Origin of the sequence: Paenibacillus terricola (genome assembly GCF_014779765.1) — a bacterium.
Lineage (GTDB): Bacteria > Bacillota > Bacilli > Paenibacillales > Paenibacillaceae > Paenibacillus_T > Paenibacillus_T terricola.
This window is the reverse complement of the sequence record NZ_JACXZA010000001.1, coordinates 519,044-576,714: the sequence shown is the minus strand read 5'-3', so window position 1 is coordinate 576,714 and position 57,671 is coordinate 519,044. Positions and strand designations below refer to the sequence as shown.

The window sequence follows — 57,671 nt, the reverse complement described above, 5'->3', positions numbered from 1 at the left end:
CATCCTTCAACCCGTGTGCCCCGAAAGCGCCGAATGCTACAGCAAGCAGTGCATAGATAGCACCGATCGCGCCGTATTTGTTCAACATTGACATATGCAATTACTTCCCTTCTTTTCTTTCTACGTTATATATTTCGCCATTATATCACATTCCGGTACACGGACATCTGCCAACATATCGTAATCTTCCGCTGAATATAGTAAGGAACATGAAGCGTTAATGAGAAGCCTAGCTTAACGTGCATTCGATTGGCATAAGACGGGAGGTGCTCCGACATGGGCACATTGGATAATCATCGCTCATTCATCGTATCCCGCGAGGACTGGTCGCTCCACCGCAAGGGCTATCAGGATCAAGCGCGCCATCAAGAGAAAGTAAAGGAAGCAATCAAGCAGAACCTGCCAGACCTTGTCTCCGAGGAGAGCATTGTGATGTCAGACGGCAAACAGGTCATAAAGGTGCCGATCCGAAGCCTCGATGAATATCGGATTGTTTATAATTTCAACAAGAACAAGCACGTCGGACAGGGCGACGGAGACAGCCAAGTCGGTGACGTGCTTGGCGTTGACCCGCAAGCGGCGCAAGGTCCTGGCAAAGGCGAAGGTGCTGGCGATCAGCCTGGCGAGGATGTGATCGAAGCTGAGATCAGTTTAGCTGAGCTGGAGGCCATGCTGTTCGAGGAGCTGGAGCTCCCTTTTCTCAAGCAGAAGGATCGGGATCAGCTGGAGACGAAGGAAGTCCGCTTCAACGACATTCGCAAGAAGGGCATCATGTCCAACATCGACAAGAAGCGGACCATTATGGAGAACCTCCGTCGCAACGCGACGAGCGGTCAGCCAGGCATTCATCATATCTCGCCGGATGATCTCCGCTACAAGACGTGGGAGGAAATCATCAAGCCGCAGTCCAATGCGGTCATCATTGCGATGATGGATACTTCAGGTTCGATGGGCTCTTTCGAAAAATATTGCGCACGCAGCTTCTTCTTCTGGATGACCCGCTTCCTGCGCCATCAATACGAGAAGGTAGAGCTCGTGTTCATCGCCCATCATACGGAGGCGAAGGAAGTTACGGAGGAAGAATTCTTCACACGCGGCGAGAGCGGCGGCACCATCTGTTCCTCCGCTTATATCAAAGCAATTGAAATCATCGACAGCCGTTACCCGCCGAATATGTACAACATCTACCCCTTCCATTTCTCCGATGGCGATAACTTGACGAGCGATAACGAGCGCTGCGTTAAGCTGATCGGCGAACTGCTGAAACGGGCGAACCTGTTCGGCTACGGCGAAGTGAATCAATACAACCGATCGAGTACGCTCATGTCTGCTTATAAGCACATTCAGTTCCCGCACTTTATGTATCATGTCATTCGGGAGAAAACCGAAGTTTATAATGCATTGAAATCTTTCTTCAGGAAGCGGGACCTAACTCCTCAGTAGGATTCCATGGGGCCGTGCCCCTTGGAGCCACTTTTTTCAAGATAAATCTAAACATCAAATTTCTCTAAAACCTTAATTCCAAAATTTCTACCCACCTAAATCAAGCGTTCTACCCACCTAAATCCTCCCTGCAAGGGAGGACCCCCGGGGTTTCCAACCCCGGGACCCCGGAAGGGGTCGGTGGCGAAACAGAGACTCGTATTGGATACTGCGTGCTTGGAGTCGTGTGACCTTTGGGGTCACAACTTTTGTTCGAGCTTGATGGTGCGATGGCATAGCAGAGATGCTTTTTGGTTACTGCGTACTTGGAGTCGTGTGAGCTTTTGGGTCACAATTTTTGTTCGAGCTTGCTGGTGCGGTGGCAGAACAGAGATGCGCTTTGGTTACTACGTGCTTGGAGTCGTGTGACCTCTGGGGTCACAACTTTTGTTCGAGCTTGCTGGTGCGGTGGCAGAGCAGAGATGCGTTTTGGTTACTACGTGCTGAGAGTCGTGTGACCTTTGGGGTCACAACTTTTGTTCGAGCTTGCTGGTGCGGTGGCGAAACAGAGACTCGTATTGGATACTGCGCGCTTGGAGTCGTGTGACCTTTGGTGTCACAACTTTTGTTCGTGCGTATTGATGCGGTAGCGAGACAGAGGTGCGTTTTGGTTACTGCGTGCTGGGAGTCGCGTGACCTTTTGGGTCACAACTTTTGTTCTTATTGTTGCATATACAAAAGCGCTAGCACAAAGGCTAGCGCGAGAAACTATTCCGTATAACCCATGCAAGTAATTGTAAACTTCTTATCCTCACTGCCTTCTGCCATCTTAATCTCTATCGTATGCTGTTCAGCAACGTCCTCGGAAAAGATTAAATCCACAACAGACTGACCCCAACTTCCCGTATTGCCATTGATCGTTTTCGTTTTCTCTCCGTCTACATAAATATCGATTTCACCGAAGTCAGCATCGTTAACGGCACGGTAAGCAAGCAGGAGGTTCTTACTGTCGATCGTAAACTTCAGGCTCTTAGTTCCGCTAACATGATGGAAGTTATGCTCATAGAGCTTGCCGATCGGGAAGTTCCGGTACACGTTCGGGTCATCCTCGCTGAAGCTTCCAAGAGACAGTTGAATACTCTTATCATAACTATCTTTAAAAATCGACTTTAGCCCGACATATTGCGTTCCGTACGCCGGCGGAACCTCCAGATCAATATCGGAAGCAGAAGTTTCCTTCTCTGCTGCTGCCTTGATCGTATGGAAGATCGCGTCCGCCATTACGCCATGACCAAGTGACGTCGGGTGATAAATATCATAGAAAAATTGATCTTCCGTCCATTCTTTTCCGATATGCGGAAAAGCGCTATCTTTGGTGCTGACCATCATCAGATCATAAGTCTGACCGACTTTCTTTAATTCGTCTTGCATCGTAAATCCGGTAGGAAATACGGAGAATACGAGTATGACAACAGGTGCATTAGGTTGAAGCAAAATATTCTTGACGAGTGATTCATAAGCTTGATGATTAGTTGGTTCGCCATAGTCATTGACCGCAAACTCTACCATAACAATGTCTGGAAGACCGTCAGGGTCCGCTACCCTCGATACGATATCGCGTTGATAGCGCATGATCCCGAATGTCGAGGGGGTTCCGCCGACTCCAGCATTAATGAAATGAATGTTGGAACCATCTTTAACGCCATATTCATTCTTGAAGTATTCGTATGTTCGATAAGCATAGCTTTCTGAATAGTTCTTCGCGCCAGCGCCTTCCGTGATGGAACCGCCGATCGAGGCGATCGTAACTTCTTCTCCTGCTTTTGCCTTGTCGACGATCGCTTTCAGTCGATAGTTATTGCCGACATTCATCTGTGCGTTAGCGAGCAAAGTCTGGTACCATTCTTCCTTCGCGTAGTCTTCGAGTTTGTTGCCTGATTTCTCTCCAACACCCGAATTGCTGATGTCATCGCTCGGCATATTCTCAGGATTTTCAGGTACAAATGGTTTTGATGCGTCAATATCCACCTTATTCGATTCTCCTTCCTTATTTGCCGTGCTAGCTGCCCCTTCATGATTCGATTTTACATCAGATGAAGTCCTCCCACAGGCAGTAAGAATTAACGCTGCTATCATCGTCAGCATGAACATCCTCTTCATAAACGGCTCCCCTCCTTTACAAGTAAATAGACTCCTGTGGGTTTACATTTTTTTGTTAGCAATGACAGGTATAAGACTAATGCCTCTTTGTATAAAGGTAGCACTTTCACAGGTTTAAAATAAACCTGTCAAACAAGGGTTGATTCGATCTGCATTCCGTCATGCGCAACGCAAAATAAAGAAGCGCTGCCCAGCAGCGCTTCTTCTTTATTTTGCGTCTATATAGTTGGGATCAGCTCATTTGCAAAGCGCCGAATTGTGCTTCGTGGAGGCGGCTGTAGATGCCGCCGGCGCCCACGAGCTCTTCGTGGCGGCCTTGTTCGGCGATGCCGTCAGGCGTGACGACGACGATGCGGTCCGCATTCTTAATCGTTGCCAGACGATGTGCGATAACAAGCGTCGTGCGTCCTTGCGACAGCTCACTCAGTGACTGCTGAATCATCAACTCAGTCTCTGTATCCAATGCGGATGTTGCTTCGTCCAATATAAGAATCGGTGGATTCTTCAGGAACATGCGAGCAATGGCGAGACGCTGCTTCTGTCCGCCGGACAGCTTCACGCCGCGTTCGCCTATTACGGTGTCCATGCCTTCAGGCTGCGACTTGATGAACTCCTCGAGCCGTGCTTGGCGTGCGGCTTCCCATAGTTGCTCTTCGGAAGCGCCTAGCTTGCCATACAGCAAGTTCTCGCGGATCGTGCCTGCGAACAGGAACACATCCTGCTGCACGATGCCGATCTGGCGGCGCAGCGATTCGAGCTTAACGTCGCGGATATCGGAACCGTCGACCGTAATCCGGCCCCCCGACACCTCATAGAAACGCGGCAGCAGACTGCAAAGCGTTGTTTTGCCTGCACCGGATGGACCAACGAATGCAACGGTTTCACCTTTGCGAATGGTCAGGTTGATACCGCTAAGCACCGCCGCTTCGTTCTCATAACCAAACGATACATTCTCGAATTGAATGGCCTGCTTCAACTCGCCAAGCTCAACTGCTTTCGGCGAATCTTGAATGTCCGGCTCGGTATCAAGCAGCTCCGTATACCGTTTGAAGCCAGCGATACCTTGCGGATAACTCTCGATGATCGCGTTGATTTTCTCAATCGGACGGAAGAATACGTTCGTAAGCAGCAGGAAGCCAATGAACTGACCATAAGTCAAGCCGCCTTTGATAACGAACCAAGTACCGCATACCATAACGAACAGTGTCACGAAACGCATCATCATGTAGCTGATGGAGCCGTTCTTTGCAATAAGCTTGTAGGACATCAGCTTCGTCAGTCGGAATCGGCTGTTGTTCTCCGTGAATTGCTTAATCTCATGTTTCTCATTCGTGAACGCCTGTACGACGCGAATGCCGCCGACGTTATCCTCGATGCACGCATTAAAGTCGCCAATATCGCCGAACAGCTGATGAATGGCTTTCGTCATTTTACCATTGAAATAGATGACCACCCAGATGATAGCCGGTACGATAATGAACGTCATGACAGCAAGCTTCCAGTGAATAAGCATCATCAACGTGAAGGCGCCGAGAAGCGTCATAATGGCGATAAACAAATCTTCTGGCCCGTGATGGGCAACCTCGCCGATCTGCATCATATCATTCGTCAGACGGCTGAGCAGATGACCTGTCTTCGTGTTGTCAAAATAACGGAACGACAGCTTCTGAATATGGCCGAATAACTTCTTGCGCATATCCGTTTCAATATTAATCCCCAACATATGACCGTAATAGTTCACGATATACATGAGGAACATGTTCAAAATATAAAGGGCAAGAAGTCCGATGGATGCACCTACGATAATGCCCCATTCGCCTTTAGGAAGAAGATCATCGACAAATTTATTGATCGCAATCGGGAAGCCTAGCTCGATCAAGCCAGCAAGAACGGCGCAGCCGAAATCAAGCAGGAATAAGCCTCTATACGGCCGGTAATAGAAGAAAAAGCGTTTTATCAAAAGTTTCGAGCTCCTTTGCGAAAGCGATAATTCGCGCGTTACGAGCTTTTCGTCCGCGCGAGCAAGTACAAGAAATAAGGAGCGCCGATAACGGCGACTACGACACCTGTAGGAATTCCGGCAGATGCCATGGCACGGCTAATCGTGTCCGCAATGATCGTGAGCAGAGCGCCAACCATTGCCGATGCAGGCAGCAGATGCTGATGCTTCGGACCAACCAGCGTCCGCGCCAGATGCGGGCCGATCAAGCCAACGAAGCCGATTCCGCCGCTAACCGCTACACAGGATCCTGCAAGCGCAACAGCAGTAAACAGCAGTTTACGGCGGTCCGCCTCGATCGGTGCACCAAGCCCGGCGGCCGTATGATCGCTCAGGTTCATAATGTTCATCACATTTGCTTTCAGCATGACATAGGGCAGCAGCACAACAATCCAAGGGAGCAGCGCTAATACGAACTTCCAGTTCGTCCCCCATATACTGCCTGCAATCCAAGTCGCAACGAACTGGTATTGTTCAGGGCTGAGCGTCAACGTCAAGACAATCATCGCTGCGTTAATGCCTGCAGCAACCGCGATTCCCGTCAGAATAAGGCTTGTTGGAGAGATTCCATCATTCTTCTTATGAGCCAAGCTGTAAATCAGTATCGCTGTAAGTCCAGCGCCAAGCAGCGCTAACAAAGGCAGCACAAACACAGGAACTGTGCTCGTTGACGGGTAGAAACAAACAAACAAAATAACGGCAAGGCCCGCTCCTGCATTGATGCCAAGAAGACCCGGATCCGCAAGCGCATTGCGTGTTACTCCCTGCAGAACACAGCCCGATATCGCAAGTCCCGCTCCAATGAGGAGAGAAATCACGATGCGCGGCAGACGGAAATCAAACAAAATAAGATTTTCCTTATCGGTCCCCATACCGAACAGCGTCTTCAATACGTCTAACGGAGACAGCCGGATGGTGCCTGTATTCATACTAATGATGAAGGCTGCAATGATTAGTGCGCCAAGAACAGAAAAGACAAGAATACTGCGCTTCCGACGGCGTTGTTCGATTCCGAACCGATTGATCATATCCATTTACAGCCCCCTCCTCTCGTTACGCGCCAAGTAGAGGAAGAATGGGACGCCCAGCATTGCAATTAGTGCACCGATCGGGAATTCATACGGCGGGTTAATCATCCGTGCGCCCAAATCGGCAAGTACGACTAGCAGACCTCCCAAAACCGCAGAGCAAGGAATGATCCATCGATAATCGACACCTACCAGATACCGTGTAACATGCGGAACGAGCAAACCAACGAAGGAGACAGCCCCTACAACCGACACAGACGATCCTGCCAAAATAATAATGACGACAACCGAAAGGATTCGAATCAGTTGCGTACGCTGACCGAGATTAATCGCTATCTCTTCTCCGAGACTCAGCAGCGTAATCGAACGAGAAAGAACGATCGCCACCGCTATGGCACCCAGTATCCAAGGAAATATCGTTATCAGTTGCTCCCATTTTACATTCGCTACACCGCCAGCAAACCAGAAAGCGAGATCCTGTCCAACTTTGAAGTGGAGGGCAATTCCTTCACTAAGCGCATAGAGCAGCGAAGAGACGGCGGAACCGGCCAACACGAGCCGTACAGGCGTAAAGCCTCCTCTTGACACGGCACTGATGCCGAACACAATGACCGCGCCAATTGCGGCACCGATGAAACAAAGCACTAGGATCATATTGTAGGACAACCCCGGCATAAGCGAGAAGCATAGAGACAGTACAAGGGCCGAACCTGCATTCAAACCAAGAATACCGGAATCCGCCATCGGGTTACGGGTAATTCCTTGCATCATCGCGCCTGCCACCGCAAAAGCCGCACCAACCAATGCAGATGCCAGCACCCTCGGCAAGCGGATTTCCCATATAATCTGATGATTCGTAATCTTCGGGTTGAAATGAAACACTGCCGACCATACCGTCGACAAGCTCATATGTACGGCGCCAAGGGAAACCGATAATGCAATGCCAAATGCGAGTGCTGCAAGCCCCAAGGTAAGAACAAGCGATGCTGCAACTGGCCTTGTTCGGAGTGGCGGAAGCTCATCTTTCTCAGCATTCACGGCCTGATTAACACTGTTGTGATTCGCAGTAGAAGACATGATGGCCGATCTATCCTTTCTAGTTCTCAATCGCCGGATAACGATAATCATTCTCATTGTATCAAAGTCGATTTATCATCGCTATGATAAATCGATAAATTGTCAATAACTATTATTTATTTTGGGGTCCGATAGACCGCTTTATTCTCTAATCCACGAATCATTGGCGTCCATGGCTCCGATTCCGGCGTTGAATCCAATGCATCCTCCACCATCTGCAGCTTAGCATCCAGCGAATCAATATAATGAAGCGCTACAGCTTCAGCCGTCTGCGGCTGCACAGGACTTCCCCACTCGCCTGTATTGTGATGCGACAATACAAGATGCTGCAATCCAAGCACGCGCTCGGATTCCAGTGGAATATCGCAGCGAATCGCTGCTTCCGTAATCCACGACGAAGCGAGCGCGATATGTCCAATCAGCTTGCCCGTTAAACTGTAATCCGACACAACACCAAGCCGTGCATTCAACTCTTCTGTCTTCGCTATGTCATGTAAAATGATTCCCGCACGCAGCATATCTCCATTCAAGAAAGGACGCTGACGAATAATAAATTCACCGAGCTCAAGCATTCGCACTGTATGGTAAGCCAGCCCAGCATAGTAGGCATGATGATGCGTCTTGGCTGCCGGATAATCCATCAGCTTATCTTCAGCCTTCGCAATGCAGTACTCAACAATCGTGCGCACTTCATCGTTAACGATAGAGGCGGTCGTATTCTTAATCGTATAGATGAGATCAATCGGCCGAATAGGCGCCGAACGAATAAACTCGGTAATCGTCACGCCATCTTCCGGTGTGGCGAGGCGCATTTGTACGATCTTGATTTGGAGACGTTCCCGATACGTCTGGACGATACCTTTAACTTTAACCAATCCCATTGGGAAAAAGGTTTCCTTGTCCGTTGACGAAACTTCCCACAGTTTCGCAGTCAGTTGTCCGGTTGAATCACTGAGTACGATATCAAAATAATCTTTAGGCGGAGTTGCATTCGTCTGCCGAATCTCAAGCTCCTTAAGCAAATAAAAGCCAACAAATTCATCTTGGCTTACTAATTGATTAATCTGCGTCATGCCAGTCCTCCATCGTTTCATATAAGTTCGTGTACCTTATTAAGTTAAGTGTTTATATTATACTATAAATTTGTATCCACCTAAATCATCTCTAATAGAAAGGATTCCCATTACCGAACAGGGACACAGCAATACAACAAAAAAAACGCGACCCGTGAGGATCGCGTCATATCATTCAAATATGGTGCTGATGAAGGGATTCGAACCCCCGACCTACGCATTACGAATGCGTTGCTCTACCAGCTGAGCTACATCAGCATATCTGCCGTTTGCGTTAACAGCGACCTTTATAGAATACACGTATTGTCCATTCAAGTCAATCTGTTTTTCGAGAACAAACGACAGATTATTCGCCCCCTATTATTGAGGCATCGATGAGAAGTTTGTTACTCCATATTTCCGTAAAGACCGGCGGATAAATAGCGTTCGCCCGTGTCCGGGAGCAGCACTACGATACGCTTCCCTTGGAATTCAGGCTTGCGCGCCAGCAATGATGCGGCATAGACAGCCGCACCGGACGAGATGCCGACGAGCAGTCCTTCGCAGCGTGCCAGAATGCGTGACGTCTCATAAGCTTGATCTGCAGAAACCGGTATGATCTCGTCGATCACATCCCGGTTAAGCACGCCCGGCACAAAACCTGCGCCGATGCCTTGAATGCGGTGCGCGCCTGGCTTGCCGCCGGACAGGATCGGCGATTCCGATGGCTCTACTGCAACGATATGAACGCCTGGATTACGTTCCTTCAACACGGCGCCAACGCCCGTTACCGTACCGCCCGTACCGACGCCAGCAACGAATACGTCCACATCACCATCCGTGTCGGCCCAGATTTCTTCAGCAGTCGTAACACGATGGATCGCAGGATTCGCTTCATTCTCGAATTGCTGCGGAATATACGCATCCTTCAACTCCGCTTTCAGCTCTTCAGCACGATTGATCGCTCCGCGCATCCCTTCAGCCGCAGGCGTTAGAATGAGCTCGGCGCCAAGCGCCTTCATCAGTTGACGGCGCTCTAGGCTGAACGATTCCGGCAGCACGATCATCAGGCGGTAGCCGAGGGCCGCAGCTGCGAATGCAAGCGCAATGCCGGTATTGCCGCTAGTTGGCTCGATGATGACAGAACCAGGACGCAGCAGTCCTTGTTCCTCTGCAGCTTTAATCATCGCGAACCCGATCCGGTCTTTCACGCTGCCTGCAGGATTAAAATACTCAAGTTTCCCGATAATTTGTGCGGGAAGGTCCAGTTTCTTCTCGTAATTGGACAGCCGCAGCAGCGGCGTACCGCCAATCAGATCCGTTAAATTCGATGCAATACGTGCCATGGAATATGCCCCCTTATGTATTAGACTAGAATGTCATAGATGGTGAAAGAGCGATGCTTGTCCGCTGAAGCATCACTCTTATCAATATATGTTATTGTAGTACATTTCTCCTCATTTATTCTACCGCCGACCCGTTTGTCGGCTATGAGGAAGACCTGTCCGCAGTTGCCGCGAACAGGCCTGCACTTGACGAAAACAATGATTTCGAAGAAATGCCGCTGGTTACTAGATTCTTTTATGCTTGGTTGTCTATTTAAGCGTGATAGCCGTTCGACTGTAACCTTCCTTCGTCTTGGTAACCTCGATCATCGCCGGGAACGTCTGTTTAAGCTCCTGCACGTGGGAAATGACCCCGATCATCCGCCCTGCTTTCTGCAGATCGATGAGCGTCTGAATCGCTTTGCCTAAAGATTCTTCATCTAGAGAGCCAAACCCTTCGTCAATAAACATCATCTCGATCGAAATGCCGCCCTGATGGGATTGGATCACATCCGTCATACCTAGTGCCAGCGCAAGCGAAGCGTTAAACTTCTCGCCGCCGGACAATGATTTGACATCCCGATTCTGTCCGGTGTACGCATCGTACACATCAAGCCCGAGTCCGCTCTGCTTGCCACGCGCTTCAAGCCGATCGCTCCGCTGCAGGACGAATTGTCCGTCGGACAAGCCGCGCAGCCGTTCGTTCGCTGCATGTAGAATTTGATCGAGATATTCGATAAGGATATAACGCTCGAATGAGATTTTGAGCGCGTTGTCGCCTTTCATCATGCTGTACAAGTCGGCAACCTGCTCAAGCTGTTGCTCCAGCTCCGTGCAGCGTCCGCCTGCTTCTGCAACTGCAGTACGAAGGCGATCAGCCTCGTTCGCGTAACGATCTGCGGTTTGAAGCTGATTTACGACTTGCTCCAACTCCGCTTTCAGGTCGGTGAGCGCTTGTTCCAGCGATGCCGTATCAATCGGCGACTGACCTTCAAGCGCTTGCTCCAGCTGGACGATTCCTTCGGTTGCCGCTGCCACCGCCGTGCGGTAAGCTTGCGCTTCCGCCTTAAGCGAAGCGCGTGTTGGTTCAGGCAACTTCACCTCGCGATAGCTATCAGCGTCCGCGAATCCATCCTTTGCTAGCTCAGCTTGGAAACGTGCCGCCGATTCCGCCTGTTCCACTTCTGCTTCTGCCACCGTATGGGTCAATTGCTCTGCTGACGCACGTTGCTCTGCCAACTTGGTTGTTGCAGCTTGCAGCGCTTCTTCTGCCGTTTTCCATGCGGCATGAAGCTTGTCCGCTGCTTGACGAACCGCCGTGATGCGAGCGTTCAACTGCTCCGGCGTACGCAGCGTCTCTTCGACGGCCTCCATATCCGCTTCAAGACGCGATTGCTTCGCGCTGCGATCGGAGACGGCTGCTTGCAGATGCGCTGCGAGCTCATCCTTCTCCTGCAAGCGTGCATCGAGCTGACGATCTGCATGTGCTGCATGCTCACGCAGAGCAGTTAATTCGGTATTGATCTGCTTCAGTCGGTCCGTCTCTTCCCGCAGCCGTGAGCCTTCCTTCTTCGAAGCAGCCAACTGCTCCGCCAGGTCTGAGTCAAGCTGAATGTCGTATTCGGCAATGTCGCCGCCGCGGCGGTTTCGACCTTCCTGTGCCGATGCTGCTTGTGCTGATGCTGTACTCAGATCGTGCTCGGCCTTCTGAAGCTGCTGCTTTAACTGCTGCAGCGCTTCGCGGGATGGAAGCTCAGACGATGGCTGCGCCTTCGCGGGATGTTCGGCACTGCCGCATACCGGGCATGGCTTGCCGTCATGCAGATGCACGGCGAGCAAACTTGCCTGCCCTTCCAACCATGCAGACTCCAGCCGATCATGCTCGCTGCGAAGCTTTTGAACGTATTGCTTATGTTCCGTTTCTTGGCGAGTGAACTCCTTGTAGTCGCGTTCTGCCACCACCAGATCATCTAGCAGCCGGTACTTGTCCCGCAGCCGTTGAAGCTGTTCCTGCAGCTCCGGCAGCTTGGCCGTCGCCGCTTCTGCCTCCGCGATGCGAGCGGCTGCCGCCTGCTTCGTCTCGCGCAGCTGCGCCAGCGCTCGATCGGCTTCCTGCTGCTTCGCCGCAAGCGCGCGCTCTGCGCCGAGCAGACGCTCGACCTCGTTGCGCCGCTCCGCGAGCGTCTGCACGAGCGGCGCCAGCGCCGCCAGCCGCTCCGCTTCGCGCTCCGCCGCGCGCCGCTCCGGCTCGCGCGCCGCCTCCGCGCGCTGGCGCAGCTCCGCGTCTGCGAGCGCCGACGCGGCCGCTTCCGCCGCTGCTAACGCGGCGGCGAGCCGCTCGCGCTTCGCAGCCGCGTCGGCTGCCGCGCGGGCCGCTCGCTCCTCGTGCGGCTCAAGCCGCGCCGCACGCTCGGCGAGCGCCAGCTGCCGCTCGCGCGCCTCCGCCGCGGGCCGCTGCTGCTCGAGCTCGGCCGCGCGAGCTCGACGCGTCGCGAGCTCCGCGAAGCGGCCATTGCGCGCGAGCGCCTCGCGCAGCTGCGCCTCCTCCGCGGCGAGCCGCTCGCTGGCCGCCGCCTTGCGCCCTTCGGCTGCGCCGGCCGCTTCGCGGTAATGCACCGCCTCCTGCGCGAGCGCATCCAGCATCTGCGCCGCGCCGCGATACGGCTGCGCAAGCACAGCTGCGAGCGCGCTCTCGGCGCGCTGCGGAAGCATGTCGCCCGCTTGCCCGATTATAACGTCAAGGCGCGTCCGCGCCTTCGTCGCTTCGTCCTTCAGCTCGCGGTGCTGCTGTTGAAATCGCTCTTCCAGCTTGCGATACAAATCCGTCCGGAAGATACGTCGAAGAATATCTTCCTTATTATCCGTGTCGGATGTGAGCAGCTTGCGGAATTCACCCTGCGGCAGCATGACGATCTGGCTGAACTGATCCTTCGTCAGCCCGATTATCGTCTCCAGCTTGTTGTTCACATCTGTAATCATGAATCGGTCGACACATGGCACCGCTTCGCCTGAAGTCGTCTCATACAGCTCCGCTTTGCCCGGCGTCTCGCTCTTATTGCCCGCCTTGCGGTGCGGCAGCTGGCGAAACACCCGATAAGACCGTTTCCCCACGGCAAAATCAAATTCAACCGATGTATACGAATCATCGCCTGCAAAATGGCTCCGCAGCATTCGTGTCTCCGCACGATCCTCGCCGCTCGCTGCTCCGTATAACGCAAAACAGATGGCGTCAAAAATCGTCGTTTTGCCAGCGCCCGTATTGCCCGAAATAACGAACAGCCGATGCGTGCCTAGCTTAGTAAAATCGATCGTCTCGCCGTCCCGGTACGGTCCGAATGCAGTCAGCGTAAGCTTAATCGGTCTCATACGGCGCCCCCTTCCTTCTTCATGACATCCATGAACGTGTCAGCGAACAACTTGCGCTTCTCGTCCTCGAGCGGCATGCCTTTCACTTCGCGGTAAAAGCTTGCAAACAGGTCGATCGGATCCGCGTCCCGCCGGCTTCCGGCACTGTTCTCTGCATGGTCTTCAGTACCATCCGTTTGCAATGACCGAACACGACGTTCGACATGAAGGGCATTCGGATACACGGCGCGTACCTTTTCCATCGGGAATAGTACGGGGTTATCGTTCTGCAGCGTGACGAACACATAGTCGTCGCTAGATTTGTGCTGTGTCTCGATCTCCTCTATCGACGCCGACACCCGGCGCATATCGCGCAGCGGCTTGATCTCACGTTTCTGAACCGTCGCGTTGCCTGCCTCGTCAAGTTCGACGATGAGCCAGCCTTTGCGGTGCGTTTCTTCGGAAATCGAATATTTGAGCGGCGATCCTGCGTAACGGATTCGTTCATCGCCGACATGGTGCGCCTGGTGCAAGTGGCCAAGCGCTGTATAATGGAAACTCTTGAAATGAATCGCGCTCACATGCTCAGCACCGCCGATCGCCAGCGGCCGCTCGGAGTCGCTCGTGTTCGCCTGAGGTTCTCCCCCAGGCGTAACGAAAGCATGTCCGACGAGAATGCGCCGCGCGTTCGGATCAGCATCCGCCTCTATCCGTGCAGCAATGGCCCGCATCGCATCATCGTGCGAGCGAATCGTCTCGTCATCCAGCGTTATTCTCACCTGCGCTGGATCCGCATAGGGAACTAAGTACACATGGACAGGACCGTGCTCGTCATTGAGCACGATCGGCTTCAAGTCCGCACGCAGCCGTCCTGCGAGATGCAAACCGCGGTTTTCCATCAGCCGCGTGCCAAAATCCAGCCGGTCGGGGCTATCATGATTGCCCGAAATGGCGAGCACCGGTGTCTCGCAATCGATGACGAGCTTGCGAAGCAGTTCGTCTAGGAGCTCGACCGCCTCTGTCGGCGGAATCGCGCGATCATAGAGATCGCCTGCAATAATGACTGCATCGGGCTTCTCCTCTGCGACTGCTTGGACGAATTGCTCCAGTGCATAACGCTGGTCGTCCGTCATATATACGCCTTGCACGAGCTTGCCGAGATGCCAGTCGGCCGTATGAAACAGCTTCATTCGTTCGTCACGCTCCAATGTAATTCTAGTAATCAAGCAGCTAAACTTCTTATAGCCAATTCCACTATTCTATCAATAACTCTACTTTCTATTGTAGCCCAACTTTCTGGCAGATGGCAGTATGCGAACAAATGTTTCTTCCGCAACTGTCGTTTACATCTGTTGATAGGTCGTTCATAGATTAATAAGCCTCTCGACACTATACGAACTTCCTCTTAAACCTGAAAGAAAGTTAGTAATCTACAAAATCGTATGAGAAATAGCCATTTTATCCATCATCCCCTTTCATTATGATGAAGGAGAAAAAACTTGAGAGGGGAATACCTGCACAATGGATCGAGCAAAGAGGTTGGAAGCCATTGAAAATACCATCACGAATGGGCCGTTCAAAGACGATTGGGACTCACTCGCAGCGTTTGAAGTTCCCGCATGGTATCGAAAAGCTAAATTCGGCATTTTTATTCACTGGGGCGTTTATTCGGTACCCGCGTTCAGAGGCGAATGGTATCCGCGCAACATGTATATAAAAGATTCAGAGGAGTACAATCACCACATACGCACCTACGGAGAACACAAACAGTTCGGATACAAAGATTTCATTCCTATGTTTCAAGCGGAGCGGTTCGACGCGGAAGAATGGGCTGAGTTGTTTAACCGCAGCGGAGCCAAGTACGTCATGCACGTTGCTGAACATCACGATGGTTTTCAAATGTATAAAAGCGATCTTTCACCATTTAACGCTTACGCTATGGGTCCGGGCAAAGATCTTCTAGCCGAGATGAAAACCGCCTTCGAGCACAAAGGTCTGGAATTTTGCGTTTCATCCCACCGTGCGGAGCATTGGTTCTTTATGTCTCGCGGCAAGCAATTTGATTCGGATATCGTCGAACCGCTGACATGCGGGGATTTCTATTGGCCGGCGATGCCCGAACCCGATCATCAGGACTTGGCCGGGTCCCCTCCGGATCAAGCGTTCTTAGATGACTGGCTGCTTCGCTGCTGCGAACTTGTGGACCGGTATCGGCCCAAAATTTTTTACTTCGATTGGTGGATTCAAACGACCGCTTTCAAACCTTACCTTAAGAAATTTGCGGCTTATTACTATAATAGAGGCGTTGAGTGGGGATATCCGGTTGCCATCAATTATAAACACGACGCTTATATGTTTGGCACTGCGGTCCCGGATGTGGAGAGAGGTCAGTTTGCGGAGCTGAAATCGTACTTCTGGCAAACCGACACGGCCGTCGCCAGAAACTCCTGGTGCTATACTCCTGGCAACGATTATAAATCCTCGCTGGAAGTCATTCAGAGTTTAATCGACATCGTCAGCAAGAACGGCAGCCTGCTGCTCAATATCGGACCCAAAGCGGACGGTACGATACCTGATGAGGACCGCGAGATCTTGCTAGCAATCGGAGACTGGCTGCGGATCAACGGGGAATCGATATACGAAACCACGTGTTGGAAAACGTTCGGCGAGGGGCCGACAGAGGTTAGAGAAGGTCAATTCACGGACGGTTCGACCACTGCTTTTACAAGTTCAGATATCCGTTTCACGACAAAGGGTCAATATCTTTATGCAACAGTCATGGCATACCCGGAAGACGGCCTCGTGCGCATCCATGCGCTCAAAGAACACTCTAAACACTACCATGGCCTGATCCGAGATATTCATATCCTTGGTTTCGATGAAAAGCCGACTTGGGAGCGAGATCGCGATTCGTTATTGATTCGAACAACAACGATACAAAGCATTGTTCCTGTAGTCTTCAAGATCGAATTGGAATAAGTACAGAAAGCCAAGGATCTCCTGAACACGACCGACTAGTTGCAAATAGGGAAAAGTAAAGGACGCTCCCAAGCGAAAGCTGGGAACGTCCTTTCTGTATTTCAATCCTAATTATCCAGAATCACGGATTGACAAATTGTGTTTCGGTTGGCTTGATCCAGAACTCGAATTCGAATTGTTTCTCGTTCAATTGATATTGATCCATTAAAAAAGGTCCGCAGCTGGCTGAGCCTATGCCTGATTGTTTGTAATCAATGCAAACAACGGAATATCCGCTCTTCTCCAACTCGTAATGGTGTTTCTTGGCCGCCAATTCTTCCTGCGTATATTCCGAAGCATTGAATGCAAAGGATTGGTCCGCTTCGAAATTGACCTTCAAATCGCCGGCTTTGATTGTCACATATTCGCAGCCCCAATGGGAGGAGTTTTCCTGCGGTTTAATATAATCCTCATGCATCGCGGAAATCGGTTGCGCGAAAATACCCATATAAGATGCCCGATGCTTGTCTGAATAGCTTTCATAAGGGCCGTAGCCGTAGTATTCCACCTGGTCAAATTGATGGTTCATAAATAATCTTACGCCGAAACGCGGCAAGTATGGACGCTTATCCGCGACTTGAACGGCATACTTCATTTTAATTTCTCCGCTATCGAAAATGATTGTTTCCGTCTGCAATTGAAACGTATTGTGATAGGAATGGCCTCCCAGCGCGATTCGGGAACGGATTAAAACGTGAGTATCCGATTGTTCCGCCGATGTCTCGTAAACCTTGGTCGTAAGATTTCTTAAGCTAAACTTATTCCATTCTCCTTTTATCCACTCATTATCGGTCGGCGCTCTGAAGGCGTTATATTCCATCGGTTTCTCAATTAACGTTCTATTGTTGAATAGCAATCGATCAAAAAGCGCAATCGATTTATTGAATCGATACTCGAAGTTTTCGCCGGAAATATGAATATGTTTTTTGTCCTCCGAATAATGAATAGGTGCAATCCCATGTGAAGAAGGCTTAATGATTCGGCGTTCTGCGCATATTGCGATTTGATCGAATCCTACCTCATAGCCTTTATCGGCCCATGGGGCGTCCTGCTTTTGCGTAAAAATAAACCGTGCATAAACACTTGAACCGGTTAATCCTGCAAGTCTTGGCATCGTAATGATTCGAGAGGATTTGGCCGGAACTTCAATATCCAGCTTCTCTTTCAGAATCGCTTTCCCAAGGTCTGTAACCTCAACGTTACATTCAAGCTTATCGGAGAGATCGAAAAAATCATACGTATTGATGAATTCGAATATCCCGTCCGAGATGGAAACCGGCTTAATTCGAATCGGACGATAGACGTTTTTCGCTTCCTTCAATCCGGTATGGGGAGTTCGGTCCGGATAAACTAATCCATCGATGCAGAAATTCCCATCGTGGCGCGCTTCATTAAAGTCCCCGCCGTAGGCATATTTCGCTTTGCCGTTGCTGTCCTTGCCTATTTCGATCCCATGATCGCACCATTCCCAAATAAAGCCGCCGCCAAATCTGTCATTGGAATAAATGACTTTCCAATAGTCCTCCAAATCCCCGGAGCTATTCCCCATGGCATGACTGTACTCGCACAATAGAAACGGACGCTTTTCGTTTTCATTATTTAGAAAATCGTTTTGCATCCACTCCGATGAGGAATACATGGTCGACACGACATCCAAGACCGCTTCGCTGTCGTCCGCTTTTTCCTCGCCTTCTAATTCATGCATGCTTTGATAGTGGACTAGTCTTGTCGGATCATATTGTTTGACGTACTTGGCGGCTTTCTCCATGTTTTTGCTATAGCCGGCCTCATTGCCCAGCGACCAAAGCAGAACGCTAGGGCGATTAATATCTCTTGTAATCATGAGATCGATTCGATCTAGAATCGCTTTCTCATAGTCGTCCCGTACAACGAGCAGCGCAATGCCGGAATAATCGCCGTTGTTCTCTTGCGTATGCGCGGCTTCTACAGAACCATGGGATTCGAGGTCCGCCTCATCAATCACATAGAAACCAAGCTCATCGCACAACTGAAGGAATATAGGGCTGTTCGGGTAGTGCGATGTACGGATGCTGTTAATGTTATGCTGTTTCATTAGATGGAGATCAACCAACATTTGCTCTCTGTTAATAACCGCTCCGGTTACAGGATCGCAGTCGTGGCGATTGACTCCTTTGAACTTCACAGCTGCACCATTCAAACGAATAACTCCGTTGTTAACGTTTATCTCTCGCAGACCCACTTTTTCCCCAATGAGCTCTTCTTCTGTTTGCAGGGTAACCTTGTACAAATAGGGATGTTCTGCGTTCCACAAGCTAGGATGATCGATGCTGAATAAGGCAGTTGTTTCTCCGTCTTGAAGATGTTTTTCACCAAGCAATTCGTCGCTTTCATCGAAGACTTTCACCGTAACTTCCGCTGCTGCCGTTACATCGACCGTTATATCCGCTTTCGCGTAGCAATCATAGAGCTTGGACGTAATGCGGAAACCATCGATCTTATGCTTCGGTCTTGATAGTAGATATACATCTCGATAGATGCCGGACATTCGCCATTTATCTTGATCCTCGAGATAGGTGCCGTCACACCATTTGAGCACAACGACTGTAACGGCATTCGTGCCGCTGACAAGGTATTGGGTAATATTAAACTCGCTTGTCATGTGCGATACTTGGCTGTAACCGACAAATTGGTTGTTAATATAAAGATAGAAACAGCTGTCGACACCCTCAAAGTTTAAAAACCGCTCGAGTCCATCGGATAAATCAACATTAAATTTCCGGTTATACACACCAGTTGGATTTTGATCGGGCACATAAGGAGGATCATAAGGAATCGGGTAGTGAACGTTCGTATATTGCGGCACATCGTAACCATGCAATTGCCAATTGGATGGAACGGGGATTCGGGCATATTCATTTATCTCTAAGAAGTTTTCTTCCAGGTCTTCAAAGCTATCATAATACCTGAAGTTCCACTGTCCGTTTAATAGAAAGAGGCGACCGGATTGTTCTCTCGGCGCAAACGCATCCTGCTCTGGAGAAAAAGGGATAAAATAGTTGCGATTTTTTTCCGTATTAATATGCAATTGCTGAGGATCTTCATGATAAAGCGTATTCTGATTCACACGGAAACCTCCAATTCATATTTTGTTTCAGCCTTACGAAAGACTGCGCGAACCAATAGTTCGAAAACGGTTTCGATAATCGACACAACGATCCTTCTCTTCTCTGCAGCTATCGCCTATATTTTTTGAATATATAGCTCGGTTAGACATTTTACCATGATTATCTGGCTATAAAACCGCACAATGCAGACATTCAAGCATTTTAGCAATGAATTCGTTGGCTTTACTATCGAACATCATGTTCATAAAGCAGAATAAGCAAGGCTCCCCCGCATCGCGAGGAGCCTTGTCACTTTAATATGGTCGTTATTTGTACGCCGGCAACCAGCTGCCATGCGCTTCGATCAGATCATCGCACATCGCTACGATATCATCGATCGACAGCTCTGCGGAGGTATGCGGATCAAGCAGCGCAGCATGATAAATATGTTCCCGTTTGCCAGTTACCGCCGCTTCGATCGTCAGCAGCTGCGTGTTAATATTCGTTCGGTTGAGCGCCGCTAACTGCGGAGGCAGATCGCCCACATAAGTAGGCGTCACGCCGGAAGCATCCACTAGACATGGCACTTCGACGCAAGCTTCTTTCGGCAGATTCGTAATGAGTCCGGTGTTGAGAACGTTGCCGCCGATCTTGAACGGCTTGTTCGTCTCCATCGCCTCCATCATATAGGAAGCATATTCATGGCTGCGTTGATGCTCCAGATTGCGATTAGCCAGCAGCGATTCCCGCATGCTCTGCCAGCCTTTGATCTGCTCGATGCAGCGGCGCGGATACTCGTCCAGCGGGATATTGAAGCGATCGATCAGCTCCGGGTAATTCCGTTTGATGAAATACGGATGATATTCGGCATTATGCTCGGAGGACTCGGTCACATAGTAGCCGAAACGCAGCATCAGCTCGAAGCGCACCATATCATGATGCTTCTCCTTCTGTTTCTCGATAGCACGACGTTTAATCTCCGGATACAGATCGACGCCATCCTTCTTGGCTTCCAGCAGCCAAGCCATATGATTGATGCCGGCGATTTTGGTTTCCACGCCAGCGAACTCCATGCCGAGCGAATCGAACAGGTGCGGCACGCATACTTGCACGCTGTGGCACAAGCCGACCGTCTTCACGCCGCCGACGCTGGTCATCACATTCGTAAGCACAGCCATCGGGTTGGTGTAGTTCAGGAACCATGCATCGGGACAAACCTCTTGAATGTCCTTCGCGAAATCCAGCATGACAGGAATCGTGCGCAAATTACGGAAAATGCCCCCGATTCCGATCGTGTCCGCAATCGTCTGACGAAGACCGTACTTCTTAGGAATTTCGAAATCGGTTATCGTGCAAGGATCATAACCGCCAACCTGAATGGCGTTAATGACATACTTGGCCCCGCGAAGCGCTTCCTTGCGGTCAGAATAAGCTCTGATCGTGCAGTTGCTGCCGGACGTCTCCCGAATATTGTTCAGCAGCTGCTCCGAGTCGCGCAGCCGCTCGGCATCGATATCGAATAACGCAAGCTCGAAGCCTGCCAGCGCTGGCGTCAGCATCACATCGCCCAGCACATTTTTAGCAAAAACCGTACTGCCCGCACCTATAAACGTAATTTTGGACATAGTGGGAAAATGCCTCCTTCATTCGTGTAATGGACTATATTCACTATAGCGGCAATGCAACGAAATCAACATAGAATAACCCCGCCTGTACCTGTCATAATGCCAGATTGTTAGCGTATTCATCTTCCGAAATTGACATATCGCTTGTTATAATACGAGCAAAGCTTCAAATAAATCCTTCATCAGGAGCGTAATTCGAATGGGCAAAATTGAAATCATGCTGCTCGATCAAGCACTCAATCGGCAACTCGACTTGAACCTTCTGTTCCATGGACGCGAGGAGTGCGAACCGCTCCATGCATGGGGGCCCGGGGTGCGCGATTCCTATATCATTCACTACATTCATAGCGGCAAAGGCACGTTCAGAATCAACGGGGAGTCGTATTCGTTGTCGGCCAAGCAAGGCTTTCTCATTACTCCAGGCGTCATCGTTCAATACGAAGCCAATAAGCAAGACCCTTGGATTTATACTTGGCTTGGTTTCAGAGGCATCCAGGCCCGATCATTCATGGAATCGGCCGGTCTGGATGAGGCCAGTCCCGTATTCCGCGTGCGTGACGACTCCATCTTCTTCGAAACCCTGCATGACGAGTTGATCGCAGCCAAAAGCCGCAAAAGCTACGAGTTGATGTTTCAAAGCTTGCTCTACCGCTTCCTCGCCGAATTAATGGAATGCGCCGACGCGCCCGCAATCGTCTCTTCTTCACCTTCCAAAGAGGCCTACGTACGCAAAGCGACGGAATGGATCGAGCACAACTACAGCCAGAAAATCACCGTACGGCAAATTGCCGATTACATTGGGTTAAACCGCACTTATTTATCTAGCCTATTCCAGGAGCAGTACGGTCTTTCTCTGCAAACGTACTTGCTTCACTTCCGCATGAAACGGGCCGCTGCTCTTCTTAGGAACCGCAGCCTATCCATTAGCGACGTCTCCCGTTCCGTCGGGTATACCGATCCGTTCCTCTTCTCGAAGATGTTCAAGAAAGTGAATGGCGTTTCGCCGAGCCAGTCGAGAGACGATGCTTGATCACCGACTCCTGACAGTCGTTAGGTATTGACACATTCATGAATGCTCATATGCCGTGCTGCCATCTTATGCGTAGGTGAACCATTCTTGCGAATTCGAATCTCCCTGTAGATCCAAGTACACCGTATACTCCTCTTCCTCCACGCGGAATAGCGGGATAAAGGAAACCGGTTTGCCTTCTGCATCCTGCAAGACAAACTCTAATCGGTCTGTCGCTAGTCTGACGAATCGATCATTGATGCTGCTGCTCGTCAGCTCCTTCAACGGTTTATGAGGCCCTAATTGAGCAAGTAATACAGGTCCGAACATCATCGCGGCCAAACGGTCGGAACCTTGAAGCGGGATCATCTGCAGACGGGCGTCAATAGTGATCTCGATCTTATCCTGATCATTGAACATACGTTCGATTAAGATATAACCGTCTGTCCTCTCCCACGGAATCGGAGCCCCATTGATCGCCACAGTTCTGACCGCTTTTTGTTTGAGCATAAGTGTGAATGCCGTAGGCTCCGCAGTCCGGATCGTAAGGGTCGACGTGAGCCCATCAGGAAAACGCGTATGCTGCGCAATCGTGACCTTCTTCTCATTCCAGAAGACGGTAGATGAAATAAAAGCATTCAGCAGCAATCGATCCCCGCTTCGCAACCAGATATTTTTCTGTAACTCGCTCATGGCCTCCATTCCGGATGCCGTACAGCACCAGAACGTATCGTACAGCCCGCTGAATCTCTTAACTGCTCCGCTTCCCATCGGCTGATGATATTGCGACAACCCTGTCGTATGGCTGGCGCTGTTTAGGATCGCGTTATACTTCAATTGCTCCAGATGGTCCAAGCATTCAATGGAACCGGACCATTCTAGCATGCGTTCAACGATTTTTTCGGTATTGTGCGCACAGCAGCTTTCGCTCTCGCCTCCCGTCAGCGCTTCTTCCAACCTGCCGTATCCGCCCCAATGCTCCGACCTTTCGGAGACTCCGCCTTTCGCAAAAGCCGTCGCCTTCGAGCTGTTATTGCCGTTGGCAAACGTCCTTCCCTTAACGAAATGATAGAAATGCTCTGCGGCTGATTTATAGTGCTGCTCGCCGGTAATGTTGTAACGATGCATAGCGGCAAGCACCATCGGAAGATGCGTATTGGCGTGCAGATCATCCAGCACATCCTTGCCTGCGGCTAGCGGATCGAGAAAATAGCCTCTGTCAAATTGTTGCGCCAATGCAAGCACCTTGGCATCGCGCGTAATGTCATACAACGTATAGAGCGCATCGCCTATGCCCCCGAATTCATTAGCCGGGTTTACCTTCGTGCAGCGGAGAATACCGTCGATTTGCCAGAAGGACAGCTTCTCGAACCGTCCGTGAATGTAATAAGCCAGTTTCATCGCTAACGTTAAGGCCTTCTCGTTGCCAAGAAACTGATGGCAGTCGATTAAGCCCTGCAGGATCTTGTGAAGCGTATAGTAAGGAGCCCAAACCAATCTGTTCTCTTCGAGTTCCAGCGTATCCAGCTTGTCCTCTTCGAAGGCGCTCAAATAGCCGTTCGGTTTCGCGCATGCTTCCATCGTCTCTATGATTTCATACGCCTTGCCCTTCAGACATCCGTCCTGATCGGCATAGGCAAATCTGGCGCATGCAGACAGATAATGCCCGACAAAATGACCTCTAAGGCCGCACTCGACCGCCTCCCATCCACCTAACGGCTCGGCGTCGGATGGCAACCCCGCATTGATGAGGAACGTATGCATCAGGCGATCGATATCGAAGTCCTTCACATATCGCTTAACAAGCTCCCTTCGGTGCGCACAATACGAGTCGGTCAATTTGACATCGTCTAAGCTGAAATTCTTAAACAATTCGAACACCTCGATTCCAATAAGGTCAAGTCGTGCTGTACATGTTGCTTTTGCATTCTCATTGTATCGGGCGTCCCGTCTTATTTGAATGCATTCGATTTGGATTACCTATACGATTTTTGGTTTTTGTCCGTATTTATCGAAATCTCGTTTCAGGCTATAATCCGACTATAAAGGTATGATAGTAGGAGGTTAGCAGATGGATACTGATATCGCTCTGCATTGTGATCGAATATTGCGCGTACAGGATTTAGGTTTTCATAGCATAAGTCAGCTTTATGCGCACCCTGATAGAAGGTTGGACTGGGACGTGTTCCTCTATGTGACCGAAGGCGAGATGCAGGTCCGGGAGGAAGATCGCGAATATGTGGTCAAGCCGGCTCAGTTCCTATTCCTTCGAAGCGGCCTGCATCATTGGGGGGAGCGATTGACGCCTGCCGGCACCTCCTGGTACTGGATTCATTTTTATAGCCACGCAGTAACGGACGGTGATCCGCACGAAGATGACAGCTTGGACAGCTATCACTCCTACTCGATCTCAAGTGATGAATATGACAAGCGCTTCAAGCTTCCCAAACATGGCACGATCTTAAATCCAACGATGCTGAAGATTAGACTGGACGCATCTCTCGAACGGTTTCGTTCCAAAGATCCTTTCCGCGGGATTTCCTTAGCCCTGCAAGTGACGGAGCTGTTCCTTGACCTATACAGAGAGCAGCGAGCTGCCAGGACACTGACTAAGTCTGATCGTACCGTCCAGCGAATCATGGATTATCTGGAGCAGAAAGAGGGCTATTCTCTTCATTCGGAGGAAATCTCGGCTTCTCTTGCGATGAATTACAGCTATCTATGTGAAGTGTTTCGAACGAAGACCGGAAGCACGATTCAATCCTATAACGCTCGGATTGTAATGGATAAGGCAGTCCGATTAATGAGAGAATCCAACCTGAATATTTCGGAGATAAGCGAGACGCTGGGGTTCAGGAATCCTTTTTATTTCAGCAGAGTGTTCCGCAAAGTCATAGGTTGTTCGCCATCGGAATATAGGGGCGCCCTCTATCTCAATCCATTCTGATCTCGCCGTTATACGACAAAGCGGCGATGCAGACAATTGCTGCATCGCCGCTTCTATGGTTAGTTCATGGACTATTAGGGCTTCATGAACTGACCGATAAGTTTAAGCTGCTCCTGCTGACTGACTGGTATATTCCCCTCCGGACTAGGCGCAACATCAAGCAGCACATTGCCGCCGCGGATGAAACAGTCGATCATGAGCCGAATGATTTGCTCGATCGGCAGGACGCGCTCCTCGGCATCGTAGGACCAGAAGGGTGCGATCGAGAAACATTTCTCCCAATCGAACGGAATAATCTCGCCCCTGGTCTCGTGCGTCCCTTCGTCGCATTGGAAATCCCCCACCCATCCGGAGCGCGGACTAATGACGCATTGCGGCTGATGGCTTCTTACCATCTCATTCAGTCGAATCGGTTCCCAGAACCACGCCGCATCGGCATCCGTACCGGAATGGATAAATAATAAATATTCACTATCGATATAACAAAATTACGATAAAAAAAGAACGCCTCTCCATTCACAAGGAATGCCTGAGGACGTTCTTCGTCTCGTTAAGACAAGCCGTAACAAAATTTAAGCACAGGAATTGCACTTGAATTTGAACCGACTAATGCAAAGAGAATGCCCATTTTGCAGGTGTAATGCAGGAGCCGGTTACTTGTTCACCGTGCGCACTTACACCGTCCCATACACCTTCCACGACTCAATTCCCGTCGACGTCGTCGCCTTAGCCGTGATGTTGAGACGGATCTTCGTCGTTGTGACCGGCGTGAACGTCGTCTTGTTGTACTGGTTGCCGAGGACGCCGAGACCAACAGGATTGGCGACATTAACCCATGCGCTGCCGTTCCAATATTGGATCGAGCAGGAAGCCGGCAAGTCGATGCCTTGATCGTCATCGAACCAGTAGACGTCGGTGCTGGAGATGGTTACATTTTGCGCAAAATCGTACTGTACCCACTGTGTCGTATTCGGATTATCCCAGTTGCCGTAGACGGAGTGTCCCCTATCGCTAGAGCTTGTTGGGGTATACCCGTCATTGAGTCCAGCCAGACTTTCCCATGAAGAAACGAACGACGTTGATGCTGTGCCCAGGTTCGCGATGTTCTGAGCCGTCGTCGTTCCGCCGCCGCCGCCACTACTGAATGCGCTGGCAATCTCAGTCGCGCTGAGCGCACGGTTATAAATCTTGAAGTCATCGATCATACCGTTCAAATACGGATCGCTGAAGTTCGACTTGCCGATGTAGTTAAGCGTCGTGGAACCAAGGCTGGACGGCTTCAGCGTTATGTTCGAATTGCGGGCAACTTCAACGCCATCCACGTACAGAATGCCAGTCGTTCCCGACAACGTAACGGCAACGTGCTTCCACGTACCTGTCGCAAGCGGCGTCGAAGCGCTGATCTGCTGCTCCGAACCATTGCCCGACGTCGTAATGCCGAAGCGCAAGCCTCCTCCGCTGCCAGTCTGCGGCGCTAGGAACATATACGAAGTCGTGCCTGTGCCAAAGTCGAATATACGCGCCCAACCGCTGTTCGAATTCACCTTCACCCACGTGGAAACGGTGAAGTCGTTGAGCGAGCTCACTATCCCGGCAGGCAGACTCGCATAGCTGCTCGTGCCATTCAACGACAGAGCATTGCCGGACTTGCCTGCTGCCCAAGCACCGCTTGTAACGGTTGCTGTTCTGTTATTGCCAGAAGCATCGGCAGCCGAAGCGCCGCTCGTTTCATCGAACTTGTAGTAGGCCACTACCTCGCCTGTGTTTGTTGGCGGCGTTCCCGTTCCCGGCTGCAGCACGACATCGTAAGTTGCCGCCGTACCGATCGCCAAGTTCACTGTTGCACTCGTGCCGGATGCATTCAATTGACCGACAACCGTACCGCCTACAAGTACGTCATAATTGCCGGCGACTAACCCTGTGAGTGTCAGCTTCGTCGTATGCGCCGTTCCCGGCGTCACGTTCTTGAGCGTGAATGCGACGTTGTTCTTCGCGGTTGCCAGCGTTGCCGATACGAACTTGTCACGGTTAAGCTCTAAGCCGAGCTTCTGCGTGATAAGGTTGATTCGCTGATTCACGCCATCCTTCGGTACGACCACATAGCTTGAACCGCTCGTTGCAACGTCGCAGCCATAGCAGTACAGACCGAAGATCGGATCGACGGATACGTCGGAGCTGAGGATTTTGATCGCGCCGAACAGACCGAGATCTGCTTCGCCGCTCATGCCGCGCCAGCCGTTCTGCAGCGGACCGCCGCCTACGCCAAGCGCGCCGTAATTGCCCTTCTCTGCTTGGTACGTCCATGCTACCGCACCGATATTCGCAGGATCGGAGCTGATCTGACCGGAGTTGATAGCGCCGATGTTGGCGATCTTAGCTGCGTACGATAACCGCTGATCGAGCTCTGGCGTTGCCGAGTTATTCCGTGTCCAATCGTCCATCGCATAACCTGCAAGCGACGTCGTGTACTGGAAGTTCCACCAGTTCTCGCCCGTAATTGTAACTGGATCCGCGTAGTAGTACCAGACAGGCATCTGGCCTCTCGCCGCGCGCGTTTTGGTGTTGATTTTACTCTTAATCGTCGTGTTGTTATTCATCTTCGCCAGCGTATAGACCGCTTCTTCGCCCGTATTGTCGTAGTTATACTCGGAGCCGTACGGGTACTTCGTGTTGGCAAAATTGTTGTACTTCGTCGCCATCTTAGTGATAACATCCTGCGCTTGCGAGGTGTAGCCTTCATCCTGCAGCGCTTTAATCAGATCCGGCGTCGTCAATTCGCCCATCAAGCCGGTGTTCCAGTTGTAAGCGACAGGACCGTCGTACAGCGCTTTGAAGATGTTATAAGCCCGGAGCAAGTACGTCTGCTTCGTGTTCTTGTAAGTGATGATATTCGGGTACAAATTGGCGATCTTATACATGCTGAAATAAGTGTTATAGATGTGCGGGTACGCGTAGCCACGATAGGTCGGCGTCGTATTCGGCGACGGCATCAGGAAGTCCGGAATGAGGTAATCGGTATGATGGCCGCTCATGAGATTCGTCCAGATCGTCGTCTCCAAGTACTGATCGACAGCTGAAATCTCGGATGCGATTGGCGTCTGCACATTTTTCTCCGCAAGGAATTGGCCGTGCGTCAGTCCCCAATCGTCGCCCCAGCCCCAGTATCCGTTAAACACGTTGCGCTTCGACTTCGTGTCCATCATCCAATCGTCGAACGCTTTGTCGCGAATATCGCCCGTTACGTTCCACTGCGTGCTGTTGACCATGAAGGTGGAATGGCGCTGCAGCGCTGCGTCAATCGGCTCGATCGCATAGAATTGCAGAACCGTCTTCTCGCCGTTGCCATAATTGACCGTAATGTTGTTCTGCCCAAGATGGCTCATGGTGAGCTGATAGATTTTGTGGTTCGTGCCAACGGTGCCTAAGGATGTAACCGTCGTCTCCGATGGATATTGCGCTGTGATCGAGCTAATCGTCTTCGACGTGTGAAGATCGAACTTCGCCGTCTGGTTCGTCGGAACGATCATGCCCGGAATGACGTTGACATCGATCAATCCTTCGTTGTAGAGAACATCTTTCACAGCGGCGTCATTAGCCACTTTGAAGAACTTAAACGTATAAGTCTTGCTGGCACCAGCCGCCAGCGTCAGGCTTGTATTCGGCAAATAGCCGCGGTTCGTGCTCTTAATGACGTTGGAGTGGATGTAGTAGACGTTAAGTCCTTCCGCCCATCCGCCTTGATCCATCGCCCATTTGCTGCCAGGATGCTCTTCGATTCTCCAGCGGTCTTGATACTCGAAACCAGCGCCTGTCGTCGAGTCCGGCACCATTAACAGGTAAGGGCCGATGCCGCTTGGACGTTGAATTGTCAGATAGGAGCTGTTGTTGCCGACGAAGGAGTGATTAAGCACACGGGTCTCGTAAATCTCTTCATTGTTGCCGCCGCTCCAGAACTCATTGAATGGCAGCGGTAAACCGAAGTCGCCGATTTCCAGCGACTGCGTGCTCGTATTCGTTACCTTGATGCTCCATTGTAGAGCACCGCCAGCCAGCGAGTAGGTCTCATCAACCTTAAAGTTGCGGATGCCGCTTGCGTTGGTCGAGTTCTGATAGCTGACCGTAACCGTACTGCCGGATTGGCTCTGCGTGCGCGCATCCGCTGATTTGCTCGTCCATGCCGTACTCCATGCGCCTGTACCTAGCCGATAAGTGAACATAAGTTCGCCAAGCCACTGATGATCCGCCGTATTCTGATTCGGTGCGTTGACCGCGTTCATAACGTAATCGGTCGGATACGTATCTCCCGTCAGCTTAAGCGATGAAATTTCCCCGTTCGTGCCGGTCGTAACCGTGAAGTTGCTGTCTGACAAGTTGTAAGCAAAGGCGGAGCTTGGGAACAGCCAGAAACAAGCTGCGACGAATATAGCTGCTCCAAAGAAGTACAGAGGATTTCGAGAACTTCGTTCATTCGAATGGACCATTGATCTTCCTCCTCAATTGTATTGATCGATCGTTAGCTGCCGATCACTTTCCACTGCTCAATGCCTGTCGAGTAGCCTGATCTTGCTGTAATGTTCATTCGAATCTTCGTCGTCGTCACTGGGGTAAATGTCGTATCGTTGTAACGATCGCCCAATACACCAAGACCGGATGCATTAGCTGCGTTCACCCAACTGCTGCCATTCCAATACTGGAAGCTGTATGAAGCCGGCAGATCGATGCCTTGATTGTCATCGAACCAATACACGGATGCGCCTGAGATGGTATGGCTGCTGGTCCAGTCATATTGCACCCATTGGGTCGTGCCCGGATTATCCCAGTTACCATATATCAGATGTCCACGGTCGCTTGAGCTTGTTGGACTATAGTTGTCATTCAATCCGGCTAAGCTCTCCCATGAAGATACGAACGACGTTGTTGCCGTTGCTTGCGGCGCTAAGTTCACGTTAGTTACTGTCGCTGGATTCACAGCGATGTAATCCAGCTCCGCATAACCGGTTGCGCCTTTCGTCAGCCGGATCGTATTCGTTCCGGCATTCAACGTAATCGGCACGTTAACGCTGGCAAACTGCCCCCACCCTGCGGTTACGGGATAACTAACAGTCTGTGCGGCTCCGCCATTGACCGATAAACTGTGGGTAGATGTCGAGCCATTGCCGTTAGCATAACGGACCTCAAGGCTGTAAGCACCTGCCGTTGGCGCCTGCACCGAGAACTGCACATAGCTGTCTGAATAATCGATCTGGCCCACATATTGGCCGCCGGATGCACTTGTGCCCGTGCTCACATTCGCATGATTGATGAGGGCGCTCTCCGCTTCATAACGAGATGGCGTTGTTGTGCCGCCGCCGCCCAGATTGATCGTAAACGACTTTAATACAGCTGCACTTGACTCGTCGTAATCCCTTAACTTCACCGTAAACGTATAGCTGCTCTGCGGCGCAGTTGAGGCGATTGTACCGCTGATCATGCCTGTGAACCGATCCAACGTCAGTCCCGGCGGCAGCGACCCGCTCGACAATGTCCAGTCATAGAAAGGAACCCCGCCATTCGCCTTCAATTGCTGACTATAGGACGATCCCTTCGTGCCATTCGTGAGCGTTGATGTTACGATCGACGGTGCCAGGAATGGCGTTAAGTTCTTGTTCACTTTCCAGCCGGCATTCTCGGCAATGAGCAGCGTCAACTTCGTCAGCATCCATCTTCTTGTCGGGAACAAACTCGTCCATCCGGCGCTTTGGCCGCTGATCCGATCCCAATATTGCTGGTCGCCTGGAATGTGGTAGCTCGTATCGAGCGGAACGGTACGCCCCTGATAAGCGATAACCTCCGGATCGTTCGTACCCGAGCTTCCTACGTAACTTGCCATTCCCGGCCATGAGTCGCTGTAAGCGAAGCCGTGACCGAATTCATGCATAATAAGGCCGTATACATCCGTCACTTGGCTCAGATCGGTCTTATACCAATCATCGTCATTAATGGAAGTGAACACTGTTGCGTTCGCATAGAAGTCAAGCGCAGTACCTAGCGATCGATGCAGATTGCCTGGCGCATTGACGCCGTTGATTTTATGGTACTTGCCGTTATTGGACGACCAACCGGTAGAGTAAGGATCATTCAGCCCCCGCAGGAATATCCATTCTCCATTAAACGGCGCATTGTTGCTGACATTCGTATTTCCATTGAAATTATCGTTCGGCACGAAATTCGTCTCGTCCCCGGTCGGCACCGTGTCGAAAGGCTGGATGTCGAGGAAGTAGAACCAGTCCTTGATCGCTCGTTCCGCTGCCGTCTTAATGCCTGGGTCGTCAAAATAATGATTCACCGTATCATAACGATAGTCGAATACGAGCGGGAACGTCGTGTCCTGGTTGTCATCTTGGTCGAGCACTCGGATCGGCAGAGATTGTGTCCGCGTCGCGCCGCTATTCTCCCGAATCTGCATCGATAACGTGTAATTCTCGATCGATCCAGGACCGCCAACCCGATCCGGAGCAATCTCAAGCAGGAAATTCTTTTGCTCCGAAGCGTTGTTGAACGTCAGCACCTTCGTCGCTCCCGTTGCTGAAATCGTACTCGGCAAATCCATCATGAGCCGCGACGAGCCTTGCGCTTGCAGCGTGATCGTTACAGGGTATACGGCTGTTGCTGGCGGCTTAACCGTCAGCTTGACATAAGGGTTCGCGATGTAGCCCTGCCAATCGACGAGCTCGATGCCATAGCTGTTCAATTCCCGTCCAAAAATATCAATGACGGACGCTTCGGACACTGCTGCAGCGTGCACTTTCGAGCTGCTGCCTGGCAACCAGGTGCTGGTCACACCTGTTAGCAAGATGAAGCTCAAAGCTGCACTTGCCCATTTGTTCATTACTTCACTCTCCTTTTCATTTGTGCGTGGCATAGCTTGTGATTGTCATACCGAGTAAGCTGACGACCGACAATAGCTTCACATGTGGTCTATTGGACGAGCATCACCCCTTTCATAAGCTATCAGAATGGCAGATTGGCGATTATGAAGTTAGGCACTAGCTGTTGGCAAGTTGGGTTTGCGGGAAGAAGAAGGATAGTCACTGCGTTGTAACAGAGTAATGTTATTCGCAGACAACAGGAAGAGGATCTGTCACAAGATGAGATAGAAGGGATTTATTGCACATAGTATGGGTATGCTAACTTATTTTTACATTAACTTGGCGTAAAATAAGTCCTATACCTCTAGCAAATTGTTGCACAAGGTATGGGACTTACATCGATGCACTCACATCATTGATACCGCTTATAACTCCTTGACCCAGACGGTCATCTCGCCTTCGCCGCGGTTCGCCCATGCATAATAGGGAATGAATGTTGCGGTAACCGGTGCTGGATTCCACTCGGCATTCCTGCGATATAAGGCGCCATTCCGCCACGCATCTGGTGTATCGCCGCGAACGGCATCCGCTGTTATGACATGAACGCCGCCTAACAGTTCTCTGATCGGATTGGCGCGAAGCTCGCTGTCCCTTGGGATATAGAGCTGATGCAGATTGGCTCCATTATCCGCTTCCTCCAAGCAATAAACGAACGGTCCACGCTGAAGCGCAATCCGGCCTGCTGTATGACGAACAAGCGGATGTCCTTTCATCCGATGTACAGGCATCCCGAATTCGAGCTCGATACGGTCATCCGAGGACCATAAGCGGTCAATCTCGATGTAACCATTATCGCCTGTAAAAGCTGGATAAGGTATGCCATTGAGTGTCACCGATACGCTGTCCGTCCAATCTGGCACTCTGAGCGCAATCGTGAACGATGTCGGCTTATCCATTGAAACTCGGAATTGAACTTTACCTTCCCAAGCATAATCGGACTGCTGTTCGAGGTGAATTTTTCCGCCATCCAGCTCCCATTCAGCATGGCCGCCGATATAAAGCTGCGTGTAGACGGTGCGGTTACTGAACGTATAGATATAGCCGCCTAGAGATGCAAGTAGACGTGCTATATTAGGCGGGCAGCAAGCGCAGCCGAACCAGCCTTGGCGCACTGTTTTGATATGATGATAGATTGCATTGTTATGGACAGCCGTCGGAGTCACCTCAAGCGGATTCACATAGAAGAAATGTTTGCCGTCCTGCGACATCCCGCTGACGACCGTGTTATACAATGCCCGCTCCATGACGTCGGCATATTCGCTCTTCGGCTCAAGCGACAGCATCCGATGAGCGAAGAAGATGAGACCGATCGAAGCGCACGTCTCCGCGTATACGGTATCCCCTGGCAAATCATAGTCCGATGTAAAGGATTCCCCGTAAGACTGAGAGCCGATTCCCCCTGTAATGTACATGCGCCGTCCCACGATATTGGACCAGAGTGTCTTGCAAGCCTCTAGCAGCTTCGTGTCGCCCGTTAATGCAGCTACATCCGCCATACCGGTCAGCATATAAACGGCTCGCACCGAGTGTCCTTCCGCCGTCTGCTGCACGCGTACGGGAAGATGCGCTTGGCTGTACGGATAGTCTTGCGACATCCGCAGCTCCTTGAAATGAACCGTCCCGCCGCGTTTCTCCCATTCTGCCTGATAGAAGTGAGGACGGGTGCCGCGCTGATCCAGGAAAAATTCGCCAAGCCTCAAGTAACGCTCTTCTCCAGTTGCCTGATAAAGTTTCACAAGCGCCAATTCGATTTCCTGATGGCCGTCGTAGCCCTTGAGCTTCTCAGGTTCTGGTCCGAATACAGAATCTATATGATCGGCCAGACGACATACGATATCGAGCAGCTTGCGCTTGCCGGTAGCCCGATAGTAGGCGACAGCCGCTTCGATCAAGTGCCCTGCACAGTACAACTCGTGGCATTCAGCGAGGTTGGTCCACCGCTGGCCCGGCTCTTTAATCGTAAAATAAGTATTCAAATAGCCGTCCGGCTGCTGCGCGCATTCGATAATGTCGATCATGCCATCGGCTAGACTCTCAAGCTCAGCATCTGGCTTCGTCTCGAGCAGATAAGCTGCCGCTTCCAGCCATTTGGCGACATCGCTGTCTTGGAACACCATGCCCTCGAACTCGCCAGATGCTTGACCGGCTGCGATCTTGAAGTTGTGCACCGCGTGGCTCGGTTCCGCCTCAGGAACCTCATCGTTCAGTGCCCTCCACTGATATGGCACAACAACCTCACGTACAAGCCGAACGTACTCCGACCAGAAACGATCCTCGATCCGAATATTACGCAGCGGTATGAACTTCGTTGGACTAATCGTCATGATCAAACTCCTTAATGGTGCGGATTGTGTCTCCGATTGCCGTGGATGTATCATCTCAAGATCATTTAAACGTTTAAGTTCATAGGTGAGAGAAAACCGCTACTCCTGTCTTGGAGGAGCGACCGATTCTCTTTCCAGCAGCTTGCACAGAGGCTGCACTTCTTGTTTCACTTCGGTTTCATTAATTAATCCGGTAAGAATATTCATAGAAGAATACCCCATCTCATGCAGGGGCAGGTCCATCGTTGTGATTCGAGGGTTGAGGTAATCGCTAAACTCACGGTTATCGAATCCGACGACGGACAGATCACGAGGAATTTGGAAGCCGCACTCGGCTGCTGCGCGAAGCGTACCTACAGCCATGACATCGTTCATGACAAGCACTGCAGTTGGCGGCTCCGGCAGCGACAGCAGTTCTTTGGTCAATTGATAACCGGAATCAATTCCCCAGTCACCGATCTTAATATATTGAGGGTTGAAAGGCAGTTGAAACTCTGTGACCGCTTTGTAGTAACCGTTAAACCGCAGCCGCGAAGGCGTCGAATCCATCAGACCGCTAATGATCGCAATGCGTTTGTGGCCTCGGTCGACCAAATACTGCATCGCATCGAAGGAAGCCTGCTCATCGTTATACTGTATCGATACATCCTGATCCGTATAGCAATACGTGTATACGATGGGCTTGCCGTACGTATTGACTAACCCTGTCACATCGCGTGGATGAACGCCGATATAGACGATTCCCTCCACTTGCTTGGACAATAGATCCGACACAGCGCTCTCTGCATACTTCCGATAAGCGTCTACATTCGAATAGTTGTGTCCTACTCGACGGTGAAGACGCAAATTCGTCAAAATGATATGCAGATCATGCTCATCCGCATATTCATTAATGCCGTCGATAATCTCCGGGACGTTGAATACCGTTACGTCTTCAGCGATAACGCCGATCGTGTTCGTCCGCCTGCTCTTCAGGCTCTTCGCAATATCGTTAGGCCGATAGTTAAGCTCTTCGATAACTTTGAGTACCCGTTCTTTCGTCTTCGGTCGAACATTGCGAGTGCCATTGAGCACATAGGACACGGTGGCCGTAGATACATTTGCTTTGGCCGCGATTTCTTTGATCCCTACTTTGGTCACCACCGCCCACCCTTTCTAATCGTTTAATAACCTATTTCTGTTATAACATTTCCCCCTTGAACGTACAAGTGAAAGCGCATAACTTCCTTGATAACTCCCCTTCCCCAGCACTTATTAGTGCAGAATAATAACTTCTATCGAAACGCTCTAGCCTTGCAGCTTGTCGTCCAGTTATTACGAATTTGTTGCTCACCATCCACGGCGTTACTTCACCGCTGTCATAGTACGGGTTAAGATTTATTAATATGCCTGATTCTTGGATGCGCTTTCATAATTTCGTCGGAAGTACTGAACAATCGCAAGTATCTAAACGGTTAGATTTTGTCATGTAAAAAAACGGAGTCTCCATTCTGGACCTAAACGCATAGAAATGCATTGTCGAAGCATCCCGAATATCATCACCGTATTCTTACTTGATTATCCATAAATATAATCGTTTAGATAACTTGATTAGGTTATACCATATCCATATTTAAACATGCAAGCGCTTTTTTTTGATCAGGACCAACAGCCCAGGCAGCTCTTTTATCGCTGCTGGGCTTGGCTGGAGAACGTTCGCTAGTGCTCTAGAAACACGATCTGGATCACAAACAAGACGGCAAACACATACAGAATCGGATGAACGTCACGATACTTGCCGCGCAGCAGCTTAATGATCGGGTAAGCAATGAAGCCGATGCCAATGCCCGTTGCAATGCTGTACGTAAGCGGCATGAGCACCACGATCAGAAACGCCGGGAATGCTTCTTCGATCTCGTTCCACTCGATCTGGCGCAGTACATTAATCATGAGAAAGCCGACGATGATTAGTGCTGGAGCCGTAATAGCCGGAATGTTCGCCAGAACGGCAACGACTGGGGAGAAGAACAACGTAAGCGCGAGCAGAATACTGACGAATACGGCAGTGAGTCCTGTTCGACCGCCAACTGCGACCCCTGCACTTGATTCGATATAGGCCGAAGTCGGGCTTGTCCCAAGCAGAGCGCCGCCTGTCGTACCAACGGCATCCGCTAATAATGCGCCTCTTGAACGAGGAAATTTGTTGTCCTTCATCAGCCCTGCTTGCTCGGCCACACCTAGCATAGTACCCGTCGTGTCGAACAAAGTAATCAACAGAAATGTAAATACCACCCCGTACATTCCTTCTGAGAATACCGTTCCAACGTCTAGTTGGAATGCCGTCGATGATAAGCCTGAAGGCAGTGAGACAAGCTTGTCCGGCATCTCGATAAGACCCATGATCCATGCCAGTACAGCGGTAATGAGCATGCCGATGAACAGAAATCCTCGCACTCGATAGGACATGAGAACGAGTGCGATCACGACGCCGATCAGCGTCAAATACGTCATCGGCTCCGATAACGAACCAAGCGTAAGCAGCGTAGCCGGCGAGGCGACGACGATGCTTGCTTTTTGCAAACCGATAAAGGTAATGAACAAGCCAATGCCCGCGGTTATCGCATGCTTCAAGCCGGTTGGGATGGCATCAAGCAGCATGTAGCGGAATGACGTGAGCGATAGCGCGATGAACAACAAACCCGCCACGAATACAGCTCCGAGCGCAGTCTGCCACGAGACACCGCTTCCGCCTACAACGCTGTATGCAAAATAAGCATTGAGCCCCATCCCTGGCGCTATAGCTATCGGGTAGTTCGCCGCGATCCCCATGATGAGAGTGGCTATTATGCTGGCCAGTACGGTCGCAACGAATACGCCGTGGAAATCCATTCCCGACTCGCCCAGTATGCCTGGATTGACAATTACGATGTAGACCATCGTCAAGAAAGTCGTTACACCCGCAAGCAGCTCGGTAGACACCGTCGTACCGCGCTCCTGCAGCTTAAACCAGCGTTCCATCTATCATCGCCTCCATCATTGGGAACCTTCGCATGTCATTTATTCTTCTCCTTACGATGTCCCGTGGGAGGAAGAAATAGTCATAATGAGGTCAAGGATCGAGTTGCGGGTCTACCAAGATCCATCCAAACATGAGCCGTTAAACCTGAGGAACCAATTGCAGCTCTTGGGCACTTTCTCTTTTATCCTCCAAATAATCAAGCCATAGTTCCACCAACTGATTCCCGTTAATGAGATCGATATTAAGCCCTTTGGCATAGGCATACGCATTCGGTGTAAATTGGCTGGTCGTGACCACATACCCGCCAACAGCACCTTGCTTCATCATCTGAGAGTGAATAATCGCGATGGGCTCATACCCGACCGAATCTTGATAACACTTCACTTGCCCAAGATATAACCCTCGATCGGCTTGTTCCTCGATATCGACTCCATAATCGCCTGAACCTTTGGTCACAAACGTCCTTCCTCCTCGAACAGACGCCATCACATCCGCTACAAAATGTTCAAACAGCAGCGGATCCTCCTCTTTATCCGATCCTTCTTCCCTCTTGAAACGATTATAAAGTCCAATCCTAAGCGTTTCTTTCATCTCTTCATGGGAAGTGAATGCTTCAAATGCATGAGCTCGATAACTGTTTATCATTTGTCTATACTTGTAATCCCGAAATAGGAAAAAGCAAATCACGACACCAGACAAGCCGAGCAATATATTCATAACCCATCCTCCTTCTTGTTGTCAGCCTGTCCAATCCTCTAGTGTTCCAATCCGTGCTTTCTATCCAATAATATCGCTGCATCTAAGTTCGGGACTACGCCTCCTGTTGTTACGCAGACATATCCCCCTCTCCTGAGACATACCTATGGTATGAAACGTATTACTTCGCTCGGAGGGATCATGCCGATGAAACAAGACGAAATCCGCCAGCTCGAGCGGGCGATTGATGAGATTACAGAGATCGCTCAAGGGTTCGGCCTCGACTTTTATCCGATGCGTTATGAGATCTGCCCCGCCGACATCATCTACACGTTCGGGGCGTACGGCATGCCGACTCGATTCAGCCATTGGAGCTTCGGCAAGACGTTCAATAAGATGAAGATGCAATATGACTTCGGCTTGAGCAAAATCTATGAGCTGGTCATCAACTCCAACCCGTGTTATGCCTTCCTGCTCGACGGCAACTCGCTCATTCAGAACAAGCTGATCGTCGCTCACGTGCTCGCGCACTGCGATTTCTTCAAGAACAATGCCCGTTTCAGCCAGACGAACCGAAACATGGTCGAGAGTATGTCCGCTACCGCGGAACGCGTTGCGCAGTATGAACTGGAGTACGGCTCCGAACGGGTGGAGAAGTTTATCGATTCGGTTCTCGCGATTCAAGAGCATATCGATCCGAGAATTATGCGGCCCTACAACCTTGACAAGGCTCGTTACATCGAGATGGTCGAGAGAGAGAACGCCAGATCCATCCGCAAGCCTGAGGTCGAGGGCGCATACGATGATTTGTGGTCGTTGGATCCATCAGAAGCCGAGAATACGCAGGAGTCTACTAGTGTCCGATTCCCTCCAGAAGCAGAGAAGGATCTCGTCTGGTTCATCGAAGAATACTCGACCATGCTCGAGGACTGGCAGCGCGACATTATGTCGATGCTTCGCGACGAAATGCTCTACTTCTGGCCGCAGCTCGAGACGAAGATTATGAACGAAGGCTGGGCTTCGTATTGGCATCAGCGCATCATCCGCGAGCTGGATCTGACAAGTGAAGAAACTATCGAGTTTGCGAAGCTGAACAGCTCCGTTGTCGTGCCGTCGCGGCATACGTTGAATCCGTACTACCTCGGGCTGAAGATATTCGAGCATATCGAGAAACGCTGGGACAATCCGACGCAGGAGGAACGCGAACGGTTCGGCATGAAGCCAGGCAAAGGTCGGGAGAAGATATTCGAGGTACGCGAAGAAGATGCGGATATTTCGTTCCTACGCAACTACCTCGACAAGCAGTTGGTGAAGGATCTGGACTTGTATGTATTCGAGAAGAAGGGTCCGGAGTGGAAAATTACCGATAAAACTTGGGCGAACATCCGCGATCAGCTCGTCACCTCCCGCGTCAACGGCGGCTTCCCGAGCATCGTCGTGCAGGATGGCGATTTCAATCGCGTCGGCGAAATGTACCTGAAGCACCGTTACGAGGGCGTCGAGCTCGATCTCAAGTATCTCGAGCGCACCCTCCCTCATATCGTGTCGCTGTGGGGCAAGTCGATCCACCTCGAGACGGTGATCGAGGATAAGAAGATCGTGTTCAGCTGCGACGGGAAGAAGACGAGTCGGAAGTTTATTTGACAGTTGATGGGCTTAACTTGTGATGACCTCCAGATTCTTTGGAGGTCATCTTTTTTCTACCCAACGGTCAAGATGCTCAAAGATTTGATGTTGTGGGCAATGACTTCTTAAGCCGGATTCCACATAATCCATCTTTAAAAATCATCTTCATATTAAATGGGACAGACTCATACAATCTTTAAATAGAAGTAGTTCCTTATCGGTGCAGAAATTATTGGATAAACTAACGATAAGAAAAAGGGCTAATTGGGAGGGATATCATGAATAATTACTGGAATAATCTAACTAGTTTTGAACGAAATCTACTCGTCGGAGTAAAAGTAATGAATTTCTCGAATGAGAATAGTTTATCAGAAAACTGGAGAACTTCATTTTCTTATCATCATGATTTGGGAATGTGGAATTTCTCCACAAACCCAAGACAAGCATATGACGTGATTGAGAAACTCATCGATGAGGGACATGCTATTGAAATAAAGATACACAATTACAAACAATTCTCCTGTAGAATTGCACTTTCAACTGAAATCCTTTCAGGAACCTCCTTCTCAGATGCAGAGACATTTCAAGAGTCAATATGCCTTGCCGCATTGAGAGCAAAAGGTGTTAGTATATAATACAGCAATAATAATTAGTATTCCAAATTCCTGTACTCCCCGTAGCCATCAAACTTAAGATGACATAAATTAACGCCAAATGTCTTCATTTTGTGAGCGATAAGTTTTTCAAGATCTTCATTGCAAGTCGTAATAAATAGTTGATCGAAAAAGCGCTCTTTATCGTTTTGTTCCACTCTGAGAAGGTCGACAAATGACAATACGTTTAAATCATCCATTGATTGTATAGGATCATCAAGAAAATAACATCTAAAAGGATTTTGTTTCTGCCCCATTGCTACTGTTAAGAACATCGACAGAGATACCATTGAAAGTTGACCAGCGCTCAAAACATTAGGTACATACATCTCTTTACCACCATCAACAGTTACAGTAACATTGGTTTTTTGTGTGGTTCTACCTTCGGGCATTAGATTTATTGATTCAATATTAGTATGCCTACTGAGTCTTTTGAAAATTCTCTGCATAGGTTCATTTATTTGATCCCCGATAAGCTTGTCCCATTTATTTCGTATCTCTCTTAGCTCTCTTTGAATCTCCTTAAGCTTAGTAAGCTTCTTTTCTTTAATATTTATTTCATTATTTATAGCAGTACGCTTTCCTTCCAATTCAATTATTATCTTGTCCGCTTTTTTTATTAGTTCATCATTTTTTAGTTCATTTTCAATTTTCTTCAGAATATTAATCTTTAATTTAACGTTGTCTAGATTAATATCCTTTAAAGGTAGTAATGGCTGGTGCAACTCTAAAAAGTTTTCAGTATATCGAGTACTTAATTCAATAAACTCCTTAAAAATCTCAATTTTTTGTATTGCCGTTAGTTGGTTGTATAATTCCCAATACTCTTCATTTTTGGTATTTTCAAAACTCTTGTAAACAGATTGAATCTTGTTAAGCTGATCTTGTGTAAGAGGTGTTTTCAATTCAGCCCTAATTACAATTTCTCGTTCTAACTCAAAAATTTTCTTTGCAGTTAATTCCCTAAGATTAAGACTGTGCTTATTTATCTCCATTATAAAAGTATCCATCTGACTAAAGGCATTAACAATAAGTGTTACTTTTCTAAGCATATCATTAAGAACATTCAAAACAAGTCCTTTAAGCTCCGAAAAGTGATTAGACATTTCATCCTCAACAGATGCCAATTCATTAGCTAAAGAGGCACGCGCTTCATCTACAGCACCAAGTAATGTTTTAGCTTCTTCTGCTAACTCAATGTGTTGATCTATAAATAATTCTGTACTCCCGCAAAGCGGGCACTTTTCATGTCCATTATGTCGTATCTGTTCAAAGCCCTTAATATGATCTACTAACGCACGTAATGCCTTTGTACTCCGTTCATTCGTTTCAAACCCTTTTATTTGATTCGCATATTTTTCCTTTAGTGCTGCTCTCTCTTGCAGCTGAGAAGTTATATTTATGATACGTTCATCAAGTCCATATTTTTTTTGTATTTGATCGATAAATACATGACTTTCATTATTATAGCGCGTGTAATCTTGAATCTTGGAGATTTCTGACTCTAAAGAATACTTTCTTTCTTTGTTTTCTTGTAGATCATTACTTTGGATCAAGCTTATCAAGTTTGCATTACGTTCAAATGGCTCTCTTACTTTTTTTCTAAAGTTTATCAATTCATTATTCGCAATACAACTTTCTAACTCCGGTCGAATAAAGGTTTCTACATTTGTTGCTAATAATACTTTTTCTAAGTACTCATAATTCATCCGTTGGTCTTTACATAGAGCATATCTTTTTTCTAATTCATCTTCATGATAGTAATAATATTCGGCATCCTGTTCCCCATTAAAATAAATTTCTCGAGGACTTTTTTTGATTTCTGCTTCAAGATTGCTGACTAGAGCAATCTCCTGTTTCAGTTCAGTAAAATTATTTTTTTCTTGATTTAATGTTTGAAGTACCGTTTCAAGTGATTCTCTATCTGTGTTGATCTTATTATTTAATTCATCAATTAAACCTATCTTTATATTTTTGGTTTTTCCTTGTTTCTCTTCAAATCCATTTAAATTATTTAATATTATTTCTATTTCCTCAGTACCGCCAAAAAAAAGTGAGAACGACTGATAAAAATCTTCTCTACTGTTATTGTAAATTTTTAGGTTTTTATCAAAGGTACAAATATGTCGATCGTAAAAATATTTCGACACCTTAACTTCCTCGTCTAATTCAGTAAAAAATAAATCATCTACTGTTTTTCCCGCGTACTCATTGCCCTCAATCTTGAAACTAAAGTTGGTTTCATCTAAATTAAAACCATTTTTTTCAGTTGTAGCGTTAAATGTTCTAATCAAACTTACATTTTTACCATTAAAATATGCCTCTATTTCTACACTAACACTATCTCCTTTTCTACTTGAGTTATTTTTAATCAAACCAAGTTGTAATGATTTGGAGTTTTCTTTTCTTCTTAAAAATTCGCTTTCCAGCCTTCTCACAGTGCCGGTTAGACACCACTCAATCGCATCCAACAAAGTTGTTTTCCCAAAGCCATTTGAACCACTAATTAGGATGATTCCATTTTTCATATTCTGGGTCTCTTTATTTGAGAATAAATCAAAACTTTTTTCTTTATAACCGCGAAAGTTCATTATATGAACTTTACAAATAATAAATTTATTATTCGTCATATTATCAGCATCCTCGTTATTCAATCTCCAAGAACTTAAGAATTTGATCTAACTCAGGTCTTTCAGGTTTACTTAGTTCTTCAAACATTGCATCTCCTAAAACATTGGACACATTACGATTCAGTCCATCGTATCCATTAAACTGTTCTTTGATATGTAAACTAATAGCTCTAATTGGTAAAATATCAATTTCTTCGTCTGTGTTTTTTGCACTACTGTTAAGAACAAATTTCCTACAGTAATATTTATTCCTTTCAATATTTAAACGATTTATTCCGTCCAATAATTCATTATCTACTTGCTTTTTATTCAAAGGACAAATCAAAACGAGATTGATATTATAAGATAGAGATATATTAGGAAATAATAACGTGAATCCAGCAATTTTATTAATAATTATCTGAACTTCATCTAAAGCCATGGGTTCATCTTTACTTTTAACAATATACATCTCGTTTTCTTGTTTATTTAAATAAACGTCATCTAAACCGAGCTCCTCTAAGTGTTTTCTAAATTTAGATTCTTCACTTATAGGATTAAAGCCATTATCCTCAAGATGTTTTTTTACACGAATGATCAAACGATTCACCCCATTTTACAATTTACTTTAAAAATATTAGGAACATGATCAATTGTCCCCGCTTCCCCTACATTCAAACAGTTTAAACATTGCACGGTAAAATAGGAGTCTGGTTCGCATGTATTTAATGCCCACTTTTCTACCGGTACTTTTGTAATATCAAGTCTATATGGAATCATATGTGAAGCACGAAGTTGAGCTATATTTCCCCAGTACCACACATTCGGAATATGATCTTCATTCTCTATAGAAGATAATCTAGTACGCAACATCCCTATTGTTTTTATTGCATCTAATGATTGCTGAGGATCAGCTAAAATAACCCCTTGTTTTCTTTCTTCATGGGGGTGCTTAAATAACCAACAATTTGTTGTAAATTCAAACCAATCATCAAGATTGTTAACAAGACAAGTATTCTTTTCGTATGCATAAATAATTTTAGCCAACTTAAAAATAAACGCTCTGATATGAACAAAATTCTTACTGAATTCTTCATATTCAGCAATTAATGTATTATTATGTTGCAAGTTTCTGGAATCACTTATAGAAGAAATAAAACTGGTCCTCTTTTCGGGTTCATCAAGATGTTTCTCAAAGAAGTTATGGATTTTCTCTGCAATTGATTCGTAGTCGTTAACAACATTAGAATCAACAACTGAGTTAGGAAGTAATGGATTGGGCTCCGACATTTGCTCTAGATATTCATCAAGTGCCCGATCAATTAATTGCATTATTTTTAAAAAGTAAAACTTAGGATCAATAATAGGATTAGTAGTGAAGTAGTTATTTATCTCCTGTAACCCAATGGAATTACCAGCCCTCCCAGCGTTAATCATATTACTTAAGATAGCTGCATACAAAAAATCAGGATTATACTGTGCAGAACCATGACTTGTATATAATCTTCTTTTAATTTCTGCAGTCACTTCCGGGAGGCTTTGCGTTTTAACAAACTGAGTTTGGGAAATAAATTTATTCCTCATTTGTAGTGAGTCTGTACCTAGTTCTAAAATTCGATGATATACAGGATGTTGTTTGTTTGCCTCTGTCTCATTTTCATTTTTTTCAAAGGCATCTTTAAGAACACTTGCTGTGTCTTTTTTCGGAGATCTATCGTAATGAAATATATTAAATTTTTTATTAAGATGTCCGGCATTGTTTTCTAACCGCAGGAATGAATAATATAACCATAATATTGCTTCTAAATACTCTGAATTACCCGCGTATTTATTATGATGCTTAATCTGAGCAAGACGAACATACTCATTCCCACTATCAATAAAATACTTTGCGTAATCCTCTACGAGTTCAATTTTATATTGAGAATTAACTCCAGGAAACTGATCCTGGAAAGGATCTTCACTAGATTGGTCCATGAGAATATGTAGCAAAGTCAATTCAAACTGATAAAAATATCCGTCTATTGAAGAATAGGCATTTCTATTTGCAATTGATCCATTTAGTACATTTAAATGATCAGCTGGTGTTGGGCTCATATCTATTCCCCGATTCTGGAAACATAATACCTATATTTTACTCTAAAAAAACATATTGTGTATAGAACACTAACCTCTCTGAAACAAGAATTAATGCGTTATTACCAATAAATAAACTATCTACTTCAACAGAGCACCTTAGCTCAAAGAAGGCTGGGCTTCGTATTGGCATCAGCGCATCATCCGCGAGCTGGATCTGACAAGTGAAGAAACTATCGAGTTTGCGAAGTTGAACTGCTCCGTTGTCGTGCCGTCACGGCATACGTTGAATCCGTACTACCTCGGACTGAAGATTTTTGAACATATCGAGAAACGCTGGGACAATCCGACGCAGGAGGAACGCGAACGGTTCGGCATGAAGCCAGGCAAAGGTCGGGAGAAGATCTTTGAGGTGCGCGAGGAAGACGCGGACATCTCGTTCCTGCGCAACTACCTCGACAAGCAGCTGGTGAAAGATTTGGACTTGTACGTTTTCGAAAAGAAGGGTCCGGAGTGGAAAATTACCGATAAAACGTGGGCGAACATCCGCGATCAGCTCGTCACCTCTCGCGTCAACGGCGGCTTCCCGAGCATCGTCGTGCAGGATGGCGATTTCAACCGCGTCGGCGAAATGTATCTGAAGCACCGCTACGAGGGCGTCGAACTCGATCTCAAGTATCTTGAGCGCACCCTCCCTCATATCGTGTCGCTGTGGGGCAAGTCGATCCACCTCGAGACGGTGATCGAGGATAAGAAGATCGTGTTCAGCTGCGATGGGAAGAAAACGAGTCGGAAGTTTATTTGAATAAGGAATCCCGAGCGCCGGTTAATGGCTCTCGGGATTTTTGCTTTCTAGCAACCATACGAAAATAGTATGCGCTTACACGCACTTACTATATAATGGAACTCGATAGATACTATATTCGAAATGGGGCTAATAACGATAATGTACAAACTTAAGCATGTCATTGTATCCTTCTGCGCTGGCGCATTGTTCTTCAGCGGTGTCAGCTATGCGGCGGACCCGAGCAAGATCGAGGCTGTCGTAAAACCATTGAAGTTTTTCTTCGACGGCGTTGAGAAGAAATTGCCGGATAAGCAAACGAGTATCATGTATAACGGTACAACGTATGTGCCGCTTCGTTTTGCAGCGGAAGCGTTTGGTCAAGGCGTGCGCTATGACGGCGCTAAATCCTCGGTTTATTTCACCTCGCCAAAGCAGCGGACGGGGGCTGACTTCGTAGCGACTGTGAATGGTATTGGCATTAAGCAGCAGCAATTGTTCGAGGCATTGATTCAAGGCGGCAATGGCAACAACGTTCTCGATGGTCTTATTACTTACGAGCTTGTGAAACAAGCGGCAGACTCGAAGGGCATTACAATTTCCGATGAGGACATTCAACGCGAACTGAACATTATTATAAGCAGCATGGGCTCCCGTGAAAATTTCGAACAGGCACTGGAGCAATACCAGATGACGGAGAAAGACCTTTATCCGAATTTGCTGAATCAGGCTCGCCTGCGTAAGCTTCTGATCGCGCAGGTGAAAATTACGGACTCCGAAATCAGCTCTTACTATAATCAGAACAAAGACTCGTTCAATACCCCTGAACAAGTGAAAGCTTCCCATATTCTTGTGGATACCAAAGCAGAGGCCGACGCGATCTATACGCAATTGAAGAATGGCGCTGACTTCGCACAGTTAGCACAAGAGAAATCGATTGATACAGGGTCCGGCGTTGGCGGCGGCGATCTTGGTTATTTTGAACGCGGAATGATGGTAACTGAGTTCGAGGACGCCGCGTTCTCGCTCAAAGTCGGTGAGATCAGCTCGCCGGTACAATCGCAGTTCGGCTATCATATTATCCTTGTAACGGATCATAAAGCAGCCGTCACGAAGACGCTCGAAGACGTGAAAGATCAAATCAAAGAGACTTTGACCAGTCAGAAGATCTACGAATTGTCCCAAACTTTCGTGAGCGATCTCCGCGCCAAGGCAGATATTAAGAATCTGCTGACAACAAGCACAACGAACAATAAGTAGCCACCCCCTACGGGTACAAAAAAACAGCCGCCACGCCGGAGCTCCTCCGACCGTGTGCGGCTGTTTTCCAATCCTATCCCACTATTACTCGGTCTTACTCAATTCCTCATACAGACGTTCTAACACGGCGATACCCGCCGTCTCGTTATCCCTAGCAATCGTAAGTAGTTTTATCGCTTCCGCTGCTTGAACAGGATCGTTCGGCTCGCCTCCATGCGGATGCGGAAAGCGGAGCTGGAACGAACGCAACGCTTCTGCGACCTGTTCGAAATAGGGCAGTGCCTCTTGGGACAAGCTGCGAATCACGGCTTCTTCCCTGCTATCTCCAGCCCATCGCTCTGGCAATGAGCGGAGGAAACGAACCGCATACTCCCTCGCGTCACCAACAACCTCCGCGTTGTAAGCATTGCCGAACGGATTAACGTTCCCGCCTTGAAAGGCTTGAATCCACGCATCGTAGCCAGCTAATCCATGCTTGAACGAGTCGGATAATGTCGGCGCCTCACCTCGAGCGAACTGGACAATGCCAGCAAGAGCTGTCTTCAACGCATCCAGGGGATCAAGCGTCAATTCTCCTGTGATCCGCAGCATGAAGACGAAATTCAACTGCAGCTCATTCAGCTTCGCATACGGCAGCGCGCCATCCTTCGAAGGGTCGGAACAATACAGCTCCTGTTTCTCATCATCGTATCCATAGATAACGCCGAACTCGGGTATGAACAAGCTCCAGCCGATAGCAGGAATGCCCCGATCAATCGTTTCCTGTGCGAAACGGATTGCCTGTTCCAGCTTCTCAGGCGGCGCAGGTGTCGGAAACCCATGCAGCTGCTCAGCTGTAAAGCCGAGATTGTTCAGCCCTTTCTCCAGCAGCTCCGTCGGCGAGAACATCGTCGGACCCGCAGGGCTCACATCTTCAGGATGAATGTTGATGCGGAACGCATGCCCCGTCAGCCCCATCACATCCGTCAAGGTATACATGTCCTTCTGGCTTGTGTATTTCAGCAAAGCATAGATTGCACCTGCCGCAGCGGTAAAGGTCTTATCCCTCTGCTCTTCCTTGATCATCTCCGTCATTCTTTTCTCTCCTCATAATCGGATTGGAGGCGGGAGCACCCGTCTCGTAGGACGTCCTTCCCGCTTCTTCTCTTCCGCATATCCTCGAAAATAGACGCGAATTCGCTCCCGCTGCACCTTCTTGCGTGAACGAGAGATCGACGTATGAACAGCGCCAACGGACATGCCTAGCGCATCCGAAATTTCGGTAGGAGACAGCTGACGGTATACATGAGCCTCGAACACCGCTCGTTCCTTCGCATTCAAGCATAGGAGCAGTTCATAGAGCCCTTCGAACATCTCCTTGCGAATTAATCGAGCTTGCGGATCCGTCTCATTGCATGGCGCTTCGCCATGCCGCTCGACAATTCGGAACAACATCCGATCGAGCAGCGAGCATTCGTTCCACTCTTCTTCGGTAAACTTGCCCCATCGATGCGCAATTTCCGAGAAGGTGCTTGCTCTTCCTCCCGGACCACCCCTGCGCAGCTTCATCATCGCCTGATTGCGTACGATTCGCTCCAACCAATATCGGAATCGACCGGGATCCATTAACGTCTCGATTCGCAGGAAGGCCGACACTAGCGCTTCCTGCACAATATCCTCCGCTAATTGTCCGTCCCTCGTGATCGTGGAAGCTACCCCTAGCGCCCGCGCCCGATGTCTGCGCACCAGCTCGCCAAAAGCTTCTCGATCGCCGGTCCGTGCCAGCTCGACTAACTGCTCATCCTTAAGCTCGGCCGCTGCGCCTTCATGGTCGAGCTCTTCTTCTGCGCTGCCCCGCCCTGCAACTTCAGTCACAACATGCATATCCGTCACCTCCTCCTAATTGATCTCGCTATTCGTCGTTTCGCGGATGTATGAAAGATGCCGCAAGCGCATAATTCCTTACAGGTATTCAAAATAATTATTTATATTTTACCTCACAACCCGTTCACTGGGGGAATATTCCATCCAAAATCAAACAAATATTAGTATTCTCGACTTCTCTACTCTCGCCCCGAATCCCCACTCTATCCCTTTCGGATTAAAGATTCCGTAAAAGGACCATTTCTTGCAAGTTAGGGATGCGATTCTCCAATTTTGTTGTTGTAATCAACTCAAATTTGAGTATAATAAGCAACGGCAATGAAATTTGAGCAAGTTTTGAAAGGAAGTAGACAATGGACGCAAAGAAAAGCAACGTGAAGTTGGTCGTCGCCGGCCTGCTCCTCGGGCTGTTCATGGCATCGCTCGATCAGACGATCGTCTCGACCGCGATGACCACCATTATTAAGAAGCTTGGCGGTTTCGAGAGTTTCATCTGGGTGTACTCCGCGTACATGATCGCGATGGTCGTCTCGACGCCGATTATTGGTAAATTGTCCGATATGTACGGACGCAAACGCTTTTTCCTCATGGGACTTATTCTCTTCATAGGCGGCTCCGTCCTATGTGGTACGGCTCAGAACATGGATCAACTGATCGTGTACCGGGCGATTCAAGGTATCGGCGGCGGCGCGTTAATGCCGATCGTATTCACGATTATTTTCGACCTGTTCCCTGCTGAGAAGCGCGGCAAAATGATGGGTCTGTTCGGCGCCGTATTCGGCATCTCCAGCGTATTCGGTCCAATCTTGGGCGGCGCGATTACTGACAATTGGAGCTGGCGCTGGATTTTCTACATCAACGTTCCTATCGGTCTGCTCTCGATTCTATTCATTGCACAGGCCTACCATGAGAACAAGAATCCTCGCAAGCAAAATATCGACTGGCTCGGCGCCATCACGCTTACGGCTGCGATTCTGTTCCTGATGTTCGGTCTCGAGCTTGGCGGTACGGACGGCTGGGCATGGGATTCGATGAAGACGATTTCCCTGTTCATCGGCGCTATCGTATTCCTTGGCCTGTTCCTTGTTTCGGAGATGAAGGCAAAAGATCCAATCATCAAGCTCAGCCTGTTCCGCAACAAGCTGTTCACGAGCAGTATGATGATCTGCTTGCTCTACGGTGGCGTTATGATCGCAGGCGCAACGTATATTCCGATTTTCATTCAAGGCGTATTCCATAAAACGGCTACAGAGACGAGTACCGTACTTATTCCGATGATGTTGGGCGTTGTCGTAAGCGCACAGATCGGCGGACGTATCGCGCACAAATTCGCATACCGCAGCATTATGCTCGTATCCGTATGTACGCTCATCATCGGAACATCGCTGCTTGGCTACGCGCTCAGCGAAGACACGAGCCGGTTGGTCATCGCACTGTACATGATCATTATCGGCCTCGGCATGGGTGTATCGTTCTCGCTGCTCAACATCTCGACGCTTAATTCGGTTCCACCGCAATTCAAAGGCTCGGCTTCGTCGCTCATTATGTTCTTCCGCACGATCGGCTCCGCACTTGCAATCGCGGTGTTCGGCGCAACGCAGAAGCACACCTTCCAAGAGGGTATCAGTTCCCTGCCGAACTTGAACCCCGAGCTCGCTGAGAAAATCAAAGGCGGCCAAGCGCTGCTTGATCCTGAAGTTCAGCAGCAGATGGGCATGCCGGCAGACATCGTTAAGCTACTGATCGGCAAGCTGTCGGACTCCATTATTCACGGCGTGTTCCAATGGACGGTCATTCTGCCGGCTGTTGCATTCATCTTCGTATTGCTGATGGGCCGTGCGCGTCTTGAGCTGTCGAAGTCAGGTGTGCAAGGCGCTCCAAGCGGCCATGGTCCATCCGGTGCCGCAGGCGGCGCAGGCAAACCAGACCCATCTTATCAGAAGGGTTGATCGATCATGTCAATGAGGCTGCTAGTACTTGGACTGCTGATGGAAGGCAACAAGCATCCTTATGAAATCAGGCAGACGATCAGATCCCGCAACTGGAATGAAACGTTCAAGCTTCGAGACGGTTCGCTGTATTATGCCGTAGACCAGCTTCGTGAAGACGGGTTGGTCGAGGCAGCGGAGATCGTGCCTGTGCCGGGCGAGAACCGCCCGGACAAAACGATTTTCCGCATTACAGACGCAGGGCGGGAAGCTTTCATCAAGCTGGTTTACCAGCAGCTAGAGCAAAACTCCTATCCGCAGCATCCGGTATTCATGGCGCTGCCGTTCGTGCGGCACTGCGAGCCGGAAACGATCATCCCGCTCATCGAGAAGCAGATTACATGCTGCGAGGAGCGGCTTACGAGACTGCGGATGATTTATGAGCTCAAGAGCCCTTACATTCCCGCGGGTTCATCCATGTTCGTACGCGGCTGCATTCAGTTCAGCGAGACCGAATTAAATTGGTTGAATGAGGCACTTGCAGATGCCCGCTCCGGCAAGCTGTTCGAAGGTCCGAAGTGGTCTGCCGAGCAGATCGAGGCATTCCGCAAGGAAATGGGATTTTGACGTAAAGAGAAAGCCGTCAGGCATCGGTGGGAGTCCGATTGCTTGACGGCTTCTTTTTGTTATACGAGGATTATCAGCTGGTTAAGACGGTTCAATGCCCCACACTTTAACGCCATTCTGGTACAGCGTAGCCTTGTTCCAATCCGTGTACGCCGTCTTCGTCGAGTCGAACGAGTAATCGTTCGCTTCGTTGAAGTTCGACCAATCCGACTTATGCATGCGCAGCTGGATTTCGCCCGTCTGAGCACCTGGCTGCAGTGTGCCCGCCGCCGATGAGAAGCTCAGCTCCACATATGTGTCAGCATTCGTCGCCGATAGCGTACCGAACGTGCGGTTTACATTGCTGCCGCCAATCATCGCATAGTCGACCCACGACGTCATATCCGCTGTGCCTTCCTTCGTGAAGTAGTAACGGATTTTCAGATCGCTGAGGTTGATTGGGGTGGTGCCTGTATTTTTAATATTGAAAAATGGCTGGATCGCGTTGTCGGTTGTGTTCGTATTCCCTGCGCGGTATTGAAGCACAAGACTCGACGTTCCGGTGCTGCCAGCCGTAGGCGTAACGCTCGCTTGGGAGGAGTTCGCGCTTTCGCCCGCACTGTTCACCGCGCTAATCACATAATAATACGTCGTGCCATTCGTCAGCCCCGTATTCGTATAGCTCGTCGTCGTAACACCCGTCGCAACCGTCGTATACGTGCCGCCGCTCGTCGTTGCACGTTTGACGTTATACGATGTCGCACCTGACGATGCTGTCCATGTGAGCGTTGCTTGCGCATTGCCTGCCACTGCCGACACACTCGTAGGCGCCGCCGGCACCGTTATGCCGCTCGTAGGTGTTGCGCTCACTTGGGAGGAGTTCGCGCTCTCGCCCGCACTATTTACTGCGCTGACTACGTAATAATACGTCGTGCCGTTCGTCAGCCCCGTATTCGTGTAGCTCGTCGAGGTTACGCCGGTTGCAACGGTCGTGTAGGCGCCGCCGCTTGTCGTTGCACGTTTGACGTTATACGATGTTGCACCCGACGAAGCCGTCCATATCAATGAAGCTTGTGCATTACCTGCAGTCGCGGTTACGTTCGTAGGCGCCGCCGGTAGCGTAACCGTCGAACCTGCCGGCGTTACGCTCACTTGCGTGGAATTTGCACCTTCGCCGTTCGCGTTCACAGCCGAGATGACATAATAGTAGGTCGTGCCATTCGTCAGACCTGTATTCGTGTAGCTCGTCGCTGTTACTCCCGTCGCCACATTCGTATAAGGACCACCACTCGTCGTTGCACGTTTGATCGTATACGAAGTTGCTCCCGTCGATGCTGTCCATGCCAGCGCAGCTTGCGCATTACCTGCCGTTGCAGCAACGTTCGATGGCGCCGCCGGTAGCGTCAACGCATTGACGAGCGACCAATAAGCAGGCTTCGATTGAAGATTGTCATCGAACAACAACGGCCAGTCCAGTCGCGTAACCGGGAAGGTGCGAAGCCAGCTGTGCGCATCGTCTTGGCCCCAGAAAGTGACGTTCGTGATCTGGTCTTTATGCCGTTTGAATATCTCAAACAGCGCCGCATATCGAGTTGCCTGCTGCGTCGCTTGAGCGGTCGACAGCGACGTATAGCTCTGACTGCTGTTTCCGTAGATGCTCATATCCAGCTCCGTAATCTCTTGCGTGACGCCAAGATCCGAGAATTTCACGATGGAATCCTCAATCTGACTGAGCGACGGGTAGTCCAGGTTGATGTGTGTCTGCTCCCCGATGCCGTCGATCGGAACCCCTTTGGCCTTCAGCCGCTGAACGAGATCGTGCAAGAACTGCGCTTTTGCCGGAATATGCGTGTTGTAATCGTTAATGAACAACTTCGCGTTCGGATCCGCTGCATGCGCATAGATGAATGCCTTCTCGAGATACTCCTCGCCTGCGATCTGATACCATGGACTTCTTCGCATACCGTCGGATTGCGATTCATCAATGACTTCGTTGGCGACATCCCATGCATAGATTTTGCCCTTGTATCGTCCGACAACGGCATCGATATGGGCCTTCATCCGCGCGTACAGGACTTCCTTCGTTACGAGCTGGTTATTGCTATCGTAGAACACCCAGTTCGGGGTCTGGCTGTGCCAGACGAGCGTATGACCGCGTACCTTCATGCCATTATCGACGGCGAATTGAACGGCAGCATCCGAGCCCGTGAAGTTGAAATTGCCTTCCGTCGGCTCTGTCGCATCCCACTTCAGCACGTTGCCTGGCGTTACGCTGGCAAAATGCTTCTTCATCAGGTTCGCGCTCTCGCCGTACAATTCATCATTCGAGAAAGCCGTTCCGATTGGGAAATAGGAAGCGAATGCCGTCTTCAGCGGCGTAATAGTCGCTTCGATCGGAGTCGCGCTCTTCTCGATAATCTCGAAATCGTCCACATAGAACGACACCGTCGCTCCTTCGGATTCCAAATAAACCGACAGCGCATCCGCCGCGCTGCTCAGCCGATAGGTAGCCTCCAGCTTCACCCATCCACTCGCATTCGCAGAAACGGTGGCGAGGTTCTCATAAGACGTCGTCGTTCCAACCGTCTTCTGCATCGACAGCGTCACATTCGTGTTTGCCGAGCCGGACGTCAGCTTCACCCATCCGCGCACCGTATAGCTCGTCCCAAGCGCGAACTGAGACAACACATCCTTGCTTGCCCCTTGATACGTTGCGGTCCGATTCGCAACAAGCATCCCTTCCGTACCTGAATGCGCGCCAGCTGTTCCAGCTAGCGTGACGCTCTCCGTGCCAATGCGCGGGCCCCAGCCCTGCAGCGTTCCGTCCTCGAACGTACTTGTCACCTTCACCGTATCCGCGCTGGCAATTGGCAGCGAACCGCTTGGCGGCACGATAACCGCTACCGCCAGCACGACGCCCAATGCGGCAATTCCTAATTTTCTCACACAATTAACTCCCTTCTTCTCGTTCATACTTGCCGTATGCCGATCATAGGTGTTGTGTCTCGACGATGAATCCCCCGCTTGTCCGAAAGTACTGCTCCCTCCTCTCCTGTGCGCGCGGCGAGTGTTATGGGGCACTGTTACCGCTTTCACTACAAGAACGTATACCGAATCGCATCGTTGTCCTATACAATTTGATGACTTGTTAATGGTAATCTGGTTACTAAAAATAAAACACATGAGAGCAAGGGCTCCCATGTGTCATTCCAACTAAATTGCGCTAACGAGTTCTCTATTCTGAAGCAGAGCTGCCAGATAAGCCAAGGTCAGACCTTGTCCCAGCCTTGGCATCTCTTCTTGGAGATGACTTTGTAATCATCCGCGTTATGCATCACCGCTGTGCCTGCGGATACATTCCGAACCGAGCCGTCTTCATCGATGTTGGCAAGGATACCTTCATATGCCTTCGCCATATAGTTCTGATGAAGCGGATGCGCATAAATCGTCATCGCGGCTGCGATGCCTGCGGATGCTGAGGTTTCTTCATAAGAAGTTTCATCGTTCAGGACGGTACGCCATAAGCCATTCGGCGATTGCAACCGGACGAGCGAACTCAACTGATCGCCCACCGCCCCGCCGAGCTGCATCCACATTGGCATGAACGGATTTAGCATTTTATAGGCCTGTGCCATCGTATAAGCAGCCCACGCATTGGCTCTGCCCCAATAGATGCCGGACAAATGATCGCCTCTCACATTGTCCCAAGCATGATAGAACAGATTCGTATCCTGCAAGTACTCTTCATGCCAGTAGAACTGGTTCAGCGCATCTTCAATGTATTCCTTATTGTCCAGCTTAAATCCGAGGCGAAGCAGGAAGTACGCCGCCATGAACAACGTATCCGCCCACGCTTGTTCAGGGAAATCGTTCTTCGAAGATACGGTATGCTGGAATACGCCTTCCCCGAATCGGATCGCTTCCTTGCGGAGATATTCCGCTTTCATAAGAGCAAGATCGAGATACTTCGCATCACCTGTCGCTTCATGCAACGTCAACATCGTATGGCCCATCGCGCAAGCATTAACCATCATTGGCGGGAGTCCAAGCTCCAGATATTCATCCACCCACTTGACTAGGAAATCGATATAATCTTGATTCTTGGTTACCTCCCAAGCCTTGCTAATGCCATAGAAAGCTACGCCGCAGGACCAATTCCATGTAAAATCCATATTCATCGTTCTGCGAACGACGCGGTCAATCAGCTCTTTAACTTCCTCTTCGTTGCAAATGAATTTGCGCATTAAATCCAACCTCCACCGTAGCCGTGCGACATCATTCTTGTCGACTCCAATGTGGTCCATCGAACATCCGAGCTGAGCGAACCCAACCACGAACGCGCCGTCCTTCACTACGACCTTCCGTTTTTTGACGGACTGGCACCGGAAGATACAGCGCTGCTGCTTGGTTCTTTTGCCGCGTCTCATCCGATTATTAGGCTCAATATTCATGAACAATTACATGTTGAAACGCTGCTTGGTTCATTATTAGGCGAGTTGAATGATCGTCCGCCGGGCCATCTCCTGCATATTCGCAACAAATCGATCGAGCTGCTGTTATATATCGCCCGCTACATCATGAAGCGCAAGGCTGTGCCCGACAATATTGCAAAGAAATTTTTCATTAGCAAAGGGCATTTGTGCCGCGTCTTCAAAGAGGTATCAGGCTTCGGCTTCAGCCAGTACATCAATATCACTCGCATCAGAGAGGCCGAGCATCTGCTGCGTACAACGGATTGGAGTATCACGCATATCTCGGAGCAATGCGGGTTCGAGAACTTTTCCCATTTCGGTAGAGTGTTCAAGAAGCTGGTTGGGATGTCGCCTAGGGAGTTTCGGGGGTTGGAGGGGTGAGGAATTTATAGCACTGCGGTCTACATCCCCCTTTCACACTAATTTATAATGCAGTCTGAAACCTAGCAGCAATTCTTCTCTTTCTCATATTGGTAGAGGTTCACTTCTTTTTCCAATTGTGTTATCATACATGTAAAGAAGCCGAGTGCGGTAACACTCGGCCTAACAATTGGCTCGGATGGGTTTTCCCTTCTGGGTATTATAAGCAGAAGAACCCACCTTGGGCGCTACCTTTGGGTGGGTTTTTACTTTCTCTTGTTGTTGGAATTGATGTAGGTTAAAAGTGCAAGGATAAACGATCCAAATATAAATAAAATTCCGGCAGCTACTTCAGCTGCCGGTTTTGTTTTGTTCGTCTTCACTCTATTTTATTAGTTCGCCCGCTAAAACCTCTTCCGATCCCCGCCCAGATCAAAATCCTTATGCCCCGCGATCCGCTCCCTTGTCTCCTTGAACGTCCGCTGCAGACTCTGGATTTTATCAAACTCGGGATCACCGGGGCCGAGGTTTTGCATAAAGATATACTTCAAAATCTCTCCATAAAACGCAATCTTCCTGTCCAACTGCGTCAGCTCGAGATCGATAATATCGTCAATCGTATTGTATTCAATGAACTCTCGTATATCGTCGATTGATCCAGGCTCCGGGTCCACCTCTGGTTCTGGTTCCCGTCTCGATCTAACTTCGTATTCTGGAGAGGATTGATCCAGATCGATTGTTGTACGAAGGCTCGACAGAGCGATTCCCTGCTTAGCCAACATAATCTGAAAGTCTTTGTTGCGAAGCAGATCAGCGATAACGCTTCGGCACAGATCGCGATTGCCTAACAACATACCGTCGAAGGGATGGATGGTCCACACACCTTGACGGAGGAACAGATTCAGAACGAACTTCTCGCTGCCGAACACATATTCAATGTTGATCGTTGAATCATTCACTATTTCGAATGAAAAAGGAATCATCGCTTCTCCCCTCCTAATCGGTAGGAATACGAGACGACGGGGTTTATTTGGATGCTCGCACCCAATTGAGCCGCCATCCGAATGCTTCGTCCAAATCGCGATGCCCACGGAAGTGGCGCACAATCCGTTCAATACTGAACGTCTCATTGCCTTGGTTCTCGATCATCGCGATTGCGCACATGGGCAGATTGTTATCGTACTCATCCAATCTTACGATAATATCCGGTCCGCCATTCTGCTTCAGCGTTACGACGCCATCTGCTTCCGACCACTGGGATACACCTTCATAAATAAAGGTAAACACGAGAATTCGTTGGAATTCCTCCACTTTCGCGCCGTTAATTCGAATGTTCTCGCCCGTCTTGACCGAACCTGTCCGATCATCGCCATCCAATACGATATACGGAGCGCGATCGAAGGAACCGAATGAGT

38 protein-coding genes, 1 tRNA gene and 2 pseudogenes (2 of these 41 running past the window's edge) are annotated in these 57,671 nt (G+C 49.2%); 11 read left to right on the top strand and 30 right to left on the bottom strand.

Features of this window, described 5'->3' with window-relative positions; all coding sequences use genetic code 11:
• Window positions 1–88: the beginning of a DUF423 domain-containing protein gene (locus tag H8B09_RS02515; RefSeq protein ID WP_191202768.1), read on the bottom strand. The gene continues 308 nt to the left of window position 1, outside the view; 88 of the gene's 396 nt are visible here — the first part of the coding sequence; its start codon is at window positions 86–88; the stop codon falls past the left edge of the window.
• Between the two features lie 188 nt (window positions 89–276).
• Between H8B09_RS02515 and yhbH the strand changes: the two genes are divergently transcribed.
• The gene (gene yhbH, locus H8B09_RS02510; RefSeq protein ID WP_191201892.1) at window positions 277–1,443 is read left to right on the top strand and encodes a sporulation protein YhbH; all 1,167 of its coding nucleotides are present in this window, start codon (window positions 277–279) and stop codon (window positions 1,441–1,443) included.
• A gap of 747 nt (window positions 1,444–2,190) precedes the next feature.
• Here the strand turns inward: yhbH and H8B09_RS02505 are convergent.
• From H8B09_RS02505 to H8B09_RS02465, 9 genes are all read right to left on the bottom strand, one after another.
• A complete protein-coding gene (locus tag H8B09_RS02505) occupies window positions 2,191–3,582 on the bottom strand; it encodes an SGNH/GDSL hydrolase family protein (RefSeq protein WP_191201891.1) in 1,392 nt (463 codons plus the stop codon).
• Window positions 3,583–3,814: 232 nt separating this feature from the next.
• Complete coding sequence (locus H8B09_RS02500; protein ID WP_191201890.1) at window positions 3,815–5,542, bottom strand: ABC transporter ATP-binding protein; 1,728 nt, start codon at window positions 5,540–5,542, stop codon at window positions 3,815–3,817.
• A gap of 38 nt (window positions 5,543–5,580) precedes the next feature.
• Window positions 5,581–6,615: a FecCD family ABC transporter permease gene (locus H8B09_RS02495; RefSeq protein WP_191201889.1), complete on the bottom strand. Its 1,035-nt coding sequence runs from the start codon at window positions 6,613–6,615 to the stop codon at window positions 5,581–5,583.
• Window positions 6,616–7,686, bottom strand: coding sequence for a FecCD family ABC transporter permease (locus H8B09_RS02490; protein ID WP_191202767.1), 1,071 nt, complete (start codon window positions 7,684–7,686; stop codon window positions 6,616–6,618).
• Window positions 7,687–7,802: 116 nt separating this feature from the next.
• On the bottom strand, window positions 7,803–8,759 hold the full coding sequence (locus tag H8B09_RS02485) for a 3'-5' exoribonuclease YhaM family protein (protein ID WP_191201888.1): 957 nt from the start codon (window positions 8,757–8,759) through the stop codon (window positions 7,803–7,805).
• Between the two features lie 182 nt (window positions 8,760–8,941).
• Window positions 8,942–9,017: transfer RNA gene (locus H8B09_RS02480), tRNA-Thr, on the bottom strand.
• Between the two features lie 128 nt (window positions 9,018–9,145).
• Window positions 9,146–10,084, bottom strand: a complete 939-nt coding sequence (cysK, locus tag H8B09_RS02475) for a cysteine synthase A (protein WP_191201887.1) — start codon at window positions 10,082–10,084, stop codon at window positions 9,146–9,148.
• 249 nt (window positions 10,085–10,333) lie between these two features.
• The gene (locus H8B09_RS02470; RefSeq protein ID WP_191201886.1) at window positions 10,334–13,429 is read right to left on the bottom strand and encodes an AAA family ATPase; all 3,096 of its coding nucleotides are present in this window, start codon (window positions 13,427–13,429) and stop codon (window positions 10,334–10,336) included.
• Window positions 13,426–14,598 (bottom strand): exonuclease SbcCD subunit D, encoded by a 1,173-nt coding sequence (locus H8B09_RS02465; RefSeq protein WP_191201885.1) that lies wholly within the window; start codon window positions 14,596–14,598, stop codon window positions 13,426–13,428. The genes H8B09_RS02470 and H8B09_RS02465 overlap by 4 nt, the downstream gene beginning before the upstream one ends.
• A gap of 349 nt (window positions 14,599–14,947) precedes the next feature.
• Between H8B09_RS02465 and H8B09_RS02460 the strand changes: the two genes are divergently transcribed.
• Window positions 14,948–16,387: an alpha-L-fucosidase gene (locus H8B09_RS02460; RefSeq protein WP_224753210.1), complete on the top strand. Its 1,440-nt coding sequence runs from the start codon at window positions 14,948–14,950 to the stop codon at window positions 16,385–16,387.
• A gap of 121 nt (window positions 16,388–16,508) precedes the next feature.
• Here the strand turns inward: H8B09_RS02460 and H8B09_RS02455 are convergent, their stop codons facing one another.
• The gene (locus H8B09_RS02455; protein WP_191201883.1) at window positions 16,509–19,532 is read right to left on the bottom strand and encodes a glycoside hydrolase family 2 TIM barrel-domain containing protein; all 3,024 of its coding nucleotides are present in this window, start codon (window positions 19,530–19,532) and stop codon (window positions 16,509–16,511) included.
• A 306-nt stretch (window positions 19,533–19,838) separates the two neighbouring features.
• Window positions 19,839–21,137, bottom strand: coding sequence for an alpha-glucosidase/alpha-galactosidase (locus H8B09_RS02450; RefSeq protein WP_191201882.1), 1,299 nt, complete (start codon window positions 21,135–21,137; stop codon window positions 19,839–19,841).
• A 199-nt stretch (window positions 21,138–21,336) separates the two neighbouring features.
• Between H8B09_RS02450 and H8B09_RS02445 the strand changes: the two genes are divergently transcribed.
• Window positions 21,337–22,167 (top strand): AraC family transcriptional regulator, encoded by an 831-nt coding sequence (locus tag H8B09_RS02445; RefSeq protein WP_191201881.1) that lies wholly within the window; start codon window positions 21,337–21,339, stop codon window positions 22,165–22,167.
• Window positions 22,168–22,233: 66 nt separating this feature from the next.
• On the opposite strand, the gene H8B09_RS02440 is transcribed toward H8B09_RS02445, so the two are convergent.
• The gene (locus tag H8B09_RS02440; RefSeq protein ID WP_318152519.1) at window positions 22,234–24,027 is read right to left on the bottom strand and encodes a beta-L-arabinofuranosidase domain-containing protein; all 1,794 of its coding nucleotides are present in this window, start codon (window positions 24,025–24,027) and stop codon (window positions 22,234–22,236) included.
• Between the two features lie 190 nt (window positions 24,028–24,217).
• On the opposite strand from H8B09_RS02440, the gene H8B09_RS02435 reads away from it, so the two are divergent.
• A complete protein-coding gene (locus H8B09_RS02435) occupies window positions 24,218–25,093 on the top strand; it encodes an AraC family transcriptional regulator (RefSeq protein ID WP_191201880.1) in 876 nt (291 codons plus the stop codon).
• A 74-nt stretch (window positions 25,094–25,167) separates the two neighbouring features.
• Here H8B09_RS02435 and H8B09_RS02430 read toward each other — a convergent pair whose 3' ends face one another.
• The 7 genes from H8B09_RS02430 to H8B09_RS02400 all read right to left on the bottom strand — a co-directional run bounded on the left by H8B09_RS02430 (window position 25,168) and on the right by H8B09_RS02400 (window position 38,040).
• A complete protein-coding gene (locus H8B09_RS02430; RefSeq protein WP_318152550.1) occupies window positions 25,168–25,548 on the bottom strand; it encodes an alpha-L-fucosidase in 381 nt (126 codons plus the stop codon).
• Between the two features lie 219 nt (window positions 25,549–25,767).
• The gene (locus H8B09_RS02425; protein WP_191201878.1) at window positions 25,768–29,574 is read right to left on the bottom strand and encodes a DUF5695 domain-containing protein; all 3,807 of its coding nucleotides are present in this window, start codon (window positions 29,572–29,574) and stop codon (window positions 25,768–25,770) included.
• A 32-nt stretch (window positions 29,575–29,606) separates the two neighbouring features.
• A complete protein-coding gene (locus tag H8B09_RS02420; protein ID WP_224753209.1) occupies window positions 29,607–31,961 on the bottom strand; it encodes a CBM35 domain-containing protein in 2,355 nt (784 codons plus the stop codon).
• Window positions 31,962–32,366: 405 nt separating this feature from the next.
• Window positions 32,367–34,325 (bottom strand): glycoside hydrolase family 127 protein, encoded by a 1,959-nt coding sequence (locus H8B09_RS02415; RefSeq protein WP_191201877.1) that lies wholly within the window; start codon window positions 34,323–34,325, stop codon window positions 32,367–32,369.
• A 99-nt stretch (window positions 34,326–34,424) separates the two neighbouring features.
• Entirely contained in the window at window positions 34,425–35,465 is a 1,041-nt protein-coding gene (locus tag H8B09_RS02410) for a LacI family DNA-binding transcriptional regulator (RefSeq protein ID WP_191201876.1), read from the bottom strand.
• A 558-nt stretch (window positions 35,466–36,023) separates the two neighbouring features.
• Window positions 36,024–37,322 (bottom strand): NCS2 family permease, encoded by a 1,299-nt coding sequence (locus tag H8B09_RS02405; RefSeq protein WP_191201875.1) that lies wholly within the window; start codon window positions 37,320–37,322, stop codon window positions 36,024–36,026.
• Between the two features lie 139 nt (window positions 37,323–37,461).
• Entirely contained in the window at window positions 37,462–38,040 is a 579-nt protein-coding gene (locus H8B09_RS02400) for a restriction endonuclease (RefSeq protein WP_191201874.1), read from the bottom strand.
• A gap of 186 nt (window positions 38,041–38,226) precedes the next feature.
• Here H8B09_RS02400 and H8B09_RS02395 point away from each other — a divergent pair, with 186 nt between their 5' ends.
• Both H8B09_RS02395 and H8B09_RS02390 read left to right on the top strand, forming a co-directional pair.
• Window positions 38,227–39,663: a SpoVR family protein gene (locus tag H8B09_RS02395; protein ID WP_191201873.1), complete on the top strand. Its 1,437-nt coding sequence runs from the start codon at window positions 38,227–38,229 to the stop codon at window positions 39,661–39,663.
• 260 nt (window positions 39,664–39,923) lie between these two features.
• Window positions 39,924–40,280 carry a BC1872 family protein gene (locus H8B09_RS02390; protein WP_191201872.1) on the top strand — a complete coding sequence of 119 codons (357 nt, stop codon included), beginning with the start codon at window positions 39,924–39,926 and terminating at the stop codon, window positions 40,278–40,280.
• A 14-nt stretch (window positions 40,281–40,294) separates the two neighbouring features.
• Here H8B09_RS02390 and H8B09_RS02385 read toward each other — a convergent pair whose 3' ends face one another.
• Genes H8B09_RS02385 through H8B09_RS02375 form a run of 3 tightly spaced genes read right to left on the bottom strand, consistent with a single transcriptional unit; the run spans window position 40,295 to window position 45,004 of the window.
• On the bottom strand, window positions 40,295–42,928 hold the full coding sequence (locus tag H8B09_RS02385; protein WP_191201871.1) for an AAA family ATPase: 2,634 nt from the start codon (window positions 42,926–42,928) through the stop codon (window positions 40,295–40,297).
• 16 nt (window positions 42,929–42,944) lie between these two features.
• Complete coding sequence (locus H8B09_RS02380; protein ID WP_191201870.1) at window positions 42,945–43,508, bottom strand: ABC-three component system middle component 1; 564 nt, start codon at window positions 43,506–43,508, stop codon at window positions 42,945–42,947.
• A 5-nt stretch (window positions 43,509–43,513) separates the two neighbouring features.
• A complete protein-coding gene (locus H8B09_RS02375) occupies window positions 43,514–45,004 on the bottom strand; it encodes a hypothetical protein (RefSeq protein ID WP_191201869.1) in 1,491 nt (496 codons plus the stop codon).
• Between the two features lie 142 nt (window positions 45,005–45,146).
• On the opposite strand from H8B09_RS02375, the pseudogene H8B09_RS02370 reads away from it, so the two are divergent.
• Together H8B09_RS02370 and H8B09_RS02365 are read left to right on the top strand one after the other, a co-directional pair.
• A pseudogene (locus H8B09_RS02370) lies at window positions 45,147–45,788 on the top strand (SpoVR family protein); the annotation flags it as partial.
• A gap of 141 nt (window positions 45,789–45,929) precedes the next feature.
• On the top strand, window positions 45,930–47,027 hold the full coding sequence (locus H8B09_RS02365; RefSeq protein WP_191201868.1) for a peptidylprolyl isomerase: 1,098 nt from the start codon (window positions 45,930–45,932) through the stop codon (window positions 47,025–47,027).
• Between the two features lie 84 nt (window positions 47,028–47,111).
• On the opposite strand, the gene H8B09_RS02360 is transcribed toward H8B09_RS02365, so the two are convergent.
• Both H8B09_RS02360 and H8B09_RS02355 read right to left on the bottom strand, forming a co-directional pair.
• Entirely contained in the window at window positions 47,112–48,101 is a 990-nt protein-coding gene (locus H8B09_RS02360) for a cysteine peptidase family C39 domain-containing protein (protein WP_191201867.1), read from the bottom strand.
• 12 nt (window positions 48,102–48,113) lie between these two features.
• Window positions 48,114–48,890 (bottom strand): RNA polymerase sigma factor, encoded by a 777-nt coding sequence (locus tag H8B09_RS02355; protein ID WP_191201866.1) that lies wholly within the window; start codon window positions 48,888–48,890, stop codon window positions 48,114–48,116.
• A gap of 353 nt (window positions 48,891–49,243) precedes the next feature.
• Here H8B09_RS02355 and H8B09_RS02350 point away from each other — a divergent pair, with 353 nt between their 5' ends.
• Complete coding sequence (locus tag H8B09_RS02350; RefSeq protein ID WP_191201865.1) at window positions 49,244–50,839, top strand: MDR family MFS transporter; 1,596 nt, start codon at window positions 49,244–49,246, stop codon at window positions 50,837–50,839.
• Between the two features lie 6 nt (window positions 50,840–50,845).
• On the top strand, window positions 50,846–51,445 hold the full coding sequence (locus tag H8B09_RS02345; protein WP_191201864.1) for a PadR family transcriptional regulator: 600 nt from the start codon (window positions 50,846–50,848) through the stop codon (window positions 51,443–51,445).
• 81 nt (window positions 51,446–51,526) lie between these two features.
• Here the strand turns inward: H8B09_RS02345 and H8B09_RS02340 are convergent, their stop codons facing one another.
• Window positions 51,527–54,370 (bottom strand): endo-1,4-beta-xylanase, encoded by a 2,844-nt coding sequence (locus H8B09_RS02340; protein WP_191201863.1) that lies wholly within the window; start codon window positions 54,368–54,370, stop codon window positions 51,527–51,529.
• Window positions 54,371–54,637: 267 nt separating this feature from the next.
• Window positions 54,638–55,668, bottom strand: a pseudogene (locus H8B09_RS02335) (glycoside hydrolase family 88/105 protein).
• A 51-nt stretch (window positions 55,669–55,719) separates the two neighbouring features.
• On the opposite strand from H8B09_RS02335, the gene H8B09_RS30975 reads away from it, so the two are divergent.
• Window positions 55,720–56,277: a helix-turn-helix transcriptional regulator gene (locus tag H8B09_RS30975; protein WP_318152518.1), complete on the top strand. Its 558-nt coding sequence runs from the start codon at window positions 55,720–55,722 to the stop codon at window positions 56,275–56,277.
• A gap of 245 nt (window positions 56,278–56,522) precedes the next feature.
• On the opposite strand, the gene H8B09_RS31170 is transcribed toward H8B09_RS30975, so the two are convergent.
• The 3 genes in view from H8B09_RS31170 to H8B09_RS02320 are tightly spaced (at most 43 nt apart) and all read right to left on the bottom strand, a layout consistent with a single transcriptional unit that may run on beyond the window.
• Entirely contained in the window at window positions 56,523–56,639 is a 117-nt protein-coding gene (locus tag H8B09_RS31170) for a putative holin-like toxin (RefSeq protein ID WP_397376036.1), read from the bottom strand.
• 21 nt (window positions 56,640–56,660) lie between these two features.
• On the bottom strand, window positions 56,661–57,239 hold the full coding sequence (locus tag H8B09_RS02325; RefSeq protein WP_191201862.1) for a hypothetical protein: 579 nt from the start codon (window positions 57,237–57,239) through the stop codon (window positions 56,661–56,663).
• 43 nt (window positions 57,240–57,282) lie between these two features.
• Window positions 57,283–57,671, bottom strand: the 3' portion of a protein-coding gene (locus H8B09_RS02320) for a TerD family protein (protein ID WP_191201861.1). Its footprint extends 853 nt past the window's final position; the window shows 389 of its 1,242 coding nt (coding positions 854–1,242); its start codon lies off the right edge, out of view; the stop codon is at window positions 57,283–57,285.

Coding starts and splice junctions, on each gene's coding strand:
- yhbH (WP_191201892.1), top strand. CDS start 277: ATGGGCACATTGGATAATCATCGCTCATTCATCGTATCCCGCGAGGAC.
- H8B09_RS02505 (WP_191201891.1), bottom strand. CDS start 3,582: ATGAAGAGGATGTTCATGCTGACGATGATAGCAGCGTTAATTCTTACT.
- H8B09_RS02495 (WP_191201889.1), bottom strand. CDS start 6,615: ATGGATATGATCAATCGGTTCGGAATCGAACAACGCCGTCGGAAGCGC.
- H8B09_RS02490 (WP_191202767.1), bottom strand. CDS start 7,686: ATGTCTTCTACTGCGAATCACAACAGTGTTAATCAGGCCGTGAATGCT.
- H8B09_RS02485 (WP_191201888.1), bottom strand. CDS start 8,759: ATGACGCAGATTAATCAATTAGTAAGCCAAGATGAATTTGTTGGCTTT.
- cysK (WP_191201887.1), bottom strand. CDS start 10,084: ATGGCACGTATTGCATCGAATTTAACGGATCTGATTGGCGGTACGCCG.
- H8B09_RS02470 (WP_191201886.1), bottom strand. CDS start 13,429: ATGAGACCGATTAAGCTTACGCTGACTGCATTCGGACCGTACCGGGAC.
- H8B09_RS02465 (WP_191201885.1), bottom strand. CDS start 14,598: ATGAAGCTGTTTCATACGGCCGACTGGCATCTCGGCAAGCTCGTGCAA.
- H8B09_RS02450 (WP_191201882.1), bottom strand. CDS start 21,137: ATGTCCAAAATTACGTTTATAGGTGCGGGCAGTACGGTTTTTGCTAAA.
- H8B09_RS02445 (WP_191201881.1), top strand. CDS start 21,337: ATGGGCAAAATTGAAATCATGCTGCTCGATCAAGCACTCAATCGGCAA.
- H8B09_RS02435 (WP_191201880.1), top strand. CDS start 24,218: ATGGATACTGATATCGCTCTGCATTGTGATCGAATATTGCGCGTACAG.
- H8B09_RS02425 (WP_191201878.1), bottom strand. CDS start 29,574: ATGGTCCATTCGAATGAACGAAGTTCTCGAAATCCTCTGTACTTCTTT.
- H8B09_RS02420 (WP_224753209.1), bottom strand. CDS start 31,961: ATGAACAAATGGGCAAGTGCAGCTTTGAGCTTCATCTTGCTAACAGGT.
- H8B09_RS02415 (WP_191201877.1), bottom strand. CDS start 34,325: ATGACGATTAGTCCAACGAAGTTCATACCGCTGCGTAATATTCGGATC.
- H8B09_RS02405 (WP_191201875.1), bottom strand. CDS start 37,322: ATGGAACGCTGGTTTAAGCTGCAGGAGCGCGGTACGACGGTGTCTACC.
- H8B09_RS02400 (WP_191201874.1), bottom strand. CDS start 38,040: ATGAATATATTGCTCGGCTTGTCTGGTGTCGTGATTTGCTTTTTCCTA.
- H8B09_RS02395 (WP_191201873.1), top strand. CDS start 38,227: ATGAAACAAGACGAAATCCGCCAGCTCGAGCGGGCGATTGATGAGATT.
- H8B09_RS02390 (WP_191201872.1), top strand. CDS start 39,924: ATGAATAATTACTGGAATAATCTAACTAGTTTTGAACGAAATCTACTC.
- H8B09_RS02385 (WP_191201871.1), bottom strand. CDS start 42,928: ATGACGAATAATAAATTTATTATTTGTAAAGTTCATATAATGAACTTT.
- H8B09_RS02375 (WP_191201869.1), bottom strand. CDS start 45,004: ATGAGCCCAACACCAGCTGATCATTTAAATGTACTAAATGGATCAATT.
- H8B09_RS02365 (WP_191201868.1), top strand. CDS start 45,930: ATGTACAAACTTAAGCATGTCATTGTATCCTTCTGCGCTGGCGCATTG.
- H8B09_RS02360 (WP_191201867.1), bottom strand. CDS start 48,101: ATGACGGAGATGATCAAGGAAGAGCAGAGGGATAAGACCTTTACCGCT.
- H8B09_RS02355 (WP_191201866.1), bottom strand. CDS start 48,890: ATGCATGTTGTGACTGAAGTTGCAGGGCGGGGCAGCGCAGAAGAAGAG.
- H8B09_RS02350 (WP_191201865.1), top strand. CDS start 49,244: ATGGACGCAAAGAAAAGCAACGTGAAGTTGGTCGTCGCCGGCCTGCTC.
- H8B09_RS02345 (WP_191201864.1), top strand. CDS start 50,846: ATGTCAATGAGGCTGCTAGTACTTGGACTGCTGATGGAAGGCAACAAG.
- H8B09_RS02325 (WP_191201862.1), bottom strand. CDS start 57,239: ATGATTCCTTTTTCATTCGAAATAGTGAATGATTCAACGATCAACATT.